This is a genomic window from Streptomyces sp. NPDC090994 (assembly GCF_044768905.1).
Classification (GTDB): domain Bacteria; phylum Actinomycetota; class Actinomycetes; order Streptomycetales; family Streptomycetaceae; genus Streptomyces.
On record NZ_JBIVWS010000033.1, the window covers coordinates 1 to 57116 of the forward strand.

At 69.9% G+C, this 57116-nt stretch carries 53 protein-coding genes, 3 pseudogenes and 2 CRISPR repeat arrays; of the genes and pseudogenes, 13 read left to right on the forward strand and 43 right to left on the reverse strand.

Annotated features, from left to right (window positions below):
• Positions 1-66: 66 nt before the first annotated feature.
• Entirely contained in the window at positions 67-1299 is a 1233-nt protein-coding gene (locus tag ACIQR3_RS35455; RefSeq protein WP_403545328.1) for a tyrosine-type recombinase/integrase, read from the reverse strand.
• A gap of 98 nt (positions 1300-1397) precedes the next feature.
• Here ACIQR3_RS35455 and istA point away from each other — a divergent pair.
• Both istA and istB read left to right on the forward strand, forming a co-directional pair.
• A pseudogene (istA, locus tag ACIQR3_RS35460) lies at positions 1398-2815 on the forward strand (IS21 family transposase).
• The gene (gene istB / locus ACIQR3_RS35465; protein ID WP_121751022.1) at positions 2812-3582 is read left to right on the forward strand and encodes an IS21-like element helper ATPase IstB; all 771 of its coding nucleotides are present in this window, start codon (positions 2812-2814) and stop codon (positions 3580-3582) included. Before istA ends, istB begins: the two are co-directional and overlap by 4 nt.
• Before the next feature lie 34 nt (positions 3583-3616).
• Here the strand turns inward: istB and ACIQR3_RS35470 are convergent, their stop codons facing one another.
• Positions 3617-3991, reverse strand: coding sequence for a hypothetical protein (locus tag ACIQR3_RS35470; protein WP_403545413.1), 375 nt, complete (start codon positions 3989-3991; stop codon positions 3617-3619).
• Between the two features lie 966 nt (positions 3992-4957).
• Here ACIQR3_RS35470 and ACIQR3_RS35475 point away from each other — a divergent pair.
• A pseudogene (locus ACIQR3_RS35475) lies at positions 4958-5221 on the forward strand (LLM class flavin-dependent oxidoreductase); the annotation flags it as partial.
• Between the two features lie 579 nt (positions 5222-5800).
• Here ACIQR3_RS35475 and ACIQR3_RS35480 read toward each other — a convergent pair.
• Positions 5801-6250 (reverse strand): hypothetical protein, encoded by a 450-nt coding sequence (locus tag ACIQR3_RS35480; RefSeq protein ID WP_403545330.1) that lies wholly within the window; start codon positions 6248-6250, stop codon positions 5801-5803.
• 361 nt (positions 6251-6611) lie between these two features.
• Positions 6612-8286: a CRISPR direct-repeat array (repeat unit 29 nt; unit sequence GTCGACCCCGCGCCCGCGGGGATGCTCCG).
• A 186-nt stretch (positions 8287-8472) separates the two neighbouring features.
• Here ACIQR3_RS35480 and cas3 point away from each other — a divergent pair.
• The 9 genes from cas3 to ACIQR3_RS35525 all read left to right on the forward strand — a co-directional run bounded on the left by cas3 (position 8473) and on the right by ACIQR3_RS35525 (position 21197).
• Complete coding sequence (gene cas3 / locus ACIQR3_RS35485; RefSeq protein WP_403545332.1) at positions 8473-11361, forward strand: CRISPR-associated helicase Cas3'; 2889 nt, start codon at positions 8473-8475, stop codon at positions 11359-11361.
• A 271-nt stretch (positions 11362-11632) separates the two neighbouring features.
• A complete protein-coding gene (gene casA, locus ACIQR3_RS35490) occupies positions 11633-13336 on the forward strand; it encodes a type I-E CRISPR-associated protein Cse1/CasA (protein ID WP_403545334.1) in 1704 nt (567 codons plus the stop codon).
• 128 nt (positions 13337-13464) lie between these two features.
• The gene (casB, locus tag ACIQR3_RS35495) at positions 13465-14070 is read left to right on the forward strand and encodes a type I-E CRISPR-associated protein Cse2/CasB (RefSeq protein ID WP_403545335.1); all 606 of its coding nucleotides are present in this window, start codon (positions 13465-13467) and stop codon (positions 14068-14070) included.
• A 116-nt stretch (positions 14071-14186) separates the two neighbouring features.
• Positions 14187-15341 (forward strand): type I-E CRISPR-associated protein Cas7/Cse4/CasC, encoded by a 1155-nt coding sequence (cas7e, locus tag ACIQR3_RS35500; protein ID WP_403545337.1) that lies wholly within the window; start codon positions 14187-14189, stop codon positions 15339-15341.
• The gene (gene cas5e, locus ACIQR3_RS35505; protein WP_403545339.1) at positions 15338-16135 is read left to right on the forward strand and encodes a type I-E CRISPR-associated protein Cas5/CasD; all 798 of its coding nucleotides are present in this window, start codon (positions 15338-15340) and stop codon (positions 16133-16135) included. The genes cas7e and cas5e overlap by 4 nt, the downstream gene beginning before the upstream one ends.
• A gap of 6 nt (positions 16136-16141) precedes the next feature.
• Complete coding sequence (gene cas6e / locus ACIQR3_RS35510; RefSeq protein ID WP_403545341.1) at positions 16142-16894, forward strand: type I-E CRISPR-associated protein Cas6/Cse3/CasE; 753 nt, start codon at positions 16142-16144, stop codon at positions 16892-16894.
• 6 nt (positions 16895-16900) lie between these two features.
• The gene (gene cas1e, locus ACIQR3_RS35515) at positions 16901-17908 is read left to right on the forward strand and encodes a type I-E CRISPR-associated endonuclease Cas1e (protein WP_403545343.1); all 1008 of its coding nucleotides are present in this window, start codon (positions 16901-16903) and stop codon (positions 17906-17908) included.
• Positions 17905-18213, forward strand: coding sequence for a type I-E CRISPR-associated endoribonuclease Cas2e (gene cas2e / locus ACIQR3_RS35520; protein WP_215173536.1), 309 nt, complete (start codon positions 17905-17907; stop codon positions 18211-18213). The genes cas1e and cas2e overlap by 4 nt, the downstream gene beginning before the upstream one ends.
• A gap of 18 nt (positions 18214-18231) precedes the next feature.
• Positions 18232-19907: direct repeats of the CRISPR family, unit length 28 nt; unit sequence GTCGACCCCGCGCCTGCGGGGATGCTCC.
• 399 nt (positions 19908-20306) lie between these two features.
• Positions 20307-21197, forward strand: coding sequence for a DUF5655 domain-containing protein (locus ACIQR3_RS35525; protein WP_403545345.1), 891 nt, complete (start codon positions 20307-20309; stop codon positions 21195-21197).
• Between the two features lie 356 nt (positions 21198-21553).
• Here the strand turns inward: ACIQR3_RS35525 and ACIQR3_RS35530 are convergent, their stop codons facing one another.
• The 26 genes from ACIQR3_RS35530 to ACIQR3_RS35655 all read right to left on the reverse strand — a co-directional run bounded on the left by ACIQR3_RS35530 (position 21554) and on the right by ACIQR3_RS35655 (position 44453).
• Positions 21554-22495, reverse strand: coding sequence for a hypothetical protein (locus tag ACIQR3_RS35530; protein ID WP_403545347.1), 942 nt, complete (start codon positions 22493-22495; stop codon positions 21554-21556).
• 169 nt (positions 22496-22664) lie between these two features.
• The gene (locus tag ACIQR3_RS35535; RefSeq protein ID WP_403545349.1) at positions 22665-24032 is read right to left on the reverse strand and encodes a DUF317 domain-containing protein; all 1368 of its coding nucleotides are present in this window, start codon (positions 24030-24032) and stop codon (positions 22665-22667) included.
• A 69-nt stretch (positions 24033-24101) separates the two neighbouring features.
• On the reverse strand, positions 24102-25214 hold the full coding sequence (locus tag ACIQR3_RS35540; RefSeq protein ID WP_403545351.1) for a DnaB-like helicase N-terminal domain-containing protein: 1113 nt from the start codon (positions 25212-25214) through the stop codon (positions 24102-24104).
• Positions 25214-26491: a DNA cytosine methyltransferase gene (locus tag ACIQR3_RS35545; protein ID WP_403545353.1), complete on the reverse strand. Its 1278-nt coding sequence runs from the start codon at positions 26489-26491 to the stop codon at positions 25214-25216. The genes ACIQR3_RS35540 and ACIQR3_RS35545 overlap by 1 nt, the downstream gene beginning before the upstream one ends.
• Positions 26488-26796: a hypothetical protein gene (locus ACIQR3_RS35550; protein WP_403545422.1), complete on the reverse strand. Its 309-nt coding sequence runs from the start codon at positions 26794-26796 to the stop codon at positions 26488-26490. Before ACIQR3_RS35550 ends, ACIQR3_RS35545 begins: the two co-directional genes overlap by 4 nt.
• A 102-nt stretch (positions 26797-26898) precedes the next feature.
• Complete coding sequence (locus tag ACIQR3_RS35555) at positions 26899-27705, reverse strand: hypothetical protein (protein WP_403545355.1); 807 nt, start codon at positions 27703-27705, stop codon at positions 26899-26901.
• Between the two features lie 86 nt (positions 27706-27791).
• Positions 27792-28391, reverse strand: a complete 600-nt coding sequence (locus ACIQR3_RS35560; RefSeq protein ID WP_403545357.1) for a hypothetical protein — start codon at positions 28389-28391, stop codon at positions 27792-27794.
• An 83-nt stretch (positions 28392-28474) separates the two neighbouring features.
• On the reverse strand, positions 28475-28909 hold the full coding sequence (locus tag ACIQR3_RS35565; protein WP_403545359.1) for an XF1762 family protein: 435 nt from the start codon (positions 28907-28909) through the stop codon (positions 28475-28477).
• Positions 28910-29194: 285 nt separating this feature from the next.
• Positions 29195-30058, reverse strand: coding sequence for a hypothetical protein (locus ACIQR3_RS35570; RefSeq protein ID WP_403545361.1), 864 nt, complete (start codon positions 30056-30058; stop codon positions 29195-29197).
• Between the two features lie 27 nt (positions 30059-30085).
• Positions 30086-30733 (reverse strand): DUF317 domain-containing protein, encoded by a 648-nt coding sequence (locus ACIQR3_RS35575; RefSeq protein ID WP_403545415.1) that lies wholly within the window; start codon positions 30731-30733, stop codon positions 30086-30088.
• Positions 30734-30904: 171 nt separating this feature from the next.
• Positions 30905-32089: an IS701 family transposase gene (locus tag ACIQR3_RS35580; RefSeq protein ID WP_403545362.1), complete on the reverse strand. Its 1185-nt coding sequence runs from the start codon at positions 32087-32089 to the stop codon at positions 30905-30907.
• A 137-nt stretch (positions 32090-32226) separates the two neighbouring features.
• Positions 32227-33039, reverse strand: coding sequence for a hypothetical protein (locus ACIQR3_RS35585; RefSeq protein ID WP_403545364.1), 813 nt, complete (start codon positions 33037-33039; stop codon positions 32227-32229).
• A gap of 26 nt (positions 33040-33065) precedes the next feature.
• A complete protein-coding gene (locus ACIQR3_RS35590) occupies positions 33066-33662 on the reverse strand; it encodes a hypothetical protein (RefSeq protein ID WP_403545366.1) in 597 nt (198 codons plus the stop codon).
• Positions 33663-34114: 452 nt separating this feature from the next.
• Positions 34115-35893 (reverse strand): TraM recognition domain-containing protein, encoded by a 1779-nt coding sequence (locus ACIQR3_RS35595; RefSeq protein WP_403545367.1) that lies wholly within the window; start codon positions 35891-35893, stop codon positions 34115-34117.
• Between the two features lie 45 nt (positions 35894-35938).
• Positions 35939-36691 (reverse strand): DUF317 domain-containing protein, encoded by a 753-nt coding sequence (locus ACIQR3_RS35600; RefSeq protein WP_403545369.1) that lies wholly within the window; start codon positions 36689-36691, stop codon positions 35939-35941.
• Positions 36688-37188 carry a hypothetical protein gene (locus ACIQR3_RS35605; RefSeq protein ID WP_403545371.1) on the reverse strand — a complete coding sequence of 167 codons (501 nt, stop codon included), beginning with the start codon at positions 37186-37188 and terminating at the stop codon, positions 36688-36690. The genes ACIQR3_RS35600 and ACIQR3_RS35605 overlap by 4 nt, the downstream gene beginning before the upstream one ends.
• 118 nt (positions 37189-37306) lie before the next feature.
• The gene (locus ACIQR3_RS35610) at positions 37307-38173 is read right to left on the reverse strand and encodes a DUF317 domain-containing protein (protein ID WP_403545372.1); all 867 of its coding nucleotides are present in this window, start codon (positions 38171-38173) and stop codon (positions 37307-37309) included.
• Positions 38122-38496, reverse strand: coding sequence for a hypothetical protein (locus ACIQR3_RS35615; protein ID WP_403545374.1), 375 nt, complete (start codon positions 38494-38496; stop codon positions 38122-38124). The genes ACIQR3_RS35610 and ACIQR3_RS35615 overlap by 52 nt, the downstream gene beginning before the upstream one ends.
• A 27-nt stretch (positions 38497-38523) precedes the next feature.
• Positions 38524-39327 (reverse strand): DUF317 domain-containing protein, encoded by an 804-nt coding sequence (locus ACIQR3_RS35620; protein WP_403545376.1) that lies wholly within the window; start codon positions 39325-39327, stop codon positions 38524-38526.
• Positions 39324-39707: a hypothetical protein gene (locus ACIQR3_RS35625; protein WP_403545377.1), complete on the reverse strand. Its 384-nt coding sequence runs from the start codon at positions 39705-39707 to the stop codon at positions 39324-39326. The genes ACIQR3_RS35620 and ACIQR3_RS35625 overlap by 4 nt, the downstream gene beginning before the upstream one ends.
• Positions 39708-40093: 386 nt before the next feature.
• Positions 40094-40855, reverse strand: a complete 762-nt coding sequence (locus ACIQR3_RS35630; RefSeq protein ID WP_403545379.1) for a hypothetical protein — start codon at positions 40853-40855, stop codon at positions 40094-40096.
• A gap of 67 nt (positions 40856-40922) precedes the next feature.
• Positions 40923-41192, reverse strand: a complete 270-nt coding sequence (locus tag ACIQR3_RS35635; RefSeq protein ID WP_403545381.1) for a hypothetical protein — start codon at positions 41190-41192, stop codon at positions 40923-40925.
• Positions 41193-41574: 382 nt separating this feature from the next.
• On the reverse strand, positions 41575-42330 hold the full coding sequence (locus ACIQR3_RS35640) for a hypothetical protein (protein ID WP_403545383.1): 756 nt from the start codon (positions 42328-42330) through the stop codon (positions 41575-41577).
• Between the two features lie 29 nt (positions 42331-42359).
• Positions 42360-43058 (reverse strand): hypothetical protein, encoded by a 699-nt coding sequence (locus ACIQR3_RS35645; RefSeq protein ID WP_403545385.1) that lies wholly within the window; start codon positions 43056-43058, stop codon positions 42360-42362.
• A 14-nt stretch (positions 43059-43072) separates the two neighbouring features.
• Positions 43073-43915: a relaxase/mobilization nuclease gene (locus ACIQR3_RS35650; protein ID WP_403545387.1), complete on the reverse strand. Its 843-nt coding sequence runs from the start codon at positions 43913-43915 to the stop codon at positions 43073-43075.
• Positions 43916-44012: 97 nt separating this feature from the next.
• A complete protein-coding gene (locus ACIQR3_RS35655) occupies positions 44013-44453 on the reverse strand; it encodes a hypothetical protein (protein ID WP_403545389.1) in 441 nt (146 codons plus the stop codon).
• A gap of 240 nt (positions 44454-44693) precedes the next feature.
• On the opposite strand from ACIQR3_RS35655, the gene ACIQR3_RS35660 reads away from it, so the two are divergent.
• Entirely contained in the window at positions 44694-45332 is a 639-nt protein-coding gene (locus ACIQR3_RS35660) for a DUF6082 family protein (RefSeq protein ID WP_403545391.1), read from the forward strand.
• Between the two features lie 173 nt (positions 45333-45505).
• On the opposite strand, the pseudogene ACIQR3_RS35665 reads toward ACIQR3_RS35660, so the two are convergent.
• The 14 genes and pseudogenes from ACIQR3_RS35665 to ACIQR3_RS35730 all read right to left on the reverse strand — a co-directional run.
• Positions 45506-45619 (reverse strand): annotated as a pseudogene (locus ACIQR3_RS35665) (IS5/IS1182 family transposase); the annotation flags it as partial.
• A 67-nt stretch (positions 45620-45686) separates the two neighbouring features.
• Complete coding sequence (locus tag ACIQR3_RS35670) at positions 45687-46220, reverse strand: hypothetical protein (protein ID WP_403545393.1); 534 nt, start codon at positions 46218-46220, stop codon at positions 45687-45689.
• Complete coding sequence (locus tag ACIQR3_RS35675; protein ID WP_403545394.1) at positions 46217-46924, reverse strand: hypothetical protein; 708 nt, start codon at positions 46922-46924, stop codon at positions 46217-46219. The genes ACIQR3_RS35670 and ACIQR3_RS35675 overlap by 4 nt, the downstream gene beginning before the upstream one ends.
• Complete coding sequence (locus tag ACIQR3_RS35680) at positions 46921-47853, reverse strand: hypothetical protein (RefSeq protein ID WP_403545396.1); 933 nt, start codon at positions 47851-47853, stop codon at positions 46921-46923. The genes ACIQR3_RS35675 and ACIQR3_RS35680 overlap by 4 nt, the downstream gene beginning before the upstream one ends.
• Before the next feature lie 144 nt (positions 47854-47997).
• On the reverse strand, positions 47998-48495 hold the full coding sequence (locus tag ACIQR3_RS35685; RefSeq protein ID WP_403545398.1) for a hypothetical protein: 498 nt from the start codon (positions 48493-48495) through the stop codon (positions 47998-48000).
• A gap of 34 nt (positions 48496-48529) precedes the next feature.
• Positions 48530-50329, reverse strand: a complete 1800-nt coding sequence (locus ACIQR3_RS35690; RefSeq protein WP_403545400.1) for a hypothetical protein — start codon at positions 50327-50329, stop codon at positions 48530-48532.
• Positions 50326-51471 carry an AAA family ATPase gene (locus ACIQR3_RS35695; protein ID WP_403545416.1) on the reverse strand — a complete coding sequence of 382 codons (1146 nt, stop codon included), beginning with the start codon at positions 51469-51471 and terminating at the stop codon, positions 50326-50328. The genes ACIQR3_RS35690 and ACIQR3_RS35695 overlap by 4 nt, the downstream gene beginning before the upstream one ends.
• A gap of 194 nt (positions 51472-51665) precedes the next feature.
• Positions 51666-51887 carry a hypothetical protein gene (locus ACIQR3_RS35700; RefSeq protein WP_403545418.1) on the reverse strand — a complete coding sequence of 74 codons (222 nt, stop codon included), beginning with the start codon at positions 51885-51887 and terminating at the stop codon, positions 51666-51668.
• A 301-nt stretch (positions 51888-52188) separates the two neighbouring features.
• Positions 52189-53343 (reverse strand): hypothetical protein, encoded by a 1155-nt coding sequence (locus ACIQR3_RS35705; RefSeq protein WP_403545402.1) that lies wholly within the window; start codon positions 53341-53343, stop codon positions 52189-52191.
• Positions 53344-53392: 49 nt separating this feature from the next.
• Positions 53393-53728, reverse strand: a complete 336-nt coding sequence (locus ACIQR3_RS35710; RefSeq protein ID WP_403545404.1) for a hypothetical protein — start codon at positions 53726-53728, stop codon at positions 53393-53395.
• Positions 53725-54153 (reverse strand): hypothetical protein, encoded by a 429-nt coding sequence (locus ACIQR3_RS35715; protein ID WP_403545406.1) that lies wholly within the window; start codon positions 54151-54153, stop codon positions 53725-53727. Before ACIQR3_RS35715 ends, ACIQR3_RS35710 begins: the two co-directional genes overlap by 4 nt.
• 37 nt (positions 54154-54190) lie before the next feature.
• Entirely contained in the window at positions 54191-55300 is a 1110-nt protein-coding gene (locus ACIQR3_RS35720) for a hypothetical protein (RefSeq protein WP_403545408.1), read from the reverse strand.
• A complete protein-coding gene (locus ACIQR3_RS35725) occupies positions 55293-56030 on the reverse strand; it encodes a glycosyltransferase family 2 protein (RefSeq protein ID WP_403545419.1) in 738 nt (245 codons plus the stop codon). Before ACIQR3_RS35725 ends, ACIQR3_RS35720 begins: the two co-directional genes overlap by 8 nt.
• Positions 56031-56075: 45 nt before the next feature.
• Complete coding sequence (locus ACIQR3_RS35730) at positions 56076-56510, reverse strand: hypothetical protein (protein WP_403545410.1); 435 nt, start codon at positions 56508-56510, stop codon at positions 56076-56078.
• Between the last annotated feature and the right edge of the window lie 606 nt (positions 56511-57116).

Here is a 57116-nt window from a genome sequence, read left to right on the forward strand (position 1 = left end):
CCTGCGCTTCTTCGACTTTCGCGGCTACCACGAACTCAACCGCGAACACGGGCGTTCCTGACTCGATCACCTCACCAGCGCAAGTTCAGAGAAGCACGCGTGTTCGTGCTGGCAGGGGGTGCCGTAAGGGCGTCCGCAGGAGCCGAGCTCGACCTTGCGACGGTCGAAGTGCTCCTCGAACTCGGTCCACTCGTCCGAGGTGGTGTCCCGGTACTCGTCGGTGGGACGGATTTGGCGTCGGTGCTCCAGGTGCTCCTGGTAGTGGCGGATGACGTCTTCGTCGAACACCGCGACGTAGCCGCGAGTGGTCTGGACATTCAGGTGTCCGAGCAGGGCCGCGCCGATGTGGATCGGCAGGCCGCTGTTGACGAGTTCGGTGATGAAGATTCGCCGGAAGTCGTGCGGGGTGAACTTTAGTCCCTTGAAGCCGGGGTGCACTTCGGCGAGGGCGAGGCAGCGTCGCTCGATTATCTTCTGGATCGTGCCGGGGTTGAAGACCGCGGGAACCGTGCCGTTCTGCCTCTGGAACAGGAACGGCATCGGAGGGCTCCAGACCTTGTCGTGCGGGTCGTAGCGGGTCACGAGCGGGATCGGCCGCCCGGTGCGAGCGTGTCGGCGGATGATCGAGGCGATCACGTGGAAGAGCTCGGCGGACATCGGGATCACGCGTTCGCGGTCGGTCTTCGAAGGAGCGATGACCAGCAGCGCGATGACCTCGCCACCGGGCCGCTGATACTGGCGGATGCTCAGGTGGGTGAGCTCGCACAGCTCCTCGACGCGGACGCCGGAGTGCCGCAACGTTTCCACCGCTGCCCAGTCCCAGAACGTGGTTTCCTCCTCGGCGGCGATGTGGACCATCTCGCCGCTGTCGTTGTTGCGCAGACGCGGCGGGATCGGTGCTGCGTGACGGCTGAGCTTGCGGTCGGCTTCGCTCAGCACGCGTGTGTAGCTGGTGCCGGCGAAGGTGAACGACTCTCCCTCGACCGCTTCCTCGGCGAGTTGCAGAAGCTGACGGAAGTGGTCGTAACGGGACTCGACATGCTCGACGAGCACCGGCAGCAGCGGCTGACGCTGACGGGTGCGGTCGGCACTGCGCTCAGTGATCCGCCGACGGCGAGCGCCGAGCCCGTGCAGCTCGGAGGGCGGGACCGGGCAGGGAGCGACCCACGCAGCCCACCGCTCGGGTTCCTGAGCGGCCCAGGTGTGCAGGTCGTAATAGAAGCTGCGGACGGAGATGACCAGGCTGTCTGCTCCAGCGCGCGGAGCACCGTTTGTCGGCGTACACGTGAACGTCCCCACCCGCGTACGGATGAAAAGGGACAGTTGCTGATGCGTTGAGACCTGCTGCTCGGCACTCTGCTGCTTGGTCGGCGAGAGGCGGCGGAAGGCGGTCGACGGTGGTCCTGGATCCGCATCGTTGGTTGGAATTGCGTCGCTTCCGGAGCCTGTTGGAGTCCGGGGCGATCAGCCTGTCGGAGGTGGCCCGGGAGACCGGGCTGGACCGGAAGACGGTCCGCAAGTATCTGTCGGCACCGGGGCCGGCGACCCCGCCACGGCGGTCGCCGAACGGCCGGTCGAAGGCGAGGGTGATTGACGAGTTCGCACCGCTGGTCGACTCGATGCTGCGGGCCGAGATTCTGATGAAAGCGGCGGTGATCCACGGGCGGCTGGTGGCGGAGTACGGGTTCACTGGCAGCTACCAGCGCGTCAAGCTCTACGTCCAGGAAGCCCGGCCTCGCATCGCCGAGGAGCTCGGGATCACCCCGAAGGAACTCGCTGGCATGCACCGCCGGTTCGAGGTGGTCCCCGGCGCCCAGGCCCAGGTCGACTGGGGCGACGAGGGCAAGATCCTCACCCACATGGGTATCCCGAAGGTCTACTCGTTCCACATGACGCTGTCGTACTCGCGCGATCCGTTCTGCTGCTTCACCACCAGCCAGGACCTGCAGACCTTCTTCGACTGCCACCGCCGGGCCTTCGCCCACTTCGGCGGCGTTCCGATGACAATCGTCTACGACCGCACGAAAACCGTCGTCCGCCGCCACGTCGCCCCGGGCGAGGCAGTCCCGCTGCACCCGGAAGCGGTCGGGTTCGCCGGCCACTACGACTTCGACATCGACGTCCTGGCCGCCTACCGGCCCACCGGCAAAGGACGCGTCGAACGCCAGGTCCTCATCGTCCGCGACCACGTCCTGTCCGGCCGGTCCTTCTCCTCCGTTGAGGAGATGGACGCCGCCTTCGCCGCCTGGGTGCCGCAGCGGCGGGCTCAGGCCCACAGGACTCACCAGCAGATCATCGGAGAGCGGGCGGCCCGCGACCACATGGCACTCAAGCCGCTGCCGGAGACCCTGTATCTGGTGGCCGAGCGGCATCTGCGGCCGGTCGGCAAGGACTGCCTGGTCGCCTTCGGCGGGAACCTCTACTCGGTGCCCGCCCGCAGGGTCCGACCGCGTCAACTGGTGGAGATCAGGGCCACGAGATCGCAGGTCATGCTGCATTCACCATCGCCGACGCCGGTGGCGAGACGCTGCTGGCCACCCACTCGCGGGCGATCGGCCGCGGGGCCCGCGTCGTCGATGAGACTCACTGGGATGGTCTGCCCACCGGCAAGGGACGCCGCACCACCACCGGCGATGTCCCGCCCCGGCCTCGCCAGGAACCTCCTCGGGGCGAGGAGGCCGGCCCCTTGCAGGCCCTGCTGAACCGGGCCGCGGCCACCCGCATCGAGGTCGGCCGCCGGCCGCTGTCAGTCTATGACGAACTGACCGGCACCCGTCCCTTCACCACCCGTCCGAACACGAGGGAAACGTCTTGAGCGAGCTGGTCTCCACCCGCATCCGCAACACGGCCGGCAAGCTCGGCCTGCCCCACCTGGCCGAAACGATCAACGAGTACACCCGGCGGGCCGACGAGGGCAAGATGGGCTACCTCGACTTCCTCGACCTGGTCCTGTCCGAGGAACTGGCCGTCCGTGACGACCGCCGCTTCCGCCAGGGCCTGCGGCTGTCGAAGCTGCCGCACCACAAGACGCTCGACGAGTACGACTTCTCCTTCCAGCCCGACCTGGACCCGCGCAAGGTCAAGGACCTCGCCACCCTCTCGTTCGTCGACGGCAAGGCGAACGCCGCCCTGCTCGGGCCGCCCGGGGTCGGCAAGACGCACATCGCCGTCGCCCTGGCGGTTGCGGCCTGCCGGGCCGGCTACTCGATCTACTTCACCAGCCTCGACGACATGGTCCGCAACCTCAAAGCCGCCGAGGCCGCAGGCCGTCTGACGAACAAGCTCGGCACCTACCTGCGGCCCAGCGTCCTTGTGGTCGACGAGGTCGGCTACCAGCCCCTCGAACGCGCCGAGGCGAACCTGGTCTTTCAGGTCATCTCCAAGCGCTACGAGAAGGGCTCGATCATCCTGACCTCGAACAAGACCTTCAGTGAATGGGGCCAGGTCTTCGGCGACGAGGTCCTCGCCACCGCCATCCTCGACCGTCTCCTCCATCACTGCGAAGTGATCTCCATCAACGGCCCCAGCTACCGGCTCAAGAATCGCCTCAAGGCGATCGAGCGGGAGAACGACGTGGCCTGACCACCCACGTCGTTTCCAGCGGCCGAACACTTGATCAGTCGTTGATCACCCGTTGAAAGATCTCGGAGAACTCGCCGTTCTCGATCAGGCCGGCGATCACGCCGGTCATGCTGTCGATGCCGGGATCCCTGACGATCAGGCCGTCCGAGACCCAGAAGTACCGGCCTCCGAGGGCCTCGTCGGTCCCTGCCCAGAGCTTCATCAGGCGCTCGACTTCCGCGACGGTGAACACGGTCGCGGTCCAACAAGATCCATCCCTCAGATTCACGAGGACATCGACACTGCAGACTTCGTCCAAGTCCTCGCCGTTGCTGGGCAGGAACGACGCCTGGAAGTCCTTCATGCGAACCCGATACCAGGGTTCATCCCACCCGCGCTCGATCGGTTCAGACGATGTGCTGGGGCTCATCGCGCGAGTGTTTCTGGTTGGGGCATCGATCTCAACCGAGATCCTCTGCCGTGCTGCCGCTGCCTGCGGCCAGAGCTGGGGACGTTCGTCCGTACGCATCTGGGGAGAAAAGTCCGTACGCCGACACCGTTTGTCCTTGACTGCGATCAGCTGCCGCCAGGCGGTGTAGATCTCCGGGGAGATCCGCAGGTCAGCCTGGTCGGGGTTGAGGCGTTCGATCTTCTCCCAGAAGTGGTGGGCCAGGTGCAGGACCAGGTTCTTCAAGGTGGCATAGTCGGTGTCCGCGCGGCGCCGAGTGAAGTAGTCGATCAGCAGCCCGCGAACGGCCTGGTTGCGGATCGGGTAGTGATCGACAAGCTCCTCGACGCTCTTCTGGCCCCGCATGAGAGCAGCGCGCATCGTCGCCGGAACGGTCGGTGGAAGGTGGCCTGTGGCGTGGAGCACGTGCCACACGCCTTGGCCACGGAGCCGGTTTCCGGCCTTGTTCCCAGGGTCCACCACCGACCAGGCCCGCCGGTTCTCCTGCGCGAAGTGCAGCAGCGCGGGTGCGGTGACGTCGCTGAGCGCGACCCCCTGGACCGCGAGCAGTACGCACAGATCGAACAGGGCCTCGGTGCGGTGCGCGTAGGTGTGCTGGTGCACTTCGACCTGCTTGGCGAACACATCCAGCTGCGGGTCGCTCTGGGCGGAGATGAAGTGGGCCGCGAAGCCGGTCATGTGGTGGCGCCGGAAGGCCACCAGGGACGGCTGGATGACGCGCAGGCAGATCAGGGCTCGCAGGCCGGTGGTGAGCTTGACGCTGGGGCTGCGGCGGCACTCCAGGTCGTTGACGTCGGCCAGCCCTTGCCCGACAGAGCTGGCGTCCCACCGTTCCTGCCAGGTCAGGCCGGGGTAACCGGCCAGGTAGTCCAGGAGGAGCCCGGCGGCCTGGCCGCGCTGCTGCCGTGTTGACGTACCTCCATCCCACCCGAGGAGCTGACGGCCTACATCAAGGACCGGCAGGGCTACGACTACTCCCACCACGGCCGCGCCGGCAACCCCGACACCGCCTTCGTCCCCGACGAGATCGTCGACCGCTTCTGCCTTCTCGGCCCGGCCGAGGCCCACATCGAGAAGCTGCGGCACCTCAAGGAGCTCGGCGTCGACCAGTTCGCCGTCTACGCCATGCACGACCACCGCGAGAGCACCATCGACGCCTACGGCACCGACATCATTCCGTCGTTGCACTGACGAAGTCATTCGGTCCAGGCATCGGCGCAGGTGGATGGCGGCCGTCCACCTGTTCCCGATGACGCACCATATGGAGTGCGTGGCGAACCTTGAACCGGCCGGGAAGGGCTCCTGACCTGCGGTTTTGCGCGTGCGCATTATGTGCGATGTGGGCGTTACGGGCGATATCTTGACGCTGAAATAACGCTCGTGACGCTCATTTGACGCTCGTTCTGATGGTCTGTCAGGTGCCTTGTCGGGCAGGTCAGACCCCGACAAGGTGGCGAGTATCGATGGGGCGCCGAGGGCAGGCGACGCTGAGCATGGACCTACTGAGTCGTGCTGATCAGATGTCCCGGAAGAGACCAGTGAACGTGGTGACCTGCCGCGATGAGTGGCGGGTGGTCGCTGAGCTGCGAGAATGACCTTTCGGCTGTTTCACGCTCGTGCCGCTTGATGGGGCCGGAAGTCCCAGAAAAGTCCCAGGGGACTCCCACTGCTGACGGGTGTCTTTCGGCTCTGTACCCTCTCTGTCAGCCTTGGGTGAGACGTCCCGCTTCGTCGGGTTAGCCTGAGAGGGCACGACAGGAGAACCACCCCTCATGACCAGCAGCACCCCCGCCGGGTCCGATCCGCTCCCCGGCCGAAGCGTCGCACCTTCAGTCTGGAGTACAAGCTGCGGATCGTGGCCGAGTACGACGCCGCGCCCAAGAACGAGAAAGGCGCCGTCCTGCGCGCGAGGCGGCGCAAGGACTTCGTCGTCCACGTCAGCGGCTTCATGGGATCGCCCTGCCTACTGTCCTCGACCAGCTCCAGCAGGGCCGGAACAAGACCCGGGTCCCTGTCCGCCAGCGCCGGCCGCCCCGCCCCCGGCCGCCGCACCCGCCCGTCCGGCTCCGCGTCGGCATCGAGTTCAGCCAGGCCACGGCTGACGCAGCCCTTCGAGACCCCTGCGGCCCGCGCCACCGCGGCAATCCCACAGTGCCCCAGCTGCCGGGCCTTCGCGCCGTACAAGATCCGGCGCTGCCGCTCGTTCAGATGCGGCGTCACCGCCTCAAGCTTCGCCCGCAACGCCCCTGGCGTTCCATCAAAGCGCCTCATACCATACAAACGAGCCCAACTATCGCAAGCAACCCACTAATTCATCGACGGCCCCGCTCTGGTGGGGGCCTCTGCAATGAGGAGGGAATACCTACGACTGCGGCAGTTGCTGCTCTGGTCTCACTGCCGCAACGGAAGGGCTGTTGACGAGATGCTGATGCGAGTACTGGTGGAGTCGGGCTGAATTGCTTGTCACACTGATCCCGTGATCTCTCTATGCCTGCGGGATGTTGCCTGTGCCGTCGTCGGCTTCCCGAAACAACTAAATGAAATCAGCTACCTCGCCTGGTAAAGGCGCAGTTCAGCAAGTGTCGACCCCGCGCCCGCGGGGATGCTCCGATCTCCGGGGACATCACCTTCCGGCGGCGTACGTCGACCCCGCGCCCGCGGGGATGCTCCGGCGTACGCCGCGTTCTACCCCGACGGCGCGCTGTCGACCCCGCGCCCGCGGGGATGCTCCGTCCCCGCCCTGGGGCACCGCACCACCTGATCCGTCGACCCCGCGCCCGCGGGGATGCTCCGCAGTTTGCCGCGCTGGAGGATGCGGCTCAGCGGTCGACCCCGCGCCCGCGGGGATGCTCCGCGGCGGACCTCTTGTGCGTACTGGTGCGCGGGGTCGACCCCGCGCCCGCGGGGATGCTCCGCCCCGCCGGATCACCAGCAGGCTCTCTTCCTCGTCGACCCCGCGCCCGCGGGGATGCTCCGGCGGGGTCCATCTTCCGCAGGGCGGCGGCCCAGTCGACCCCGCGCCCGCGGGGATGCTCCGGAAGCCCCGCCGACGAGAGGCCGGCGGGGCTTGTCGACCCCGCGCCCGCGGGGATGCTCCGTACCGGCCCTGCCGTGACGCCGCGAACCAGATGTCGACCCCGCGCCCGCGGGGATGCTCCGCCCCCGGCCGTCGGCGGGGGCGTGCGGGAAGGGTCGACCCCGCGCCCGCGGGGATGCTCCGACGGCAGTTCCCCCTATCCCGCACGACCGAAAGTCGACCCCGCGCCCGCGGGGATGCTCCGCTGGGCACCTTCGGGTCGTCCGGCAGTGTGCGTCGACCCCGCGCCCGCGGGGATGCTCCGCTGGGCGTCTGACCCATGGCCGGCGGTACGCAGTCGACCCCGCGCCCGCGGGGATGCTCCGATTCGCCCCGAGGTCCGCATCTCCGGCCGGTTGTCGACCCCGCGCCCGCGGGGATGCTCCGGCGCTCGGGTCGGCCAGCCAGGGCCTGCGGAAGTCGACCCCGCGCCCGCGGGGATGCTCCGAGGCCGCGGCGCTGCTCGCGGGAGAGCGACGCGTCGACCCCGCGCCCGCGGGGATACTCCCAGGATGACGCCGAAGACGATCACCCAGGACAGGTCGACCCCGCGCCCGCGGGGATGCTCCGCCGTCCTCCGCCTCAGGGAGGCCGAGGAGGAAGTCGACCCCGCGCCCGCGGGGATGCTCCGTACTTGCGTGCCGACAGTTTCGTACCTTCGGCGTCGACCCCGCGCCCGCGGGGATGCTCCGGCTCCGAGGTAGACCAGGGGCGACGGGGAGGGGTCGACCCCGCGCCCGCGGGGATGCTCCGCTCTGGCCCCTCATGAAGGACGGCCAGGCCGAGTCGACCCCGCGCCCGCGGGGATGCTCCGGCGACCTGGAGTTCGTGTACGAGGGCGTCGCCGTCGACCCCGCGCCCGCAGGGATGCTCCCGCGGCCCGGTCCTGCTCCCGCTGTGACGGCTCGTCGACCCCGCGCCCGCGGGGATGCTCCGAACTACATGTCCCTGATCAAGACCGCCATGCCGTCGACCCCGCGCCCGCGGGGATGCTCCGTCACGATGCGCTCGCCATCCGGGTTGGTGACGGTCGACCCCGCGCCCGCGGGGATGATCCGGCCTCACCGGGGCGTGGGTCATGGCCGTCATCGTCGACCCCGCGCCTGTGGGGATGCTCCCTCGACCTGTAGCACGGTGGTTTCGCTGTAGTCGTCGACCCCGCGCCTGCGGGGACACTCCTACCGCAGTGGCTCCCTGGTGGCCTGGAGAACCTGGGAATGTTTTGGAAGGAGGCGGTCAGACAAGCACCGAGTCGTGGCTGCAGCGCTCCAACAAGTGATGGTGCACCGGTGTCCCCGCAGCTCACAACGTGTTGTCAGTGGTGGGTACTACATTCTGGCGCTCAGTTGGGTTGAGGGGTGGGGGCATGGTGGACCTTGGGAAGCTGGGCCAGCGTTACGAGCTGTTCGTCGTGCGGGCTTTGGAGACGTTGTGGGGGAAGTCTCGGGAGCGGGCTGGGGGGCGTACGAATCTTCTGCTGGCGCATCTCTTGGACACCGCGGCGGTGGCGGAGCTGCTCTGGGACGGATTTCTCGCGCGTTCGATGAGGTCTGTGCTGGATGACATCGCGGGCGGGCCGGGACGCGGGCGGCGGTTGTTCGCTTGGTTGTGCGGTGTACACGATTGGGGAAAGGCGACGCCCGTGCATCAGCGGTTGTGGCCGGAGGGTGCGGAAGCTGTGCGTCGGGCGGGGTTGACGTGGGTGGAGGCGGCTGCGGTAGCGGGGGTGAAGCGTCAGAAGCGGTGGCGTCATGACTGGGCCGGCGGGCTGATGGCGCGGGAACTGCTGGCGGAAGCCGGTTGGGATGCGGAGCAGTTGGACTGGGTGTGGCCGTTGATCGCCGGTCACCATGGCGCCTTTCCTTCTCTGAGGGACGTACAGGAGCCTGGGCCGGCGAAGGGCCAGTTGCGGGGGAGGGGAGCGTGGCGTGATGTTCAGCGCGCGGTGCTCGATGTGTTCACTTGTGAGGTCGGGTTCGAGGCGCTTGATGGCGTGGAACCTGCGGTGGTTCCGTCCCGGGCGTTGCAGTTGCAGCTCAGCGGTCTGGTCGTCATGGCGGACTGGATTGCGAGTGATGAGCGCTTCTTCGTGGGGCTCGATGATCTCCGGCTGGTGAGTATGGACGCTTCGCGTGAGCGTGCGGCATCGGCGTGGGAGGCTCTGGGGCTGCGGGGAGGGTGGGGGGTTTTGGCCGTGCCGGGGCCGGAGGCGTTCCGGGACCGGTTTGGGTATGCGCCGCGGCCTTCGCAGGCGATGGTGATCGACATGGTCCGCCGTATGGGCGGTCCCGGCATCGTGGTGGTCGAAGCGCCGATGGGTGAGGGCAAGACGGAAGCTGCCCAGGCTGCGGCCGAGGTATTGGCGGCCAGGTTCGGTGCGGACGGTGTGTTCGTAGGAATGCCGACGCAGGCGACCAGCGATCCCATGTTCACCCGCACCCGCCAGTGGGTGCAGGCGATCGACGGACGGTTTGCCTCCCGGGTGGTGCTGCTGCACGGGAAGAGGGCGTTCAACCGGGAGTGGAAGGCGCTGCTGGAGAGTGCGGAAGCGTATGCGGAGGAACTGTTCTGCGGCGTCGATGAGTTCGGGCTGGATGACGATCCGTACGGCATCGAGTCGGAGGCGCGCGGCACGCCGGAGCGGCAGGCTCCTGCGGAGTGGTTCCTGGGATCCAAGCGGGGGCTGCTGGCCCCCTTCGTCGTCGGTACGGTCGACCAGCTCCTGTATGCGGCTACCCGCACCCGGCATGTGATGTTGCGGATGGCGGGGCTGGCCGGCAAAGTCGTGGTTCTGGACGAGGTGCACGCGTGCGACGTGTACATGAGCCAGTTTCTGTGCGAGGCGCTGCGCTGGCTGGGCCAGGCGGGGGTGCCGGTGATCGTTTTGTCGGCGACGCTGGCCCCCGCGCAGCGTCAGGCACTTGTCGAGGCGTATCTGGCGGGTGCGGCGTCACGTGAGGAGTTGCGTGTCGCAGTACCTGAGCCGTCTGGTTATCCCAGTGTCACGGCTGCATGGCTGCCGGGCACGGGGGAGCCGCGATTTCATGTGGATGCGGTGGGCAGCTGGCGCGCGGACCTCGGTGTGGCGGTGCACGTCGTGCCTGAGGCTATGCCCGGTGCGCGGTCCTCGCGCCAGGAGCGGGAGCGGTTGCAGGGCGAAGCGGATGCGCGTGTAGGAGACCTGCTGGCGAGTGAGCTCGTCGACGGAGGGACCGCGCTCGTCATCCGGAATTCTGTTGCCCGGGCGCAGAGTCTCTATGAGGAATTGCGGGGCCGGTTCGGTGCTGACGAGGTGCGGCTGCTGCATGCTCGTTTCACAGTGGCGCGGCGTGCCGACCTGACGGAGGAGAGTCTGCGGCTGCTGGGACCGAGGACGCCCCGGCCCCGTGGCGGCCGGCTGATCCTGGTGGCGACTCAGCTCGCCGAGCAGTCCTTTGACGTCGACGCCGACCTGCTGGTCACAGACCTGGCTCCCGTTGATCTTTTATTGCAGCGCGTGGGACGGTTGCACCGGCACCAGGACACGTGGCGCCCGGACCGGCTGCGCGCGCCGCGTGTTTTCGTGACAGGTTTCGAACCCCGCGAGGGACGCGAACCGGCGTTCGCCTTCGCCAGCGAGAAGATCTACGGCCGTCATCTGCTGTTGCGGACCGCTGCGGTACTTCATGGTGCGGGCGGGGTGTGGTCCGTACCGTCAGACGTGCCCGCTCTGGTGGAGACGGTGTACAGGGCGGATACGCCGCTGCTGCCCGATGCCTGGAGGCACGCCGGTGAGGCCGCCCGCCAGGAGCAGGAAGAGCGCGACCGTGCCCGCGCCGAAGAGGCACGGCAGTACCTGTTGACTCCGCGCGGTGAGCACGAGCGGCGGACCTTGGCGGGCCTGCACTACGGCGGGTCCACCGCGGGAAGCGACGAGTCCTCCTTGCAGGCGGCGGTCCGCGACGGGGACGAGTCCGTCGAGGTCGTCCTCGTGGTGCAGGGAAAGGACGATGCGGTCTTCCGGACACTGGCCGGGCGTGCCTTGAGCGTCAACGGTGACGTGGCCCCGGACGTACTGGATGAGGTGCTGGGCTCGGTGGTGCGGTTGCCGGCGAAGTTCACCGAGGCCGCTGCGGAACTGAAACCGCTGCCCGGGTGGCACGGACATCCGTGGCTGCGCCGGAGCCGTGCTCTGGTGCTGGATTCGTCGGGCAGGGCCAGGCTGGGGGAGGCCACGGTGTCCTACGACGACGAGTTCGGGCTCCGGCAGGTGTAGCGGTCCGTGCCGGCTGTGCCCGGCCGGGGGCGGGGTCCCAAAGGGGGGAGCCGCCGGGGCGGTGCCCGGCGGCTCGGTTGCCCCGCGCAGCGCGGGGTCGATGTGATTCCCGGTGCACTGTGCAAACACAGAAGGGGATCATCCCCGTCGGTCGACGGGTCGCCGGTCGGGGTCAACAGCCAGATTCTCGCACCTGGTTGTGGAGAAAGCCCGTACACGCTCAACGGCCGCTGCTAGCTTAAACAAAGAAGATTCCTTGAGGGGGGAACTGGTGACTGACGGCTTTTCGCTGACGGAGGAGCCCTGGTTGTGCTTGCCGTCGGCCAGGGGAGGCCCGGCGCGGGAACACTCGTTGCGTACGGCACTGCTGGATGCGCACGAGTTCGGTGACTTGGTGGTGGAGGTTCCCACGCAGCGTCCGGCCGTGCTAAGGCAGGTTCTGCTGGCTGTGGTCCTCGACGCCTTGGGGCGACCGGCCGATGAACGTGAGTGGATGAGCTGGTTCTCGGCGGGCCGGTGGTCGCCGGAGCAGCGGACACGGCTTGAGAGCTATCTCGACGCGCATGGCGCGCTGTTCGACCTCTTCGATCCCGTGCAGCCCTTCGGGCAGGTCGCCGGGCTGCACACCGCGAAGGGTGAGACGAAGAACGCCGGACTGATCGTCGCGACTGCTGCCACGGGCAACAACGTGCCGCTGTTCGCTTCCCGTACGGAGGGTGATGTCTTCTCGCTGAGCCCGGCGCAGGCGGCGCACTGGCTGCTGCACACGCAGTGCTGGGACACCGCAGCGATCAAGACCGGTGCGGTGGGCGACCCGAAAGCCAAGGCGGGCAAGACGACCGGCAATCCCACCGGGCCGCTCGGTCAGATGGGCGTCACCCTGTTGGCCGGTACGACGCTGTTCGAGACCCTGCTGCTGAACCTTCCCGTCGGGGCGCCGCCGACCTCGGCCGACCTGCCGCAGTGGAGGAGGGAGCCCGCAGATCCACGCTCGGCCGGTACCCCGGCGTGGCAGGAGCGGGTTCCCGAAGGGCTCCTGGACCTGTGGACCTGGCAGTCCCGCCGGATCCGGCTGTTCGCGGAAACGACCGATGAGGGGCTGCGGGTGACGCGTGTTCTGGTCGCTGCCGGGGACCGGATGCCGCACACGCCCGAGACCGAGCCGCACACCATGTGGCGCCTGGAGCCGACCGGGGGACGCGGCACGGGTAAGGGCAAGGCAGGCGCCGCCCCGCCGCGCCGTCCGCTGCGGCTGCAGCCCGGAAAGGCCGCGTGGCGAGGGCTCGATGCGCTCCTGGCGCCGGAGCGGCAGTCGCGGGAGGCCGGGCAGACGACGAGCGGATTCGCCACGAGCAAGCTCCTGGACCAGGCCGGCGCCCTGGCCCTAGACCTCGGCGAGTCCTATCCGCTGCGCGTGGAACTCACCGGTGTCGCCTACGGCAATCAGTCGGCCGTCATCGACGACGTGATGTTCGACGCCCTGCCCCTCCCGCTGGCCGCGCTCGAAACCGACAGCGACGTCCGTTCCGCCGTCCTCGAAGTAGCAGAACAAGCCGAGCAGTTGGCCACTGCCGTCAGCTACCTGTCGGCCGATCTGCGCCGAGCTCTGGGCACCGAACCGATCCCCTGGGACAAGGGACAGCGCCCTGGCGAGCTCGTGCTGCACGCCCTGGACCCCCTGGTGCGTCGGTTGCTGGCGGGGATGCGGGGCGTGGAGGACCTGGAACGCATCGAGGCCGGACAGCTCGCCTGGGAGCAGCTCGCCTGGCGTCGCAGCTGGGAAGTCGCTGACCGTCTTCTGCAGGCGGTGCCCGTCGGAGCGTTCGTGGGAAGAAGCGTCTCCCAGGGCGAGGGGAAGCCCGAGCGGACGCACCGGGTCTCGCTGGCCGAGGCATCGTTCCTCAAGCGCCGTGCGGAGATCCTCCACCGGGCAGCCGCCGTCCGGCGGGACACCCCGGCCCCTGTCGTCCAGTAGGTGACCGGGCGCCGCACGAAGCGCTTGCCGCCCTCGCCCCGGGCCAGGGGTATCCGTCCATGCCCTTCGAGGCGTCCATACCCACACCTTTTGTGACACAGCGTCCCTCATCACGTCTGGACACGGTCATGACCGAAGAACACCCCACCAAGCAGCGCATCTGGCACCGTTATATCGCCGCGGACGGCACCTGGCGCCGCAAGAGCGGCACTGCTGCCACGCAGCGCCCGCCCGGAGAGGACCTCGCTGTTCTGCGCCGGGGTCTGGGCCGCCCTGCCGGCACAGTGCTGGAGATGTTCCCGTTCTACACCTGCCCAGTCGACGACTTCGCCGCCCGTCGGGGGGAAGTCTCGACCGAGCAGGAGGCCGAGCACATCGCGCTCGCCCTCTACGGGCTGCACCAGCAGAGCCAGGACACGCCAATGCATCGTGACGGCGTCAGCCTCGGCCGGGCCATGCTCGAACTGCGGCGCCACGACCGCACCAGTGAGGAGGCCGTCGACTCCCGCTTCCAGCAGGCGTTCTCCGCAACATCGACGGCAGCACTGCAACTGCGCCTGCGCGGCCTGGTCACCCAGCTCAAAGGCATCAAACAGCCCCTCGACTACAACCGCCTGATCGACGACATCCACGACTGGGACCGGCCCGAGTCCCGCTCCCGCGTGCGCCGCCGCTGGGGCCTGGACTACTACGGCTGGACCCAGCAGCCAGCGACCTCCCGATCCGGCCGCTGAGCCCCGCGCACCCGACATCCACCAGACCGCGGCGGTTCCGCCCACATCGGCGCAGACCGCAGACCGCAGCAGACCATGCGATCACCGTCTCACTCTCACGAACCGGAGCAACCCACATGCCCCAGCGCTTGTACGTCGACGTACACATCGTTCAAAGCGTCCCGCCCGCCAACCTCAACCGAGACGACCAGGGCAACCCGAAAGAGGCCATCTACGGCGGAGTCCGCCGCTCCAGGGTCTCCTCCCAGGCATGGAAGCGAGCGACCCGCCGGCACTTCGACACCCAGGCCGCCGAGCCTGACCGGGCCACCCGCACCAAGCGCATTACCGGCGAACTCACCAGCCGTATCCGCCGGAACACTGGCCTGGACCGCGAGGCGGCCGACCGGATCGCCGCGGCCCTGCTTGCACAGCTCGGCCTGAGCCAGGGCAAGAAGGCCGGTGACACCGCGTACCTCCTCTTCTACGGCAACGCCCAGCTCGACACGGTGGCCGACCTCGTGACAGACCGCGCCGCCGACCTCGCCGTGCTGGAGGAGAAGGCACTCACCGACGCGGTCAAGGAACTGCCCGTCGCGCAAGCCTTCCAGACCGGACACCCCGTTGGCGTCGCCCTGTTCGGCCGCATGGTCGCCGACATCCCCAAACTCAACGTCGACGCCGCTGTTCAGGTGGCCCACGCGCTGTCCACCCACGAGACGCAACTGGAGTTCGACTACTTCACCGCCGTCGACGACCAGAACGAACGGGACGAGACCGGCGCCGGAATGATCGGCACCATCGGCTTCAACTCCGCCACCCTCTACCGCTACGCAACCGTCGGCCTCACCCAGCTCACCGACAATCTCGGCGGCGACACCGCAGCGGCCCTCGACGCCCTTGACGCCTTCATCGACAGCTTCGCTCTCTCCGTGCCCACCGGCTACCAGAACTCCTTCGCGCACCGGACCCGGCCCAGCCTCGTCGCGGTGGTCGTCCGCACCGACCAGCCCGTCAACCTGGTCTCCGCCTTCGAAGAGCCCGTGCCGGCGGAAGCCGGCGTCCAGGCCACCTCTGCCCGCCGCCTCGCCGAGGAGTACCTCACCGCCACTCAGGTCTGGGGCGACACCCCCCTCTACGCAGCGGCCAGCCACACCTTCACCACCCGCGAACCCCGCACCAAGGACACCGCTGAAACCCTCACCCAGGCGTTCGGTGAATCCGTCCCCTTCGCAGACCTGCGCACCACCCTGCGCTCCCGCATCAGCACCGCCCTGGGGGAACAGGCGTGACAGCCTCCGACCTCACGGCCGTCCTCCTCCTGCGGCTCGCCGCACCGCTCCAGTCCTGGGGCGACCGCAGCACCTTCAACCGGCGCGAAACCCGGCCTGAACCCACCAAGTCCGGAGTCGTGGGCCTGCTCGCCGCAGCCGCCGGGCGCCCGCGGCACGCAGCTCTGGACGATCTCGCCGGGCTGGGACTCGGCATCCGCATCGACCAGCCCGGCAGCCTCCTGCGTGACTACCACACCGTCAGCGACTACCGCGGCCAGCCGCTCCTGGCCGCCGCCGTGACCGCCAAGGGCCGGCAAAAACCCACCTCACCGGCCAAGCACACCCACATCACCCAGCGCTTCTACCTCCAGGACGCCATCTTCCTCGCAGCCGTCGAAGGCCCTCAAGAGCTCATCACCACCCTCGAACACGCCGTACGCCACCCCGCCTTCCCCCTCGCTCTGGGCCGCCGCTCGTGCGTACCCGCACAGCCCCTGGTCCTGGGACAGCGCACCGGCTGTCTTCAGGACGTCCTGCGCGCGGAGCCATGGCAGGCATCCCCAGATGTACGCAGACGGTGGGGACACGAGAACGGCAACGCCGCCCACGTCGACCTGCCAGCCACCCTCGACGACCCGGCCGGAGACGACGTCCGCGACGACGTTCCCCTGTCGTTCGCCCCCACCAGCCGGACCTACACCACCCGCCGCGTCCGGCACACCTACCTCGCCGCCCCCACCGGCCTCACACCCGATCCCGACCGGCCCCCGACCACCGGAGGCCACGACCCCTTCGCCCTCCTGGGCTGGTGACCTCTCATGCCCTACCTCTCCCGTATCCGCATCAACCCCCTGCGCGCCGCAAGCCGCACCCTTCTCGCCAGCCCCCGGGCCATGCACGCCGCCGTCCAAGGGGGCCTGCCCGGCCTGCCCGACCAAGCCCGCACCCTGTGGCGGCTCGACGGGGACAACCCCCACCGGCCGCACCTGTTCGCCCTCACCACCGACAAACCGGACTGGACCCACCTCGTCGAACAGGCAGGGTGGCCAGGCGCCGACGGCGAGCACTACGCCGTACGCGACTACACCCCCCTCCTCCAGCAACTGGCCACCGGCCGCCGCTTCGCCTTCCGCCTGACCGCCAACCCCGTCCAGAACACCAACCGGCCCGACAAACCCACCCTGCGCCAACAGGAACGCCTCGACGCCGGCCAGCGGCGCAGCTTCCGCCTCGGCCACCGCACCGCAACGGCTCAGCTCAACTGGTTCCTCACCCGCACCGAACGCTGGGGCTTCGACATCCCTTCCGCCTCCCACCTCGACACGACCCGCACCGCGGACGGCGAACCACCCCGAGATGTCCGCATCACCACCCGCCGACGGCGTGCCTTTGGCAAGGGTTCCCTCACCGCCAAGGAAGCCCAGGTCGTGATGCAGGCGGTGACTTACGAAGGAAGTCTGCGCGTCACTGACCCGGCCCGACTCACCGAACGCCTGCTGGCAGGCATCGGCCCGACCAAGGCGTACGGCTGCGGCCTGCTCACCCTCGCCCCGCTCGCCGAAAGGGCATGAGCACCTGTGCCCGACATCTGGTGGAAAGCCGACCCTCAGGACCTGCACCGCCTCGTCGACCGCGTCTCCAGCGTCTACGTCGAACGCAGCCACCTGGACCGCGACGAGAACGCTGTCGTCATCATCAACAAACAGCAGACCGTCCGGGTCCCCGCCGCCATGGTGGCCGTCATGCTGCTCGGTCCTGGCACCCGCGTCACCCACGGAGCCATCCACCTGCTCGCCGACTCCGGCACCACCGTGTGCTGGGTCGGCGAACAAGGCGTCCGCATGTACGCGGCCGGCCTCGGCCCCAGCCGTGGCGCCGGCCTCCTGCACCGCCAGGCATGGCTCGTCACCCGCCCCAAGGAACGCCTCGCTGTCGCCCGCGCCATGTACAGCATGCGCTTCCCCGGCGAAGACGTCTCCGCCCTCACCATGCAGCAACTCCGCGGCCGTGAAGGCACTCGGGTCCGCAAGATCTACCGAGCCCAGGCAGAGCGGACCGGTGTCCCCTGGAACGGCCGCGTCTACAAAGCCGGCGACGCCTTCGCCGCAGGCGACGACCTCAACCGCCTCCTGTCCGCCGCCAACGCCGCCCTCTACGGCATCTGCCACGCCGTTATCACCGGACTCGGCGCCAGCCCCGGACTCGGCTTCGTCCACACCGGCAAAGCCACCTCCTTCGTCCTGGACATCGCAGACCTGTACAAAGCCGAATACACCATTCCACTCGCCTTCGACCTCACCGCACAAGGACTCACCGAGGAACGCGACGCCCGAATCGGCCTCCGGGACCTCATCGCCCGCGACAAGCTCCTCACCCGCATCGTCACCGATGTCAAAAGCCTGCTCACACCGGAGGGCACAGACTTCGAGGACACCGAAGCCAACCTCCTCTGGGACGAACACGTCGGTGCGGTGGCGGGCGGCACCAACTACGCCACTGAAGCAGACCTTTCGGTACACGGTATGACCGAGGACCACATCGCGATCATCGGCCCCGATCTCGCCGACACCGAGGCCACCTCATGACGGTCATCATCCTCGTCGCCGCCCCGGAAGGACTCCGCGGCCACCTCACCCGATGGATGGTTGAAGCCAGCGCCGGCGTGTTCGTCGGCAACCCCAGCCGCCGTATCCGCGACCGCCTCTGGGAACTCCTGGCCACCCGCATCGGCGACGGCCAGGCCATCCTCATCGAACCCGCCTCCAACGAACAGGGATGGGCCGTACGCACCGCAGGCCGCGACCGCTGGCAGCCCGTCGACTTCGACGGCCTCATCCTCTCAGCCCGCCCCAAGAAGCAACCGAATGAAAACAGCCGCCCCGCCCGGTAAAACCCCAGGTCAGGAAGTGTCGACCCCGCGCCTGCGGGGATGCTCCCCCCTCCCCGTACGCCGCCGCAGCGCCGCCGGCGTCGACCCCGCGCCTGCGGGGATGCTCCGCGCTGGGCGAGAGTGGGGTTGCCGAGGGCGTCGTCGACCCCGCGCCTGCGGGGATGCTCCCTTGACTCAGTCCCCGGCCCTCCAAGCCACAGAGTCGACCCCGCGCCTGCGGGGATGCTCCGCTGATCACCGCCGCCCGGTCGCGGGCCGCCACGTCGACCCCGCGCCTGCGGGGATGCTCCGGGCGTCATCACGTCGTCGGCCAGCGCGTCAGAGTCGACCCCGCGCCTGCGGGGATGCTCCGGGCCGGGATGAGCGACGAGGAGGTGCGGCGCGGTCGACCCCGCGCCTGCGGGGATGCTCCGGCGACCTCCGCGACCTGCACGCCTGGGGCTGGGTCGACCCCGCGCCTGCGGGGATGCTCCGCCGAGGTCCAGACGTTCACCGGCGGCGCCACCGTCGACCCCGCGCCTGCGGGGATGCTCCGTTGTGGCTACGAGTGGTCAGTGTCCGGTGCGAGTCGACCCCGCGCCTGCGGGGATGCTCCGTGGTTCAACTTCGGGTGCGGCTGCTCCCGCGAGTCGACCCCGCGCCTGCGGGGATGCTCCGTGGTTCAACTTCGGGTGCGGCTGCTCCCGCGAGTCGACCCCGCGCCTGCGGGGATGCTCCGGTCCCGCCGAGCTCGACCGCATCGCCGTCCAGGTCGACCCCGCGCCTGCGGGGATGCTCCGTGGAGCCCTGCCTGGTCGATGCGGCCCCAGTAGTCGACCCCGCGCCTGCGGGGATGCTCCGGACACCTCGGGCAACGGGCCGACTCCGCGCCAGTCGACCCCGCGCCTGCGGGGATGCTCCGACGTTCTTCACCATCACGGTCCCCGGGTGGGCGTCGACCCCGCGCCTGCGGGGATGCTCCGGCGCAACGCGCCGCCACCGCCAAACGCCGTTCGTCGACCCCGCGCCTGCGGGGATGCTCCGCAGCTGGTGACGGTGCCCTTGGCCGGGGTGCCGTCGACCCCGCGCCTGCGGGGATGCTCCACCACCTCGTCCCGACCTGACGGAGCATCACGGGTCGACCCCGCGCCTGCGGGGATGCTCCGGCGCCCTGGCGGCATCGGCTGCATGCCGTGGTGTCGACCCCGCGCCTGCGGGGATGCTCCGTCACACCAGCCCCACAGGGGCTTGGGAGTGGCGTCGACCCCGCGCCTGCGGGGATGCTCCCCCGTTCGACCCCCACCGCACCGTGCACACCCGGTCGACCCCGCGCCTGCGGGGATGCTCCGTACGCCGGCGGCCGCGACTGGATCGAGCCGCAGTCGACCCCGCGCCTGCGGGGATGCTCCGCCACGCTCCTCGGAGCGCCGATCGCTGACGACGTCGACCCCGCGCCTGCGGGGATGCTCCGCAGTCCCGCGCGGCCCGCACGCTCGCTGCGGAGTCGACCCCGCGCCTGCGGGGATGCTCCGATCTCCGTCAGTGTGGGAAACGAGCTCGGCACGTCGACCCCGCGCCTGCGGGGATGCTCCGACCGTCTACCTCACGGACGCCACCTGGGAACTGTCGACCCCGCGCCTGCGGGGATGCTCCTCTGGGCTGGGACTGGGGCGTCACGTACCCGGCATCGGTCCCGAGCCCGCGGGAATGCTCCGCGAGCGCACCGCCCTCGTCGTATGCGCCGTCAGTCGACCCTACGCCTGCGGTGATCTTCCGCAAATGCAGGCCAAGAAGCTGGCCGTGCTGATGTCGCACCCTCATCTGCGGGGGAAGTTACGTGGAGGCGCTTTGATCCGGCTGCGCGATAGGGACAGCGTTTAGAAGGCACTTGGCCTATCATGGTCCGCACCCACTCTGAGCTGCACTTATGCACCGATGTGACGGTGCGTCAGTACGGCTGGGGGACACATGGGGGAACCGCTCCGCTTCCGGCAAGTCGGGGGATCCCATCGGCGATATAGCATTGCCCGCAGTATCTTCACACGACTCGGGGTTGTTGTGGAAACAATCCCTCCCTCTCTCGGCGTTGATGCTGGCGAGTCGAGGAGGGGAAGGTGTCGGGCCTGAAGTTGTTCCATGTCACCGGTAGCGGCGTGACGGAGGTCGCGCCGCGTCTTGCTGAGGTTGAGGCCGATGTGCAGGGTCTCGTCGAGGCGAACATGGCGGCGTTGCTGGGTGTCAGGTTCCTGGCGAGCGAGTACAGCACTGGGCCGGTCCACGGTGGGCGTATCGACTCGCTGGGGGTGGATGAGAACGGGGCGCCCGTCGTGGTGGAGTACAAGCGCGGCGTTGACGCCGGCGTCATCCATCAAGGGCTGTTCTACCTGAGCTGGCTCGTGGATCACCGGGCCGAGTTCGAGCGCCTGGTCCGCGACCGGCTCGGGGGTCCGGCCGCGGCCCAGGTGCTGTGGAGCAGCCCGAGGTTGATCTGCGTCGCCGGGGACTTCACCCGCTACGACGTGCACGCGGTGCGCGAGCATCGGCGCAGCATCGACTTGGTCCGCTACCGGATCTTCGGCAGCGATCTGCTCGGCCTTGAGACCGTAGCCTCTGTCAGCGGTAGGCCGCAGGCGACGCGACGGTTGCGCCAGCAGTCAGCCGCGCCGGGCGCGGACGATGGCCAGAGCGCGGTGCTCGACGAGTTGGCGCGGGCGCTGGACGAGACGCTGCTGGGCCTGGGTGAGGGAGTGAACAGCGTTCAGCGCAAGACGTACCGGGCGTATCAGCGGCTGCGGAACTTCGCGTGTGTCTGCCCGCCGCAGAGGACCAAGCTCCTCGTCTACCTCAAGGCCGACCCGGAGGAGGTCGACCTGGTACCCGGATTCACCCGGGATGTGAGGGGGCTCGGCCACCACGGCACGGGCGACTTGGAGGTGCAGTTGCGTACTCTCCGGGACTTGGACCGCGCGCAGGAGCTGTTTCGCGTGAGCTACGCGGCGGCCTGAGCGACTCCTATCGGGCGTCGGCGTCGCGCGCGTGATGTTCGGTTCGAATCGCTTCAGGCGGTTCCTTCCGGCGTCGGGGCAGGGAGTGGCGGTGGACCATCAATGATGCGCGGGATCGCCGGTTTGGCCAACCGGCGATCCCGCGTTATGTTGCGCCCTTTGTGACGGGCGGGACATGGCGACTGCCCGCCTGGCGGTGGACGGTTCGGCGGTTCGGTGCTCAGTGGTCGTGTCCGGCGTACTCACTGTGCGAACCCGTCGGTGGTGCCTGGGTCGGATAGACCGCGCGGCTGGGGTGCCGGGGCTCTCGGCCGGCGGAGCACGGGAACCGGTGATGTGCGGGTCGTGCGGTGCGTCTACCGGCTGGCCCGGCGGGAGAGTCCGGCGGGGGCAGGGGCTGGCCGCGTGAGGGGAGTGCGGCTGTGGGCTGGGCCGTGTGGTGCCGTGGGTGGGGCAGGGATGGTGCTCCGACGGCGAACGGTGAGGAACGGGCCTCCCTCGGCGGTTGGGTCCGTGCTGAGGATGTGGTCGCCGGAGCGCAGTTCGGCGGCGGTGATACGTACGAGGCTGTGCTCGGCCGGTGCGTCGGTGTTCGGTGTCCAGCCCAGGCTGGTGAGCGCGGCTTCCAGCGGCAGGTCGTACTGCTCCATCTGATAGCGGAGGTTGCCGGCCGGTATCTGTGTGTGGCGGCCCCAGTCCTCCAGTCCCATGCTCATGCCGAAGGCATGGTGCGGCACACCGGTACCCAGGGTGGAGCGGGACTGCGGTTCTTCGGTGATGGCCTGTTCCGGGCCCCAGCCCTGGGCCAGGCGCCGTCGCATGGTGGTGACCACACACCGTGCCCGGGGGTCGACCGCCCAGTGGTGGAGAGTCTTGGTCTCTCCGAACGCGGTGACGGGCAGGGCGAAGTCGGCTCCTTCGGCGCCCTTCTCCAGAGCGTCAGTGAAACTCATGCCCGACTTCATGATGCGGTTGTAGAGCGTGTGGTACTTGATGCCGGTCTGCTCTGCCCAGCCGCGAAGCGTCAGGGTTCGCTCGTTGTAGGTGAACGCCATGTCCGGCTTCTCATGGCGGGCCCTGGTGATGGCGTCGGCAGGGTCCCAGCCCAGGGCCAGGCGCGTGCGCAGGGCCTCGCGGCCCACTGCGCACCGCTCGTCCGCTGCCCAGGCGGTGAGGGGCTTGGATTCGCCGAAGGCGGAGATGGGCCCGCGGGCGAGTTCCCAGTTGTAGCGGTCGGTGCGCCGGTCCTTGGGCCAGCGGCGCCGCCTGTTCCGCTTCTCGGTGTCAGGGTCGGTCATGGTGGGTCGGCTCTCCGGGGTCGTGCTGTCGATCACGTCGGCGTCCGCCAGTGGTCACGGCGGTGGAAGGTGGGGGTGTGTTCTGTGCGCCTTGAGGCGCTGGCATGGAGTGCCGGCGCCGTACGACGGCAGCTGGCTGAGCTTCTGCGCTGGGTGGCATGGAGGAGTGTCACGGGCGCCGGCCGGCTGGGCGGGGGCCGATGGCAGGCGGCAGGCCGGGCGGGGTGGTCTTGCGGCGGGCTGGGGCGGGGCGTGCCGCCGGTGTCGTGCGGATGCCGGTTCCGTGGGCGAGGTCTTCGGCGAGGGTGGCCAGGAGCGGGGCGGGGGTGTAAGGGGAGGCGTGGATGGCCCAGGTGGGGCGGTCGATGCTGGGGCCGGCCCAGAGTGTCCAGGTGGGGAGGTTGCGGGGGTTCTGGGCGGCGAAGGCGTCGAACTGGATGCCGGCGTCGCGCTGGGTGGTTTCCCAGCGGATGAAGCGTCCGTCGACGGTGTGCTTCCAGCCGGCGTCGTTGAGGGGCCGGGTCGCCTGGGAGACGGTCTGCTCGGTGACCGGGCTGCCGACGGCGCACTCCCAGGCGTCTCCGTCTGCGAGGCTGATCAGGAGCGTCTGCAACAGGGGTTCGGGTGTGGAGCCGGTCAGGGTGAGGTGCCACATGCGGTCGGAGACGGGGGTTTCGTAGGCGGCGAAGGTCCAGGCGGTCTCGCATGAATCGGCTTCGTGGACGAGTTCGGCCCGCAGGGTCTGTGACTCGTGGATGAGGTGGGTGGTGTCGTCCGACCAGGTCCGCCACTTTTCCCAGTCGCCGTGCTCGTTGACGAACGTGTCGAGGGCGGCGTCGTGGTCGGCCGGGTCGGCGGCGTAGGCGGGCACCGTCTCGGTGCGCTGGTCGGACGGTTCGGTCTCGGTGAGGCCGGGGGAGTGCAGGGGGCTGCGGGCTTCGTCGGCCTGGCGCTCGGCGTCGGTGGCGGGAGCGGGGCCGGGGCGTACCGCGTCGCCGTGGAAGCGTTCGAAGTCGGCGCGGGCTTCGGCCGATGTGTTGAAGGTTTCCGCGACGGTGCGCAGGTGGTTTTCGCCGTGGAGGGTGACGCTGCTGCCGTCGCGGTAGGAACCGACGGCGTTCATGTTGTGTCCGTCGTGGGCGTGGGCGTGGATTTCGAGACGGCCGTGGCGGATGTCGTCGTAGATCTTCTGGGCCTCGTTGGAGACCTCACGGATCTCCTGGCGGGTGCACCAGGGGTAGGGGTAGTTGGCCCAGGTCCATTCTTCGTCGATGGCCTCGCGCAGTCCCGGCGTGATCTCCACGGTGATGTGCTCGGCGGCGAGTGCCTGGGCGGCTCGTTCGGCCCAGTACGGCTCCTCGTGGTCGATGCGGGCCATGACCATCGTGCCCTCGGCCACGGTGACGAAGCCGCGGACACTCAGGTGGGCCTGGGCGATGTGCTGGGCGGTGCCGGTGACGGTGGCGACGACGGCACTGGAGTGGCGGGGGTGGGTATCGAAGCGGACGTGCGCGTCGATGGAAGGGGTGGTGCTCACGTTGGGCGTGGTTTCCTCTGCCGGTGGCCGGCCTTGCGGGGGCGGCCACCGGCGTGTTCGGGGTGTGGGTTAGCGGGGTGTGCGGGCGGGACGCGCGGCGGTGGTGGTCGGCGGGCCGGCGCGGGTGGAGGGCGTGGGGCGCGGTTGTTGCGCAGGGGGCCGTCCGGTGGCGTGCTGCCAGCGCGTGCGGGTGGTGCCGAGATCGGCGAGGGCCCGGCGGGTGCCGACGACGAGCTGGAAGGGTGTGGTGGCCGGGTCGTCGGCGTATGCCTGGATGCGGCGGCCGGTGTGGTCGGCCGTGGCCAGGAGCGAACGCCGCAGTGTCCGCTCGGCCCAGTGCCCGAGGGACACCGCCGGTTCGGCCAGGAGACGCAGTACCTCGCCGGGTTCTGTGCCGTGGTCGGGCAGGCCGCGCTGCTGGGCTTCCCACAGAATGGTGACGGGGTCGACCGGCTCCTGGCGGCGGGCCAGGGCGGCCAGGCACTGCCACAGCCCCGCGTGCAAGGGGTGGGTGAAGTCGTCGGGGACCAGCCACCCGACCGACTCGATGTCTTGAGGGCAGGCGGCTGCCGTCGCGAGCAGTACCTGTTCCTCCTCGATGGCCTCGGTGAAGCCGGGGGCGGGGGCCGGCGTTGGTACGGGGGTGCGGGGAAGGACACCGGCGCGCGGCGGGAAGCGGGCTGCGATGTCGTCGACGACCGCGGTGAGAGTGTCGGCCTCGGCGAACACCGCCTGGACGGGGTCCGGAAGGGAGGCGTCGTGCACGGTCTGCACGAGGTGCTCGGCGGCGGTACGCAGACGCCGGCGGGCGTGCTCGGCCTCGACCATCCGCGCGTAGGCGGGCGCGTGCCGCGGCCAGGGGCAGACCTGGATGAGGGTGTGCAGGTAGGAGGCGGTCAGCCCGCGCACCTGCTGGTTGGCCGAGACGAGGACCTGGTCGAGCCAGGTCGTGTTCTTGGCGTGCTCGGCCGGGTTGGGGGCGGGCAGCGTGCTGATCGCGGCGAACAGGGCCGAGTGCACGGCGGTGGAGAACGAGCCGGCGGCGATGCCGGTGATCTCGCCGAGACGGTGGGGTTCGAGGAGAAGAGCGCCGAGGAGGGCCTGCTCGGCATGGAAGACCGGCCGCGGCGCAGGAATGGTGTCGGCCCCGTCGTGCTCGTCGGGGAGGGGAGGGCGGGGCATCAGGCTGCCAGGGTGAAGTCGTCGGGGAGGAGGGGGATACCGAGGTGGGGGGCGAGGAGGTGGCCGGCGAGCAGCGGGGGGACGGCGTTGCCGATCTGGGAGAACTGCTGGCCCTTGTTGCCGGCCCAGGGATAGTCGGAGGGGAACGTCTGCAGGACGCCGGCCTCCCGGGCGGTGATCCGGATCGGAGCGGGCGCGGCCGGGGACACGGGCTGGTTCCCGGGCTGGTTCGCGGTGGGTTCGGCGATCCAGGTGCACTCGTTGGCGCGGTGCCCGAAGAACAGCGTTCCAGCGGGCTCGTCCAGCGGCCGGACGGTGGCCTTGGCCTGGTTGTTGCTGCGCAGGGACCACTTCCAAGTGGCCTTGCCGGCAAAGGCGGGGGCCGTGCTGTCTGTGTCGGAGTCCGGGCGGGCGCCTTGGGGGGAGGTCCGGTCCGCTTCGCGCGTCTGCGGTGAGAGGAGCGCGTCGGTGGGGGTGTGCTGGGGGCGCCACAGCCTGCGGTCGCGGGCGGTCAGCAGGGTCTGGCGGGAGCCGGAGGGGAAGGGTTCGGGGCCGCCGCCCGGGCCGCCGCCGGCGCACACGGTGGGCACGGGACGGTCGGTGGCGCCCCAGCCGAGGGCCTCGGCCATGCTGACCCACCGGGCGCGGCCCGGCCCGAACAGTGATTCCGGCTCGGCGCGTTGCGCGTGGGTGGGCTCGGGCGGCTGGGCGGTGCGGACCCGGGAGGCGATCAGGATCGCCCGCCGTCTCGTCTGGGGGACGCCGTAGTCGGCCGCGTTGAGGATGCCGGTCCACACCGAGAATCCCCAGCGGCGCAGGACGGCCGCGTACTGCCGCCACAAGGGCAGAACATCGGGGACTTCCTCCATGGCGACCCACTCGGGCTCGCCCACCGTGTTGAGGGCGTGGAGATAGCGCATCGGCTCGGCCGCCAGCAGGGAACGCTTGTCCCGGCAGGCAGTGAGCAGCTTTGCGCGGGTGTCCCGGCCGGCGGAGAGGTCGGCGACGGCCTGGTGCACGAGCGGCTGGTCCACCAGCCCGAGGCGCTTGCCGGCCATCGACCACGCCTGACACGGGGGACTCGCGATCAGCCCCCGGGTCCGGCCCACCCACGGCCACACCGGATACAGCGCCACATCCGTACGCAGCGTCAACTGCCCCGCACGCACACGCGTCTTGCAGGCCCACTCGTCCCACTCCAGGCCGATGTCCCGCACGCCGAGGACGGACAGCGCGTGGCTCCATCCACCCGGACCCGCGAACAGATCCAGGATCAAGAAGCCAGCCCGAAGTCGTCCCGGGTCGGCGCGGCGTCCTCCGTCTGTCCGCGGCAGGCCCATGGGGAGCAGCCGTCCGCGACGCCCTGCTCCAGCTCCTCCATGTCGGCGCCGTCGGGCAGTTCGTTTTGGCGGGCGGCCCACTCGGCGGCGGTGACCCGCAGGATCGGTATCCCGGCGGGTGCGGCGATCGTCTTCTCCAGCCGGTCCAGATGCTGGTAGACGGCGCGTGGTTCCCAGCCGGTGTCGGCGAAGACCGCGTAGTCGGCTCTGGGGAGGATGCCGTTGGCGGAGAGGGCGAGCATGGCGCTGGACTGGACGCCGGCGCCGAGGGAGATGCAGATGAGGGTGGGCGTGGTGGTGATCGAAGACTTCCTTGCGGGTGCGGGTGCGGGCGGTGGGCGCTGTCAGCGGCGTGTGCGGGCACTGGGGGTCGCGGCCGGGGCGGGGACGGGCCGGGCCGTGGGAGGGCCGGCTGGCAGGGGCTCAGCGATGACCGTGCTGAGGACGGAAAGGCCCAGGGGAGTCAGGCGTACCCGGTCGCGGGGCTGCCCGCCGGAGTAGAAGGGCGGCGCGGACGCGGCGTCGCAGGTGACCAGGCCCTGGGCATCGAGGCGGCGCAGCATGTCGGTGTCCACCGAGTCGGTGCGGTCGTGGCTGCCGGCTTCGTAGTGTCCGGTGACGGCGACGTGGCCGCGGGCGATCATGAGCAGGGAGCGGCGCTGGGCCCCGTCCATGCCGGGGACCGTGGTGTGGGCGTGTGCCTTGGCGGGCAGCCGGTAGGCGAAGTGTGTGGTGGATTCCACGACGGTCGCGGGCGCCAGGGCGGTCAGTTCACGGGCCTGCCGTACGTGCTGGCCGAACCCGCGGCGGCGGTCAAGGCGTGCGGGGGCGGCATCGTCCGTGGGGAGGGACTGCTGGGCGGAGGTGAGGTAGCGCGTGGCCCCGCTGGTCAGGTAGGCGGTCTGCTTGAGCCTCACGACCGCGCTGGGAACCGGCTCGACGGGTGCCAGCCGCTGTTGCCGGACCGCCTTGACGCAGGCCAGCGCCTCGCGTTCCAGACGCCGGGCGGAGGACACGTAAGCGTCCGGGGCGGGTGCGGCAGTCCCTGCCAACAGGAGGTCGATCCGGTCGTTGTGCTCGGTGTAGAGGCCGGCGAGAGCCAGCAAACGCTCCACCAGCGTCGGCGCAACGGGCACCTCCACATCGAACATGGGGGCGGGGTCGGAGGAAGGGGAGGCTTTCATTCGTATGGTTGGTCTCCAGGGGCGGGTTGGATTCAGGGAAGCCGCGCGAGCCGTCACCGGCCATGCCGCAGATTGGGGGATGACGGGATGTGTGCAGTGGCCCGAGTGCTGGCTGTCCCGACCGGGTCGGACAGGGCCAGGGAGCGTGTGCCAGTGGACGCGCTGTTCGGCTCCCCGGCCGTGGCCAGAGCGATCAGCTGCTGGTCCTCGCGCTGGGCTGCTGCTGACGCCAGTCGGCGGGACAGCCGCTGCGCGACGGCACGGTAGGTGGTGGCCGCCCGGTCCAGCTCATCACCGGCCCGCCGCAACTGATCACGACTGGACGCCGCAGTGGAGTCGGCGTCCTCGTACAGCAGGATTTCGGTGCGGTGGTGGATGGCGAGGTTGCACAGCGTGGCGGCGAGCGAGATCTGGGAGCAGGCACCGGCGAGATGGGCGAGGTTCTCGGCACCGCCCATTGCCAAGGCGTACTGGCTGGTGGACAGGTCGTGAAGTTGCCGCGTGCAGCGCATCGCCAGCTCCTGTATGCTCAGGCCGATCGGCGCGATCTCCCGGACAGGTTTGGCGATCTCACCTTCGCGTACCGCTGCACCACTGCGCGTAGTTCTCAACGCAAGAGCGACTTCGCCGAGGAGACGGGTGTGCTCGGCCATGTTGGCTATGTGCACGTCGGACAACTCCAGTCGAAGCGCCGTGATATCGGCAACGTGGCTTGGAGCAGGCCGGTCGCACCGGCTCACGGGGCCTGCCACAGGAGCCGGGCGATGCGATCCGTCCCGCGGTCGGCCCTGGGGCGAGAAGCGGTGTGCCAGCCGGCCCGGGGCGGCCTGCTGGCGATGACACGCCAACCGGCCCCGCGCAGGGACGCGCCACTCTCGCCGTCCTGCGTGTAGGTGATCAGCCGCCGGTAACCGAGAGCCTTCGCTGCCCGCCACGCCGCCCCGTAGAGCATCGAGTTGGCGTTGCGCGCGCCGTCGCTGGTGGTACGGGTGACCTCCAGGGTGCTGCCATCATCGAGGTGGCGGGCGACGGGCCGGCCCACGATCGCGACGGCACGCAGGGTGCCGGTGGGGTCGGCTGCTCCGACGGCGAAGATCTGCCCGGGCGGGGGCGGGTGATGCCGGTGCCAGACACGGACGAAGTCCTTGGCCTCCCGGGAGCGGACCGGCACCAGGTGCAGACCTGTTCCGCTCGCAGGAGTCTGGCTGCAATCGGGGCGATGGGAGGCGGATATTGAGGGAGACAACGCGTTCCTGGTTCGGAGTCGGAGCGGGGTCAGCGAGGCCGGGCGGAGCCGTGCCCCTGAGACGGCGGGTGGTGCACTGCCCGGACGGGGCCGGGAGTCTTCTGGGCCGGCGAGGAGGGCCGTGGGGGCGTCCGTCGGCACACGTTCAGTCCGGGCCGGTCGGCGGCCTTTCGGTCAAGGACCTTGTGAGGGTTCGCGGAAGCTGCGGGTTCAACGCTGTCGGACACTCGGTCGACCTGGGGACAGCTTCGTGGGGGCACCTAGTGACGTAGCGGCGGGGCGGCGCCGGGGCGGGCGGCGGGTGGTGGGTGCGAGGCTCTGGAAGTGGGCGAGCGCCGCGGCAAGGGCTTGGTGACCGGCGCTGGTGAGGTGGTAGCGGTCATGCAGGACCAGTGGGCACGGTTCGCGCTGGATGAGGCCGCGCGATGTCAGGGCGCGGATGGTGGCGCCGGTGACGCGCAGGTTGTCGCCGGGAGAGACGTGAAGTTTGTCGAGGTGCCGGTTGTGCGTGATCCGGCCGGTGGCGATGGCCCGTAGCGTGGCGTGCTGGGTGGCCGAGAGTGACGGTGGCCGGTGATCCGGGCCGGGGTGTTGCTGGTGCAGGGCTCGGGCGAAGGTGCCGGCGAGACCGAGGCAGTCTTCGGCGCCCAGAGCGGTGAGCTGCTCGGCCCGGACGATGTGCCAGCCGACGTCATGCGATTCCGCAGGGTGCTGGTCTGAGGGTGCCGCTGCATCTGGACCGCCGGACAGGGATGTGCGGGGGGTGTCCCTGAGAATGTCCGCGGCGTGCAGGAGATGGTCGGCGGCGAGCACGGTCAGCGTGGCGAGTTGCACCAGTCGGTCGAGGCCGGCGCGGATCATCGGTGAATGGTGCAGATGGGGCATGGTTGCCGCCGAGTTCCGCACGTCCAGGGTGCGGCGGGCCAGGGTCTGCGTGCGGGTGATGTGCCGTACGAGAGCATCGGCTGGTTGGGGACCGTCCAGGAGTGTGCCGGACTGCAGGACGTCGTGGTGGCGGATGAAGTTGTCGCCCAGAAGCAGCAGGTGCTCGGGCTGGAAAGGAGTGGACGTCATTTTTTTCCGGATGCTGCGGGCGCCGCGTCACCGGCGGTGGCGCTGGTGGTCGGCGAGCCTGGTGAGGGCATGGTGGACGTGTGGGTTGATCGCTGCCCTGCGGATGGGGGTGATGACCACGTTGGTGGAGCGCTGCACGAGGTGGGGCAGGTCGCCGTACGTGCGCTCGACGGGGGTGTCCGCGACCAGGTGCGCGAAGAACTGAACGACGAGGCGGGAAGGAACGGCGCGGGTGAAGGCGGCGGTCCACTGTGTGTCGAAACCGTCGAACAGACTGCTCCTGATCTGCCAGCGGAGCTGATCGTCCGGCTGATCGGTGAGGGAGCAGTGCCCGTCTGCGGACGTGTAGGTCGTCGACCGCTCGCCACGGGTCCGGGTCCAGCCGCTGAAGTCCGCGGTCTGTGGACGGCCGGTTGCTGTGAGGGAGATACGGTCCGCATGTCGGCGGTCGCCGAGGATGCGGGGCAGGGACTGGGTGACGGCGGCGATCGCTTCGATCGGCGTCTGCCAGCTGAAGCGGGCCTGCCAGTACGGCTCGTGGTGGATGACTCGCCACCACACACCCTGCGTGTCGGTCGGGTCGAAGTCGACGCGGAGGCTCTGGCAGGGGCTAGCCAGGGTGATGTGTCCGGTGTCCGGATCACGTGTGTGGTGCCAGTCGAAGAGGTTGACCAGCGGTCCTAGTACTGCAACGGTGTTTGTCCTGACTGGTGGCCAGTTGTCATGGGCTGTGTCCGCGTCGTTTGTAGTGGCTGATCCGAGCCTGGTGTTGTCGTCTGCGGCGCCATGTGGACCAGTGGAGGATGTGGCCGGTCGGGGTGGGGCGGCGGTCGGTGAGGCGGGCGATCAGGCGTCTGATCTCGGCGAGGCTGAGGTGGATGAGCTGGGAGGATCCGTTTCTGCTTTGTCCGCATCCAGTTGGCGGGCCCGCAGGACGGTCAGGCAGGCGTGGGCGGCCATGGCGAGGGTCATGTGGCGGTGCCAGCCGGGGTAGCGGCGGACCTGGTAGTCGTCCAGGCCGCACTCCTGCTTCGCGCTCTGGAAGCATTCCTCCACCGCCCATCGGCTGCCGGCGACCCGGATCAGCTCGTCCAGGGTGGTGCCGGCGGGGCAGTAGGCGATGTAGTAGGAGATCTCCTCGGGCCGGCGGACGCTGCGGCGGGCGATCACCCAGTGCCTGCGGTCCGGGCGGTGCCAGGGCCGCACCTCGACGCGCGCCCAGTCGAAGACCCGCCGGCCGTGGGCTCCCTCGCCGCAGGAACGGCGCTTCCATTTCTGTCGTGCGAGGCCGTTGAACAGGTCGTGGACGGGGTGGTCGATCGCCCAGCGGGTGACGACGGTGTCGTGGCGGGTGGTGGCCATGACGTGGAAGATGTCGGCCTGCTCGAGTTCGAAACGCCAGCCCTTGCTGAAACCGTATGCGGCATCCGCCGTCACCCACCTGAACGGGACCCGGCCGGCGACGGCCCGGCGGACCATCGCCTTGGCGATGGCCACCTTTGTCTCGAAAGCGACATCGTCACCGATGCCGGCCCGCCGGCAGCGTTCCCGGTCGTCCGTCCAGGAGGCGGGCAGATACAGCCGGCGGTCGAGCAGTGTGCGTCCACGGCTCGTGGCGTAGGCGAGAAACACTCCGACCTGGCAGTTCTCGGTGCGTCCCGCGGTGCCGGAGTACTGCCGCTGGACCCCTGCCGAGCGGATGCCCTTCTTCAGGAAGCCGGTGTCGTCGACGATCAGGACGGCGTCCTCGCCGCCGAGGTGTTCGACGACGTAGTCCCGTACGTCGTCCAGGACCTCGTCGGCGTCCCACTCAATGCGGTTCAGCAGCCGGTGGATACGGTCAGGACCGCTGTGTCCGGCCTCCTCCGCCAGCGTCCAGCCGTTCTTCCGCTCCAGCGGAGCAACCAGCCCACGCATGTACGCCAGCGCCGACTGACGAGGTTCCTCCCGGTTGAACCGGTGCACGAACCGATCATGCAGCGCATCCAGTTCACCCGCCCACGACCTGACATCAGCAAGGTCCCCACCCATGACCTCACCAACGAACGAGTTGGTGAGCAGTCACGGCAAGCACCGTTGCAGTACTAGGGCATCACTGATCCGGTCCAGGCCCCCGCCGGCCAGGTGACGCGGGGAAATCAGGACGCGGTCGGACGGTGCGAAGCCGTTCATCGTGCTCGCCGTATCGTCGCAGTGCTGGCGGGAACTGCCTGGACGGGGGAGGCGGAGGGCTTGTAGGCGGCGATGGCCTGCCGTCCTGCCTCGGTGACTACGAGGCGCTGCCCCACGAACAGTGACGTCGAGGTGTCCACCGTGACCAGCGAGTGCTTGGTCAGGACCGCCAGCGTGGCCTGATTGACGGTACGGCCGTTCCCGTCCATGGCCCGGGAGTTGACCGACCGGATCGAGCTAAAGACCTGACCGCCCCCCTGGGACAGCCGGACCAGGGCGTCGTACTGGCTGGCGGAGAGCTTCACCGGCGTAACGGCAGGCTGCTGCCCGGGATGTTGCTGGAGATCCCGGGGAATGCCACGGGCGAGGTAATAGCAGCTGGTGAAGGCGTGCTCGAGATGGTGCGCGGCCTCGGCGAGGTGCTCGGCAACGGTGTTGGACGCTGCTGCGTGCTGGACGGCCTGGTCGGGCGAGGATCTGGGATAGGGCGCTCCCTGCGCCGGGTTTTCGCTGAGGGCGGCGGCCAGGTCGCGGGCGGCGGTGGCGCCGGCGTGGACGACCGAGGCCATCGCCTCCAGCGAGGGACGGCTGCCGGGAACTGCCGTGTACTGGCTGCCCGCGAGGGCGTCCAGACGCTCCAGGGCACGCTCAACGAGCGCGTTGGTGGCGACGATCACGGTGGTGATCTTCTGCTGGGCGTCGGGGCCGGGCTTCGGACGCAGGTGGAGAACATCGCTGTGCAGGTCCTCGAAGTCGCTGCCGAGGGTCCGCAGCCGCGTGACCTCGGTTTCAAGGTCGATGGGTTGCATAGGGCTCCGAGTGGACACGTGGGTGGTCAGCGGGTGCGCCGGGCGGTCTGGTGTGTGGGGGGTAGCACGGGCGCGGCGTCGGGGCGGGGCGGTGCCGGTGGGATGTCCTTGACGGTGGGGATGCCGAGGTCGATGTGGGCGCTCACGCCGTTGCCATCCAAGTGGTCCTCGGCGCTGGCCACGGCGCTCAGCGTGGTCCGCTCGCTGAGGGCGTCCGGCAGCAGGTAGTGCCTTTTCTGATCGGTGAGGAGGAAGCCGTGCCGGACGAGGACGTCGTGTGCCGCGTCGGTGGTGGCGGTCGCGGTGACGGCGCCGTTGGCGAAGCTGAAGACCACGCCGGGCGGGTTGTGGCCGTTGTCGTGCTGGCGGGTGGTCCAGGCCAGGTCGATGATGTCGTGGGTGTGGGCCATCAGCTCGTGCGCCGCCACGCCGGTTCGCTTGTCGGCCTCCTCGGCGGTGACGGGCCGCAGGAGGTAGACGGTGCGGCCACGGTGCCGTCGGGCGGTGAAGCCGGCGTCGGTCAGTATGAGAATGGCCGGGGGGATGGGGTGGTTGAGGACGATGAAGGTGTGTCCGTCGCCGGTCGCGCCGATGAAGATGCCGTGGTGGTCGGTGAGTGCCATGCTGCTTTCTGCGGGCTGGTGAGGGATGGTGGCTGGGTCATAGTCGCTTCGCTGAAGGGGGAGGGCTGGCGACGGTGCGGGCAGTCGACGGCCTCGTGCGCGGCCGGCCGGCCCCCTGCTGGCGCGGGGGTGGTGGCCACGGTTTGGCCGCCGGTTCCGGCTCCGATGCGAAGGAGCCCAGGACGGCGAAGACTGCCGAGATATGCCTGGTGCAGGCGAGTGCCTACTGGTTCGTCGTGCGGTGGGTGACTGCCCGCAGCGTGACAAGGTCGTCGCCGTTGCCGCATGTCAGGCAGCAGCGGTGTGCGGGGTTCCAGTCGTCAGGAACATCGTCGATGTGTGGCATGAGCGGTTTCGGTCAGGGGGATCGATGTGCTGGTGTTCGCGGCAGGCGGCTACGCCGTGTGCGCCTTACCGGTGGGGAATGCGTGGTCCAGGTGAGCGGTGCGGGGTCACGCGGCTGTCCCGAAGTCGGACTGCTTGGCCACGGCGCGGGTGGTGATCGCCTGGGAGGCCCGGGCGGAGGCGGCGGACAACTCGGCGGCGCCGGGTTCGAGGTACCAGGGGCGCAGGTCGAGCATGGCGGCGCGCAGGCCGGTGGCGAAGCACAGCGCGGTGCCCTTGGGCAGGGCGCGGATCGCGTCGGCGGGCAGGATGCGTTCCTGCCGCATCGACACGGAGGTGGACTTGCCGGATTCGGAATGCGAGGTGGAGGTGGTCTCCACGTCGTGGTCGCCGATCAGCCGGGAGAGCTTGTCGGCGAAGTCCGGGTCGTCGATGCCGGAGCCGATCACCTTCACCGTGGACGCTGACCACATGGCGTCCATGCCCGCATCCCCCCATACCTTTTGGCCCTGGCGGTAGGACTGCAGGATCGTGATCGGGATGATCCCGCGTGACCCGAGATGCGAGTACAAGTCCGGAAGATCAGAAATCTTGCAGACGTTGGCGGCCTCGTCCAGGATCGCGAGCATCGGCGGGTCCAGGCGTCCGCCGGCCCGCTCGGCCTGCGCGGTGGCCGCGCGCATCACGGAGTCCGCGCACGCGGCGATCAGCGCGGAGGCGCCTCCTCCGCCGTCCTTCGACAGCAGGTAGAGGGTGTCGCCGGAGGTGACGAACTCACTGGGCCGGAACTCGGGGACGTCTTTCTGCGGGGTGACCCAGGCGGCGATCTCGCTGTTGAGGAGGGCGGCGGCGTACTGGCGGGCGGTCTCATAGATGCCGTCGCGGGTCTCGGGCGGACCTTCCACGGTGCCCTTGAGCTGGGCGGCGACGGCCGCGAATCCGTGATCGCGCAGAACGTCCAGCGGCGCACGGTCGGCAGGGAAGGCCAGCCACTGCATCACGTCGGTGATCGGCCGCTCGTCGAGTGCGGCGGCGAGGAAGAGCTGGGAGAGGATGTTGGAGCCGGCCTTGGACCAGAAGTCGCCCTGCTGGGAGGCATCCACGGACGCGGCGAGGAAGTGCCCGGCCAGTCGGCCCGCTCCGTCGAGGGTCTTGGCGTCGGCCAGCGGGTTCCACCACATCTGGCGGGCGGCGTGGGCGATCTGCTGCGGGTCCATCGACCACACCCGCCCCGCGGCGGCGCGGGCGTCGAGGGTGGCGGTGTAGGCGTCACCGGCGGCCTTGTTGGAGGTGAGCAGGACCGGTCCGGGGGCGGCGAGGATGGACGGGATCGCCAGGGACGTGGTCTTCCCGGACCGCGGCGCCATGATCGCCACGGCGACGTCCTCGTACCCCATGCGCACCTCGTGCCGGGTGCCCTGGAGGTTGCCGAGGAGGATGCCGGTGTCCTTCGCGGCGATGTGCTTGGCGGACTTCAGACTTGGCCGCAAGGAACGGGCCTTGGTGGTGATGGCCTTGGCCATCAGCGGCTCGATGTCCTTCGCCTTGGCCATTCCGGTGATCTTCTTCTTCCGGCCGCCGCCGCTGGTCTTGTGGCGGGAGAACAGGACGCCGGCGACCGCTCCGAGCGCGAGGAGCACGGTGACGGGGACGATACGGGCGCCGATCAGCAGGGCCGTCGGCCCGGTGCCGGGCCAGAGCTGATCAGGGTGGAGCAGGGCGGTGGTGGGCTGGTAGGGCGCCCAGTCGTGGCCGGTTACCCAGGCGGTGATGTTGCCGGACAGCCAGGCGAGATGGGACAGGGGAACGACGACGGCGAGGACGCCGAGGAGGATCCGGAAGGCGACGTCGTACCCGTCGCTGGAGGTGTTGGAGGCAGGACGCAAGGGGGAGGGGGCTTCTCCGGATAAGAGGGCAGAGGCGATGCTGGGTCAGCGGGTGCGGCCGTGGCCGGCGGAAGGGTGGGGTCGTGCCGGCGCTGCATGAGCGGCACGGTGGGAGGCGAGGGCGCGAACCCGGTCCTCCAGCGCGGACGCCAGGGCCTCGGCGGGGATGTCCGGGGTGGTGAGGTTCATGCGGGCGCGCGCCAGATGCGGCACCTGGGCCGGTGCGCGAACCACGGCAGTGTTGCTGGAGAGTGCGCTGGTCAGCAGGGTGACGAGATGGGCGGGTGTGTTGCCGCTCAGGTCGGCTCGCCAGAAGGCCGGCGCGATGGGGGAGGGGGCTGTCCTGATGGCCCATGAATCCGTTCGGTCGACCCGGACGAGACCGTCGGGCGAGACGAAGGCATCATCTGCCGGTGCTTGCCATCCGGCTTTCCGCAGCGGCTCGAACGGGTCGGGAGCCACGGCCGGCCGGCACGGGGAGGTGAGGGCGTCAGTGAAGGCCGCGACGATCTCCACAGGCGTACGGGCACCGAAGCTGGCGTACCAGGCCGGCTGGTCCGCGGTGCGGGCGTGCTGGATGGTCCACCACGGCCCGTCCGCCTTCGGCTCCAGCCGCAACATCGCCTTCTGGTCGGGGCTGGACAGCAGGACGCGCGGCAGCAGCGGGTCAGTGCCGTGACTCCACCCGCAGGCCCGGTGCAGCGGCACGGTCACCCAGGCCGGATCGCCGCCCCCGGCCAGATACAGAGGGGACACGGAGACCATCCGCACCGTGCCCGCCGGCTCGGGCGCGCTCATCGGCGCACCTTTGAGGCCGGTGCTGGCAGCGGCGCCGCAGTCGGCCGGGGGGCCGGAGGGGAGGTGTGCCGGGCCGCGCGGTGTATCTCGGTCAGTGTGTGGCCCTGGTCGGCCCAGTCGCGCAGGTAGCTCCAGGACTCGGCGTGGTAGTCGGCGAGGGCGTCGTCGTAGGAGGGGGTGCCGGGGCCGGTGCCGACGGGGAAGCTGTCGCGGGTGCTCAGCCAGTCCTGGCGCAAGGCGTCGAGGTGGTCGAGGGCGTCACGCAGAACACCGAGCTGGTACACCCATCGGCTTTGCACCGACGTGGCTGGGAGCTGGGGCAGTTGGGTCTCGGCCGTGGTCAGCAGGTGGCGGGCGGAGTCGTGGATGGTGTCAAACGCGGCGGCGGTGTCGGCATCGCGCTTGCTCTGGCGAAGTCCGTAGGCGTCGGCGTCGTGGGGCCAGCCGTCGAGATCGGTGTGCTCGTCGGAGTACGCGTCCCAGGAAGCCAGGATCATGTCTGCGTCGCGCTGGTAGCGGTCGAGGCGGCTCAGGGCCTTGCGATGCTCGGGAGAAGTGCGGGAAATGGCGAAGTCCTATGGGTTCGGCGTGAGGGGGCTGGTGGGACGGGGCGGGTCACCGTCGCAGTGGAGCCGTGCCGGTCCGGTGAGCCGCGGCCGGGGCGGTGGTCAGCCGCTGCCGGCGGCGGGCGACGCGGTCCTGCGCCGTGATGGCCTTGATCCTCTCGGTGTGGGCGGTGACCACCTGCTCGGGCGAGAGTCGGCTCGGTTCCTGCACGGCGCTGTAGTGGCCGGTCCGGTCCAACTTCCCGCGCTGCAGAGGGCTGGTGTCGGTCAGCGCAGAGATGAAGGCGTTGACCAGGTGGGCCGGGGTGTCCGCGTGGAAGCGGGCGTGCCAGATCCGAGGGCCGGGATAGGCAGTGTCACCGGATTCGTGGGTGTCCATGGACCATTCCGGGGCGTCGTGGAACTCGCTGGGCGGACGGTGCTGGATGACACACCTGCCGTCGCTGGAGCGGGCCGTGCCGTCCTCGGCGCGGGCCCAGCCCGCGGCCTCCATCGTCTGCCACGGTTCCGGTGGTTCGTCGGGCGGCGGGGCGATGAGGGCGTCGGTCAGGCGGGAGATGACCTCGGCGGGGACCAGCGCCCCGAAGGAAGCTTGCCAGTACCCGCTGCCGAAGCCCACCGACGAGAGCTGCCACCAGCTCGCCACGTATCCCGTTTCCGGGGTGAACTGCAGGCGGTGACGGTGGTCGGGGCTGGCAAGCACCAGGTGGGTGTCCAACGGTTCGTTGATGCGGGTCCATCCGGCGGCGGCGAGGCCGTGCGTGACGTGCCGGGCATCACCGGGGCCGGCCAGGTGGCGGGGACTGGTGTCGAACGGGATCTGCCCGGCGTGCTTGGAGGCGAACTCGGCGAGCTGCCGTTCGCTCACCGGCACCGGCAGCACTCCGGCGTCGGGCAGCCATCGGCGCCGGAGCACTCCGGCTCCGCGAGGAGGGAGCGCAGGTCGTCCAGGACGTAGTGCAGAGCGTGCTGGTCGCTCTGCTCCCACGCGGCGCTGCGCAGTTCGGCGACCAGCAGGCGAAGCGCGGGAGCGCGCGGGGTGTCCGGGTGGTCGGCGATGACGCGGGCCAGCGCGCGCAGGGTGTCGCCGAACTGCACGGGAAGACCGGTGTACTCGTCGAGCAAGGGCTCGACCAGCGCGAGGGCCTCGACGGGGTCGGGGGCGTCACGGAGGTGTTCGGTGAGCTTGGACAGGGTCTCGGTGGCGTGGTGGATGTCGTTGACGGTCAGGTCGGGCACAACACTCCTGAAGGAAGGGAAGGGGGTTCAGCGGCGTGCGCGGGCGCGGGCGAAGGGGGAGCGGGCGCGGCGGGGTGCGGCGGACGGCGGGTGGGCCGGCCAGGTGCGGGCCCAGGTGGCGGCGCGGGCGGCGGTGACCCGGGCCTGCTGCCAGGCGCGGAGCTGCCAGGGCAGGACGGACACGGACGTCGTGCGGATCCGCGTGCTGTGCGGCACGCGTCCCCGGGGACGCATCACGGGCTCGGGGCTGGCGAGCGCCGTGGCAAACGCCGCGACGAGGTGCAGCGGGATGGTGGCGGTGAACTGCGCGCTCCAGCCGTTTCCTTGCTGGTCCCGCGCGCCGGACCACCACACGGCGTCGCCCGTCTGGCCCTGGCGGAAGTGCAGCCACGCCGCGCCGTCAGGGCTGGTCGCGGTGAAGTGCCGGTCATCGAAACCCGTCTTCCAGCGCTGCCCGGCCAGCGGTGCCCACGCGTCGGGGGCGTGCGCGGAGCGTGGCTGGACGAGGGAGTCGGTCAGCGCGGCGACGATTTCCACGGGAGTCTGCGGACCCAGCACCGCCTGCCACGGCGCCTGCTGCCCCTGCGCCGCACTGTGGATCGTCCATCCGCCCGGCTGCGCGTACGGGTCGTAGGAGACGCGGACGGTCCGGTCCGGGCTGCGCACCGCCACGGGACCGCCCTTCTTGGCGATGTCCTGCCAGCCGGAGGCCAGCAGAAAGGCGAACACGTGACGGACGTCGCCGCCGCCGGCCAGCGCGCGGGGCTCAATCAGATAGTGCTGCTCAGGCTGCTCGCCCGCTGGCCGGCCCGGCCACCGTGTGCGCTTCACCGGCGCCGCCGTACAACGAGTGGCGCGGGCACCGGGAGCTTCGCCGTTGCAGCGGCGGGCTGGGCGGCGACGCGTTGGAGGGTGTCTTGGTGTTCGTCCAGGTCGAGGGAGATGTCGTACAACTCGTTCGAAGCCCGGCCCAGAGCGAGCCATACCTCCGCGGGAAGCGCGCCTTGCTCTGCCTGGTCCTTGGCGAACACGCTGCCGGTGGCGACGAGGTGGGTGACGCCGGCGAGGACTCCGGCGTCCGGGTCGAGAACGCGGGCGATGACCTGAGCGGCCTGGGGCGGGGCAAGCTGAGAGAGGTGGTCGGCGAGCTGGCCGAGCCGGCGGGTGATCTCGTCGGCCAGTCTCACCGGGTAGGTGGCGGGGTCGGACATGTTCCTCCGGGGCGGTGGACGATCGGTGGTGGCGCCTGTCGGCACGCTGCGTCTGGGCTGGACCCGTTTCCGGACGGCCGGCCGACGAAGGGGTGGCCGGGGCCGGTCGGGATGCAGGCGCGCAGATAGCGGCGGAAGAGGGCTGTGGCGAGCCGGGGCTTGAGCCGGGTGCTCATCGGTGGGGGTATGCGCGTTGCTACGGGTTTCTCCGGGCATCGGGTGGGGCGGTGGGCGGCCCCGGCGAGGTGCCGGGCCGCCCGGGCTCACGGCAGGCGGCGGGCCGGTGCTGGGGGCGAAGGAGTGCGGACTGCCGGGTCCCGGCTGACTCCCGGGACCCGAGGCGGCACAGGCCACGCCGCCCACCGTGGCGGCGTGCGGGAAGAGGATCAGTCTTTAGGTGCTTCCCTGATGGTTCCGGACGGCTTGTGGACGTTGACCGGGGTGCCGAAGTCGGAGTAGGCGACGTCGGTCATGTCCTCGCGGGAGCTGATCTGCGCGACGAGGTACGGCTCGCCCGTCACGGCCGCGTACCACTTCACCGTCTCGCCGTTGGCCTCCATGACGACCGGGACCACCTGCCGGCCGTTCAGCGTGGTCACCGCTCCCTTGGTCACCTTGGTGCTCGCGTCGAGGTTATCGGGGGAGGTGAACGCCTCGGTGTGGCAGTAGGAGGTGAGGGACTGGACGAAGCGGCTGTCCAGCGTCCCGTGGTACCACGTACCGGCATGCAGCAGGTTCTCGCCTGCCTCGCTGTTCAGCCACTTCGTGAACGCGGAGTCCGGCTTGATCCACGCCTCGTCGTCCTTGAGGACCAGGCGGTAGGAGCCGATGCCGGTCACCTTCACGGTGCCGGTGCACTCGGTCGCGGAGACCCACAGGTCGCTGGAGGCGTTGCTGCGGGACATCCGCTGACGGGAGCTGCCGGCGTCGGCGTTGGCCGCGTTGCTGAGGGCGTAGATCTGGGTGGCGGTCTTCGCCTCGACGCCGTTACGGGCCACGCTGGGCGACGGCGTGGCGGACGACCGGGGCGGCGCGGAGCTGTCCGCGGACTTGCCGGAAGTGGCGGTGTTGGCGCAGGCGGTGAGCGACGTCAGCGCCGCGGCACAGACGATCGCGGCAGCAGCACGGTGAGCGGACGAGAAGAGCAAGAACTACCTCGCTGAGTGGGGAAGGGGGGAAGGCGATGAGCAAGGGCCGCTGTCACCCGCGGGTGCATCAGCGGCGACGGGGCCGCGAGGGCGAGGAGTACGCGGCAGGTGCGGGAACCGTCCTGCCGTGGGCCGGCCGCGGGGGCGTGCGCGCGGCCTGGTTGCGGGCGACAAGCACTTCGTGGGCGGAGTCGGCCAGAAGGTCCATCGTCTCCACGAGCCGGTCGGCTGGAGCCGTTGCCTGCCCTGCGGCTTCCAGCTGCCGGGCCCAGGCGAGAGCGGCGCGGACGACGGCATCGCGCAGCAGCGGCATCAGGCCCTGCCTGGGTTCGGCCATCTCCGTCAGGACGGCGGCCCGTCTCCTCGCCGGTTGTGGCCTGGGAGGCCAGCTGTCCGAGCTGGGTGAGATAGCACCCGGCGGCCCGGCGGTCAGCCTCAGGTGTGGCCAGGAGGTCGAGGGCCGGGTCCAGGTAGACGCTGTGACCTGTGGACAGCAGAGCGTGGGACGCGGCAGTCGCCTTGCGACACTGCTGGTCGAGGGGGCAGATCGTGGGGCAGCCGGTGATAAAGGACCGAGGGGGCCGGGCACGTCGAGGAACCCGTGCCGCTGCAGCACACCGGCCTCCTCCTCGGTGCCGCCGAGTGCGACGACCAGCCGGTGCGCACGTCCTTGACGATGGTGACGTACTGCAGCGGCCAGAAGTCGGGCTCTGCCCGCTTCACCGGAACCGGGCCGTACGGGTCACGGCAGCCGTGGCCGGCGGGTTGGTCGGCGCGGTGACGGCCGGCGCGATCCGGCCCGACGGGTGCTGCAGCGCCACGGTGATGCCCTGGGCGCCGAGCTGCTGGCCGATGCGGTACACGGCACGGGCCTGCGCCCTGGTGTCGTCGGCCGCGAGGGTGTGGACCCCGGTCTGTTCGTCCTTGACGAAGCCGTTGTCGGTCAGCACCGCGGCTGCCGTCTCACCGACGGGAACGGCAGCAAGCGCGCCGTCGCTCTGCCAGGTCAGCACGACCTGGTCGGGCCGGGAGGGGTGGATGCCGGGCGCGGCATTGTGGCGGGCCTGGGCCAGAGCGCTGTCGTAACGGCCGAGGAGATCACCGGCGACCTGCTCGGCGCCGAGGAACGGGTCGTCGGCCAGAGCGATCCCGTTCGGCTCGCTCACCCCCCGGTACGCCTCGTCGGGCAGGGCGCGCGGGGCGACGGCAGCGATGAGGAACCCGTCCTGGCCGTCGTGCCGGTCCAGGACGGCGAGCTGGGCGCCGTCGGAGCGGGTCAGCACGGCGGCATGCCCCAGCGGGTGCTCGGCCAGGGCCTGGGCGACCAGGTCCAGGTCCCAGATCCGGTCGGTCAGGTCGGCGAGGTCGTCCTTGTCCTCGGGCAGGTGGTAGGTGCTGGTCCAGGTGCCGGGCAGTTCACCGGCGAGAACGTCGGCGTAGGAGGCCAGGCGTTCGGAATCTTCCAGGTCGTGCATACAGATCCTTGGCGGGGTGGGGTGGGCTTTCAGCGCCGCGGTCCGGCGGGCGCTGAGGGCGACGGCGGGGCCGGCACCGTGCGGGCCGGGGGCGGGCAGGCGCACACGGCGGAGCATTCGTGCTCGCCGGCCGGGAACTCGCCGGTGCGGGTGCTGCGGCCGGGGTGCGGAGCTTGCCGGTCGAGGAGTGAGGTGCGCGTATGGCAGAGGTCGGTGCTGATGCCGTGCAAGGGCTCGGCGGCGAGGTGGCGCAGGCGGCGGGCGGTGTAGGTGTCGACACGTCCTTCGAGACCGTCGTAGAAGTCGGCTGTCGCGGTCAGGACGGTTCCGAGGGCCGCGAGGACACCGTCGTGCGAGGCGGTCAGCTCGGTGAGGACCTCGGCTGCCTCCTGGGTGGTGGTCGCTTCCCGCAGGCGGTCCGCGAGGTGGGCGATCTGGGCACCGAGCGGCAGGTAGTGCGGCGGGCGCAGGTCGGTCTCGGACGACTCGCCGCAGTCGACGCTGTACCCGACGGCTCGCAGCCGGCCCACGGCTTCACGGGCGAGAGCGACTTCCTCGTTCTCGGAGAGTTCCGCAGGGGCGCGGTGGTAGCTCTCGTGGAGGCGTACGACGGGTACGAAACCGCAGCGCTGCAGGAGGCTGTGTGCTTCGGGATCTCCGCCCCGGGCGATCACCTCGCTGGAATGAGGATCGCTGCCTATGACCAGCACGCGGTCAGAAAGCGGCAAGGGAACCGTTTCTCCTAGAGGCTGTGGCGCGGTGAGGGACGGGCGGAAGCGACCGGGGGAAGCGCCTTGGAGGGGGAGGCTGCGGCCAGCGACGCGGCGCTGGCGTCGAGGTCCTGCTGGATGCCGTGGAGACGGCGGGCCAGCAGTTCCAAGCTGTGTGCGGCACCGGCGTGCTGGTGGGCCGCGCGGTGAGCGGTGTGTTCGATCAGGCCGCGCACGGCAGCCAGCGGACCGGACCGCTCGTCAGCGATCTGGGTGAGCACCGCGGCGAGCTGATCCGACGCGGTCGGCACCCGGTCGAGGGCCTGCTGGCGTGCGTACTGAGTGCCGGCAGGGATCAGACGCAGGTCCTGCTCGGTACGGTGTGCTTCGTCGGCGAGTCGGTGCAAGAGATTGGCCGACCGGTGCTGCCAGGCGCCGTCGAGGCGGATCAGGTTGGCCAGCAGGTCCACGCGCCCGGGCTGGGCCTGGACTGCGATCCACCGGCAGCCCTGGTCGTCACCGGGAATCTGGATGCCGGCGGCACGGGCGAAACGGTGGGCGATCTCGGCCCACTCCGCACCCGTGAGCTCACGGTCGTCGGGGTGGAGGCGGACCGTGAGATGGAAGACGGCAAGCCGGTCCCCACGGGGGCTGGCGGCGAACGGGTTGTCCACCAGCGGGTCTTCGAGGTGCTCGGCCCACTGCGCCGCTGTCCACGCGGACTGCTCGTCGTCCATGGTGTAGCGGTCCAGCCCCGGCCAGTGGGCGACGACCGTGTGCTCGGTCAGCCCCTCGTCCGTCGAGACGGGGCGCCCCAGAGCGTGGCCGAGCGCTTCGTGCGGGAGGTGCACAGGCGGGCGAAGAAGGGGAATCACGCTGCTCCGGTTCCTCTGGTGCGGTGGTGGAGGTCGCGAGCGGTGGCTGCCGAAGCACGTCCGCGAACGCAGCCGGTGCGGACGGCCGCGGGGTGGCTCATCGGCCGGCTCGGGCGTCGGCGACGTGCACGAGCTGGCCGAGCGCGGTGGTGGTGTACCAGCCGCAGTCGATCACCGCGCCCGGGTGTGAGGCGTACTGCGGCAGCAGGAGTTCACCCATGGCACGCAGGTGAATGAAACAGTCCGGGCAGCGCCGCTTGAGGTGCACGAGATACCGGGGATGAGCAGTGATGTAGGTCTGGGCACCGCCGGCGGAGTTCCGTATCCGCCATCCGTCCTCGTCCGTCGGCGTGTGCCAGGACGGCGCGACGACCCGAGCCGTATCGCCCCACAGTTCCCGGCCGGCCACGCCCTTGAGGACGACGACCTCGTCACCCGGCTGGAAGTGGGCATGGGGAAGGTCACGGACGGGAGTGAGCGGGTCGGGTGTCGGCGCGAACGCCGGGGTGGACGGCGGCGTCCAGGACGGCGGGTTCATGCGGATCCTCCCAAGTGATGCGGGTGGCGGCGGGAGCATCAATGGTCCGCACGAACGCCGGTTTGGCTAACCGGCGATGCGCGGCTATGTTGCGCGGCGATTCGGACGCCTGTCTGCCATGAACCATGGCTGGATGCGGTTCGCAGTGAACGCCGCCCCCCGGGTAGAGCGTCAGAGGGAAGACATCGCGAACCATTCGGAGGAACCTTGCGACGCACATCTCGTCCCACGGCTTCGGCAATGCCTCGGTACGCGGGCTGGGCACTTGCCTACGGTGCGGTACTCGCTGTCCTTCTGGCCGCCCTCGGTGCGACGCCGTTCCTTCTAAACGCTGCAGCACCCGGTGATCTCAACTGGTCCAGGCTCAGTGACATCGCGCAGGTGTACGGGGCCTTATCACTGATCATTTCGGCCCTGGCGCTGATAGGTGTGGTGATATCGATCATCTTCCAGGCTCAGCAGGCACGCGCGGCACAGGAGGACGCAAGCTGGAACTCACACCGTGAGTTGGTACTCAAGACAATCGATGACCCGCTACTAGCTGTCTGTTGGGAGCCGCCCAGGTGTGCCGAAACAGCTCAGGAATGGCGTCAGATCGCTTACGTGAATCTCATTGTCACGCACTGGGACAAGGCTCACCGTTTGGGCAGAGTCAATCGCGAGCAAATGCGGAGCGTCGCTCTCCGGCATTTCGAAGGAGAGCTGGCCCGTCGCCATTGGGGGGCAAGCGGAAGAGAGTGGATGCGCCTGGCTCGTCAATCCGGGAGTCGACGTACCCGGGAGTTCCCGATCGTTATGGATGAGGCGTACCAAGTAGCGTGCCAAGCGGGCCCGGCTACGTCTCCCGCCTACTACTTCAGTCCGAGCACTGTGAGCTAGCGGAACGGATTCTCTGTGCCGTGGTCGGTTGCGGTGGCAGCGTCAAGGAGTTTGAGCAGGTCGGAGCCGTCCGCGTCGCGCTCATGCTCAGGCTGTCCCAAGAGGGACAGATCGTGTGATCGTCGGGTTCTCGCCGAACAGGCGCTCCTTCTCCCGCCCCCGGTGGCATGCTGGCAAGCCTGGCAGTTCCATGCGATCTCGATCCCTTCGAGGATGCGGCGATGGTCGGCCCACCGCCGCATCCAGACCGGATCGGCCGGCATGAACAGCTTGATCAGGTCTGACATGGCATCAGTGATCACTAGCCGGACGACATAACGGATCGACTCACTAACCCGCCAAGGAGGCGGGTTTTTAGGCGACCACTGCGGTGAGCATCACCAGTGGGATCTTGGAGCCTTCCGGAAGCTCGGCGAGAGGCGAACGGGGAAGGCCACAAGCCATCCACAGACGCATCGAGTGGTGGGTGACCAACTGGCCCGATCCGGTGCCGTCTTCGTTGAGCACATCGACCTTCAAGAGCGCGCGCTCTCCGGATTCCCCGAGAACCCAGAGGTCCAGGAAGTAGGGTCGTCTGCACGTGCGGATATTCCGGCGCTGATTCTTCCACCTGAATCCCACGATCCCGTCGGCGAAAGCGGTCAGTGAGAGGGCGCCCGAGGCGTAGGCGGAGCGCCCGTCCCAGATCCACACCATGTGACCGTGGTCGAGTTCACGGCCCATGATTTTCGTCGGGGACATACTCGCGTGCTGGATCTCGACAACGCATTCGTCGGCCGCGATGACGTCGGCGATGTGGTTCCCGCGCCACTGTTCACGGTGGGTCGCCGGCACGACAGACTTCCAGTAGTCGTGCCACTGGGTCGAGGAGTAACTGAGGCTGCTCATACCGTTCCCGCCAGGGTCATCAGATCGGCGTCGCTCAGGCCAAGCTCCCCAGCACCAATGCCCAGTGCGGCCAGCGCGTCCAGCCCGATCGTCGGGTTCTCCTTGATGCGCTCCTGAGCCCTCTGGAGGGCATGGAGCTGTCTTTCCAGCTCCGCGTACTGGCCTGCGAGGATTTTCCGGAAGTCCCGGCTGTCCTTCTCCTGCTGGCGCAGGTGCTTCTGGTTCGCCTTGATGGCGAGGAGTTGTTTGGTCACCTCCACGATGCGGGCGTGTACCAGGTCGGCGGGCAGGAACGAGCGCTGGCCAGGGATGTCGATCCCAACGTCAACTCCGGTGCCGCAGCCGCCAGAGGCAGTTCCTGAGATCGCTCCGTCACCACCCAGGCCGGGAATCGGTGGCGTCGCCCCACCGGGTGCCTTCGTATCGCCGCCCTTGCCCGATCCGCCGACCGGCGGCGTTTCGATGTCGCTGTGTGCGAAGCGGAGCATCAGCTCGTTGTCCAGTGCGCCAAGGACGGTGCCGAAGATGATCTTGAAGTACTCGATCGCTGGCAGCTCGCCTGCCTGAACCCCTTCGATCATGAGGTCCATGAACTCGCCGGTCCGTCGGTTCCTGTCGCTGTGCTGTGCGAACAGCGGGCCGTAGTTATCCGTGATCCACTGGCGGGCTGCTGCCGACAGAGAGGTGTAGCGCGAGGCGGTCACCGCACACCTGCCTGTCCGGCAGTCCGGGCCGAGTGCAGTCGCTGTGCCCAGTGCACAACGCCCTCGCACGCCTTCTCCAGGTCGTTGAGCATCTCCTCGTCGGCGATGTTGATGATCTGCTCGGGATGCATTTCGACGAGGCCGTAGAGCACGTCCATCCGGCGCCGGAACTGGAGCACCAGCCGGTCATCGGTCTTCTCGGCGACGGAAGCGCTCTCGCGGCTGACTGCCGCCTGGGTGACCTGAGCGAGGCTGTCGCGGATCTTCAGCTCCACCATCGGATCGGCCGCGAACGCTTCCACAAGGTATGCCGGCTCCATCATGCTCGCCATCACTGCCGACCTGACCTCGGGGCGGCCGAGTTGCTCCACGATCTTCTCGGCGGTCATCGCAGAGGCGGAGTCCGGCACCGGCCGCGCGCCGATCGCTGCGCGGAACTCCTGCGCCGTCACACGACGGCGGCCGGGCTTCTGGAGCATCTCAAGCAGGATGTCCCAACGTGCCTGACACCGCCGCTTGCGGCCCTCCATCGGCAGCGCCTTCTCGGCGTCCCGGATCTCCTTCGGCAGGGAGAATCCCAGCGCAGCCTCACGGAGGACTGAGTAGGACACCGTCACGTTGGACTCGGCCAGCACTTGCCTGAGAGCGCTGCTGCACCTTGAGGACACGCGCCGGTATTCACGAGCCATCTCGGCGGTGATGCCGATCTCTGCGGCGAACCTCCTGATCACGTCATGGGATCCGTTGGACAACTCGTCGTCGTCCATCGGCTCGGCTTCGAGTAGCAGATCTCCGATTTCCAAGCGCGTCCGCTGCTTCTCGCTTGTCAGGAGATCATCGCGCGCTACCAGCTTCTGACCGCGTTCTACCTGTTCGAGGGAGTACGCCGGTTCTGCTTCACGAGCACTGGGCTCGATCCAATCCGTCATGGCTCGGAACGTAGATTGGGGGACTGACAATCCTTCGTGCTGCGCAACCCGTTCGGCCTAATCGGGCCCTTGCGGTGCAGGACGGTTCACCCATTCGGCGGGCATGGCTCTCGTAATTAGTTGGATCGCGTCCCCAGAGGGATGTCAGCGGAAGGGATTCTCCGTCGAACGGTCCTGCTCCGTGGCTGCGTGGAGGAGTTCGAGCACGTCGGTGCCCTCTGCGTCGCGCTGGTCAATCCACCACCCGGCACGGGTGATGGAGCGGGCCTTCTCTTCCAGCTCCACCCAGTCCGCCTCGTCCCAGGTTCCCTCCACGATCAGCGCAGTGTGCGCGGCCGTCATCAGCTGGTGGCGGGAGCGCTCGCCCCAGTCCAGGGCCTTCTCGGGGCCCTCCAACTGCGGCATGTCGAACTGCTTCGCCCACGCGACGGCAGCCTCCCGCTCTGCGTCGCGCTTGGACGCGAGCCATTCCTCCTTGGACTCGGTGTCGGCGTCGCGGGCGGCCTTCCAGCAGTCGGTGCAGTCCTTCGTCGCGAGCCAGCGGGCGAATCCGGCGCGCCGGTCGGCAGGACGGTTGGACAGGTCATGCGTCACTTCGTGCCCACAGCTGTGGACGATCTTCCAGGTCGTACGGACTGCCACGTGGTTGTTCCTGCTTTCTGTCTTCTGTGTTGTCTCAGCGGGTCCTGCGGATGGCGTCTGTGGCCGCCGTGGCGATGGCGGCGGGAGCGCTGGAGGGCTGGGGCAGGTGCAGCAAGGTGGTCCCCGGCAAGTGGCGGGACTTCGCGGTGAGGGTGAGCTGTAGTACGGCGCAGCCGGCGGTCGTGAGCTGCTTGACGCGGGTGACGGCTTGAGCGGTTTCGTCGCTGCCGTACCGGGCGTCGGTGACGATCACGAGGAGGCGGCCGGCGCCGGGGCGGCTGAGTTCGAGGCCGTGGTCGAGTGCGTCGATGGCGTCGCCGAGGTTGTGGTGGCCGCCGGTGGCATTGAACGTCGTCACGCGCTCTGGTGCTCGGTGGGTGGGTCGGGTCAGTGCGGTCAGGTGCTGGTCGTAGGCGATGGTGGCGGTACGGGAGTCGGGGTCGGTCAGGGCTGCTGCGCGTGCCACGATCCAGGCAGCGGACGCGACGGGCGCGCAGGCGGCACGCATGGAGCCGGAGACGTCGACGGCGATACCCACGCGCAGCGGTGGGGTGGGGGAGTTCCGGCGGCGGGTGTGGGTGAACGGTTCTGCGGTGGGGGCCGACCCGGCCGCGCGCTGAGCGTCGCGGGCGAGGGCCGCGCGCATGTTGAGGCGGCCGGGCGGGGTGGGGCTGGTGGTCCGCTCCTCGGTCCGCTCGCGGTAGGCGGCGGCACGCAGGGCGCGGGCCAGGCGCGCGGCGGCGCTCTGCTCGGCGGCGGTGGGCCTGCGGGTGCCGGTGACCGGGTTGCTGTTGGGCGCCGGTGTGCCGTCGGGGTTGACGGTGGTGCCACGGGCGTTGAAGACCGACTTGGCGGTGGCGGCGGCTTTGCGTCGCCGGCCGGCCCGCTGGGCGCGGTCCTGAGCCCGCGCCTTGGACCGCGCGGCCATGGCGTTGGCCGCTGCGTCCTGTGCCGCGAGATCGGCGGCGTCGGTGGCTGCCGTGCTGTCCATGACGACCACCACGGCGCCGGACAGCAGATCGGTGAGGTTCTCCGGCACGGGCAGGACGGGGGCCGCGGCGTCCAGAGCGTCACACCATTCTTGACCGTGCGCGAGCATGGTCGTGGCGTCGTGGTCGGCGCACTGGTGGGCGGCGGTCCAGATGCGGGTGAGTGTGGCCAGCAGGTTGGCGCCCAGCACCTTTTCGCACAGATCGGCGACGGCCCGGGTCTCGCCGGCGTCCAGGATGCCGACGTCACGGCGGCCGAGGACCAGGGCCGCCACGGCGGCGGCGTGCTCGATGCCCTGGAGGGTGGGGTGGGCGATGTCGGGCATGACCAGGGTTCGGGTACTGGTGCGCAGGTACGTGCGGTCCGTGGGCCGTGTGGTCAGGTGTGCGCCTTCGACGCGGCTCTCCTCCAGTAGGAGCGCGGCCTCGACGACACGGGGGTTCGCTCCGGCCGGCGCCGTCCAGACGGAGTGGGCCGCGTGCGCGGCCTCGTGGACGAACACTCCCCAGGCGGCGGGATACCGCTCCTCGTCGCCCACGATCCGCGGATGGATCTCGTGGGGCTGGAGGGGGGCGAACAGGGCGGCGTCGAACTCGACCTCGCCCAGAGTGGGGAAGAACGCGGCCGGTGCGCCGCTGCGCGTGCCGGGGCGGCAGGTGACGAGGAGGTCCTGGCGGCCGGAGAGGTCGACCAGCCGGTCGCCGAGTTCGGCTCCCACGCGCAGCCACGCGGCCGGGGAGGAGCGGGGTTGCGCGGGCGGGGCGCCGTCGTCGTCCCAGCGTGCGAGGTCGGCGTCGTCGTCCGGTGTGGTGGCGGGGGACTGGACGTGGTGGTGGGCGCTCATCGCGAGCGGCCCCGGTGCGCGGAGCCGGTGCTGCCCGGGGGCTGCCGGACGGCCGAGGCGGGATGAAGCTGCTTGCCGAGGGTGAGGGGAGCGACCTCCTTGATGCCGACGGCCTTGCTGACGGCGTCGGCGACGGCGTCGCGATCCTCCAGAGGGGCGATGCCGACCAGGTTCGCGAGCGCGGCTTTGGTGCCGAGGACGGCCTCGGTCTTCTGGTAGCTCAGCAGTTCCCGCAGTTGGGGGGCCCATCCCAGCTCGCCGAGTTCGACTTGGCGGGCGAGGTGTCGGGCGACCCGGACCACCCGGGCATCGATCTTCAGCGCCAGGGCGAGGTCATAGTCCGTGCCGATCTGGATTTGCACGCTGAACCGGCTCGCGAGCGCCTCCGTCAACACCGCCCCGTGGACGCCGGGATTGTGGCCCGCCACCACGTAGAAGCCCGGCTCGGCCTTGATGGTCTCGCCCTTGTGGGCCTTGACCTGGATCTGACGGCGCCCGTCCATCGCGGGATACAGCGCCGCCAGGACCTTCGGTGAGATCAGGGTGGCATCGTCGATCAGCAGGGCGCGGCCCTCGGTCATCGCGGTGACCAGCGGACCGTACTGGAAGACGTAGGCTCCCGCGTCGTCCTGTGTGTACTCGCCGATCAGGTCGCCGACCGTGGTGTCGCCGTCACCGGCGACGGTGAGCAGGTCCGGGAACGCCGCCTCGACCAGACTCGTTTTGCCGGTGCCCGGAGGGCCGTAGAGCAGCACCGGCACGTCGGCGTCGCGCAGTCGATTCAACGCCTCGACGTCAGGCAGATCGGCCAGTTCTCGGGGGTGGTAGATCTGGCCCCCCGCGCGGCGGATCGGGCCGGTCTGCCTGGGCGTGGCTGCTGCGGGAATGGTCGTGCGGGCCGTGGCCGCCTGGGCGCGGGGAGAGTGGGTGCCCGGTGGGCTGATCACAGCCCTCTGCGCGGCTGCGGCGGTTTTCGCGTTCGCGCGGAACTCCGGTTGTCCGGTTCCGCCTTGGTCGGCCTCGCCGCGTCGCACCAGGGTGAGGGCGGCGTTGCGGACGGCGCCGTGGGAGTGGCCCAGCTGCCTGGCCATGTCCCCGATGGTGAGCGTGTCCGCCGGCCGTTCGGCCAGCAGTCGGGCCACCTTGGCCCGTAGTTCGCCGCTTTTGGTGCGCGCTGGGCCGGTAGGCGTTCCGGGTGTGGTCAAAACGAGGCCCCTTCAACAGGTGTGGGTGGGGACAGGGTGGGCGATGCGCTGGAGAGGCTGGCCGCTCTCGGAGCGGATCACGGACTGTGCCGACATCGGCGACCGCGGCAACCGGGGCGTACCGTCGGCGCTCACCGGCCGACCGAGGGCTCGGTCCAGGTGCACGGGGTGGCCGGCGACGAGCAGCTCGCTGGCTGCCGAGCAGGCCCGTGCGTCCGCTCCGTACCGGGTTCCGTCGCTCGGCAGGTGCAGCCTGGCGTCTCTTCGAAGCCGGCCTGGAGCAGGATCCGCCGGGCGGCGGCGTTGTAGCCGGTGGTGGTGATCTCGCCGGTGATGGTGTGGCGGATCGGCATGAACGGCTCTGCTGGTGCTTCGGGCAAGGCGGGTCTCCTATCGGTGGTGGCGGGGAAAGTGGTGGGGTGTTGGGCGAAGGCGAGGCGGGCCCGGAGCTTCCAGCACATCAACGGTGCGTGGCTGGACCACGAACGATGGGCCATGCCTGCCGACATGCTCCAGGGCGGGCCTCACCGCCCCGCAGCTACCTGACTCGCCTTTCCGCACGTTCCGATAGCCGGGTGTACCAACAACAGCCATAGAGGGATCTTCTTGAAAGCTGTGTATGGCGGGGGTGTTGGCGCGTCGGAGTGCGGGACGTTATGGGCGGTGTGCGGGGGCTGTGGTGCGGGCCGGCGGCGCTGGTGGGGTGGTGTTTACAACGGGACGGGACCGGATCCGCGGCGGTGCGGTGACGCGGTGGGGAGGCAGGACGCCGACGGTGGCACCGAGGTCGTCTGCCGCGTCGGTCACCTCGTCGGTGAGGGAGTCGAGCTGCCGGCCGAGTGCGGCAAGACGGGCACCGGTGCGCTGTCCCTGGACGGTGCCCAGGGCCGAGGAGTACTCCGAGGCGGTGTCGAGGAGTTCCTTCAGCCGGACGAGGGGGCCGGCGCCGTGGCCGGCCTGGGCGGCGCTGTGCAGGGCCTCGGCGACCTCACCGGCGGTGCGGGCCTCGACGACCTCCCGGATCAGCTCCCGCAGGGGACGCTCGGGTGCGGGCTCCGGGCGGTTGAACCGGGACGAGGCGTCCGCCCGCAACACGCCTGGGGGGACGGCGCGCGGCAGTGCCTGCCCGGCTGCGGCCTCGGTGTCGAAGTGCCCGATCACCTCCCAGCCCGGCGCGTCCGGGTCACCGGCCAGGGCGACGATGGTGGAGGTGTCGTCCTCGACCAGATATGCCCAGGTGATCAGGCGGCCGTCGGCCGCGTACCAGGACTCGACCAAGTCCAGTTCGCCCCGGCGCCGCGCTGCCTGGGCGAGGCCGGTCCAGAGCTGCTGTTCCTCATTCGTCATCTGGGGGCCGGGCTGGTGGTGCTGGTCGGCGAGGCTGGCGGCGGTGTCGCCGTACTCCGCCCACAGCGCCAGGTGGGGCCACACGTCCGTCTGCTGCTCGCGCGCGGCTGCCGTGTCCGGGCCGGCGGGCCGGTTGAGGACGCGACGGATCTGAGCGTGGGAGGTGGCGAGTGCGTTGAGCAGGTCACGCCACGCCGTGACGTGGCGGGCCGGGGGCAGCGCTTCGAGAGCGCTGTGGGCCACGTCCAGCAAAGGGGTGGCGTGCTGATCGAGGTACTCCGCGTACGACTCCAGCGCCTTCTCGGTCCGGCGGGTGAGGGCGCTGTGCGCCTCATGCCGCAGGATGGTGCGGCCGTAGCGGTCGCGGGTGGCGTCGAGAGCGGTCTCGGTCTTCTGGCTGAGGACGGCCACCCGCAGCTGGAAGTTCCGTACCCGGTCGACGAGTTCGGTGACGTCGGGCATGGGCGCGGGTGCGTGGTTGTCGGTGATCTGCTTCTCCTGGAGAACGTGGTCAGCGCCGGCGGCGACCGGGCGGTGCCTGTGCGGTCATGGCCGGTGAACCCGTCGGCGCGGTGACGGCGCGGGGCGGCTCGGCGCGCAGGCTCGGGTCCAGGGACACGCGGTAGCGGGCGGCGGTGAGCATGTCCGCCGCCCAGGTGGCGTGCTCGTTCTCCCAGGTGGGGCCCAGGTCGAAGGGGAGGCGGACCCAGTGGCCGCGCAGGGCCGGCTGGAAGAGGAAGCCGGCGCGGCGCAGCAGGTCGGCGGCGAAGGCGTCGTAGGAGCCGGTGACTTCGACCTCGCCTCCTTGCCCGCGGGTGATGAGGATCGGCTCGCTGCCGGGCGTCATCGCGGCCGTCCGGCGGGCTGGCGGGCGGTGGGGACGTAGGCGGGCTTGGGTGGGAGGGGCCGCCCGGACGGCACCGCGGTAGTGGGCGCGGTGCGGTGCTGGGATGAGCGTCGGGTGGCGGCTTGGGCGAGGCGGCTGCGGCGGTCCATGTACGCGATGCGCGGGTCGACGGGGGCGGTGACGAAGTCGGTGTGGACCGCGTATCCCGTGTGCCGCAGATCCTGGACGGCCTGCCGGGCCCGGCGCAGGCCGTCGCGTTCGGGCTCGATGAGCCGGTACAGACCCGGGGCAGCGGGGACGGGCTCGAACTGCTCGTGGGTGAGCAGCCAGCGCGCCAGGTCCGGCGACACGGCGGGGGAGAAGGCAGCGGCGACGAAGCCGTGCTGCGAATGGGTGCCGACAGCGAAGTGGAAGCTGGAGTTCAAGGAGATGGGTGTTCCTGACGGTGGTCGTGGACGCAGGTCAGCGGCGGGGCGTGGGCGGGCCCGGCGGCAGGGCGGGAACGCGCCCGGGGAGGGCGGGTGCGGTGGGAGGTCGCGGTGCCGCGGCACGGGCCTGCCGCTGGAAGACTTCCCGGTGGGTGAGCCATGTTTCGATGGCCCGCCAGATCCGTACGGGGTGCTCGGCGGGAGACAGGGCCCCGGCATCCACGTCCTCGCGCGTGTTCTCCGCGTCGAGGAGGGCTCTGGCGAGCAGGTCGAGCGGCCGGGCGTCCTGCGGCCATTCGGTGGACGCGGGGCGGCATCGTTCGAGCAGCGCGGGAGCGTGGCGTATCACGGTGAGGAACTCACGCCACGCGGTGTCCAGGAAAGCGCGGGTAGCCTCCCCGAACACTGCGACGTCGGCGGGGCCGGCATCAGGGGTCCAGGCACGGTCGCGGTGATCACGCCATCCGCTCAGCTCTGTGTGGATGATGGTGAGTGCCTCGGCCACGGTGTCGGCCCGCCGGTTGTGCACGGCACGGTCGTAGGCGGGCAGGAACTGTTCGGCGATCGCCTGCGCGGCGCGTCCGGGAGACGACGGCGCCACCAGGCTGCGCCGAGCGTGCGGGGCACCATGGCCTTCGGGAAAGGCTTCGGGAGCGAAGGCTCCCACGAGGTACTCACGCAGGTGACCGGGACGCTCGACGAGGAGCAGCCTGGTGTCCGTCGACAGGTTCGTCAGGACCGCCGCGTAGGGGATCCTCGAATTCTGCACGGCGTGGCCGAGTTCCCCGCTGTCCCACAACCAGGGCACGAGGTCCTCCTGCCAGAGGGGATGCGCGTACTCCTCGACGCGCGCCGTCCAGGGACCGGGCAGCCGGTGGGCGATGTCACGGGCGGTATCGCCGACGAAGTGCCGGCCGCTCATGGTCACGCGCATGCCGTGCCGGTCGGCACGGCGGCTCAGGTCGGACACGGCGGCTCGGGCGGTGGCCGGGCTGGCGGCTCCCAGCTGGTGGACGCCGTCCTCGCCGGGCCGGAAGCCGGTCTCGTCCAGTACGGTCTGGGCTCGTCGGTACTCCTCGCCGTGCACGAGGGCGACGATCCCTGCGGCCTGGCTCAGGGCGAGGATGATCTGTGCGTCAGCCACCGGTAACCACGTCTCGGCGGACGACGGCACGCAGGCTCCGGCCGTAACGCCAGGCGTGTTCTCGTGCGGCGGGCTCCAGACGGTCGAAGCCGTGCTGGGCGGTCATCTGGCCTGGGTGCTTGCGGTACCGGTATACCGGGCGCGGCAGCAGAATGCCGGGGGCGAGGCTGGTGATACCGATCGCCGCCATGAAGTCCTCGCCCTGGACGAGGCCGCCCATGGGCGCGGCCCGGACGAGGTCGGTGCGGGCGAGAATGGTGGTGGGGCCGATCGGGATGGTGTCCTCGGGCCTTTTCCAGTACGTCCACACGTCCCCGGCCTCGTGCCGGCCGGGCGGGGTGGGGCAGCGCCACAGGCGGGTCGACCCGTCGGGGTGAAGGTCCTGGCTCCAGCCGGCGCACCAGCCGACCCCGGTGGATTCCAGGACGGACAGCCGGGCCGCCATGGCGTCGTCGGTGAACTCGTCATCGTCGTCCGCCCAGTTCACGTACGGGGTGCGGACTTGGTTGAGGGCGAAGTTGCGGGCGCAGGCGGCACCGACCGGTCGGGGCAGTGGAAGAACGCGGACACGGGGGTCGGCCGCGAGCGGTGCGGGCAGGCGCGCGGGGTCGGCGCCGTCGAGGGTGATCACCGCCTGCCACGGCACTGACTGCCGTGTGAGGCTGGTGTGCAGGGAGGTGAGGTAGTCGAGGCGGTCGTCGCGCAGGCGGGTGGCGATGACGACCGTGATCGGGGCAGCGGGCAGGGAAGTCTCCGGGGAACGGGGCGGTGGGGGTCAGCGGTGAGCGGCCGTGCGGGGCCTGGCCGGTGCCAGGCCGACTGCGGCGGTCCGCGGTGCCCGGGGGGCGGTGGACGCCGGGAGCCTGGTGGGGGCGGGCCAGTGCGCCGGGTGGTCGCTGAAGGAGGCGCGGGGGTCGGTCATCCAGTCGACGACGGGACCGGCACCGGCGTGGGTCACGGTGATCACTTCGATGCCGTGAGGGTGCAGGACGTAGCCCCACTGCATGTCCTGGTCGGCTGCGGTCTGTTCGGTGACCGTCATGCGCACCGGCGGAGATCCGTCAACGGTGCACAGGTGGTCCAGGGTCGTGCTGGGCCACTGCTCACCGCCGGTCAGAGCGGCCACGATCTCGGGCGGGGCGCCGTCCAGGAGGTCGGTGCCCAGTTCGTCCCAGCCGACGGCGACGTCGTCCACGAGGTGCCGGGACATGGCCTCGACGTCCCGTGCGAAGCGGTGCTGGTGGGCGGTGAGGAGCAGGGGCAGGTGGCGCTGGTGAAGTCGGGGAGATAACGGGTCAGGAGGTGATGTCATTCGGTGGTGAACGGGTGCGTCAGCGTCGTGGCCGGCCGGGACGGGGCCGGGTGGGCGGCAGGGGAGAGACCGGCGGGCTGTTCTGCGAGCCAAGGGCCTGCTTCGTGACCGCGTCGAGGTCGGGCGCTGGATCGTAGTGAGCGCGCAAGATCTGCAGATCGGCGTGGGAGGCCATGGCCAGGGCGGACGAGATGCGACTGGCGGCGTCCCGCAGCAGCCGGGGCGGGGAGCCACGCTCGGCGCCGCGGTTCTGGCCTCGCCAGGTGGCTGTCTCGGCGAGCTGGTCGATGACCTGGTTGAGGAACGGTTCGACGGCGTCCAGCAGCGTGTCCAGAACGGCGCTGAACTGGGCGGGCGTCTCCGCGGCGGCCAGCGCTCTCTTGAACGGGCTCAGGTCCGGCGTGGGGAACGGCTCGGTGGGCAGCGGGTGGTTGTCCAGGAACGACTGGGCATCACGTCGGGCCCACCGGTACAGGTCGTCCCGGGTGGCGGACCGGGTGTGGT

Coding starts and splice junctions, on each gene's coding strand:
- ACIQR3_RS35560 (WP_403545357.1), bottom strand. CDS start 28,391: ATGGCCGAGCACACCCGTCTCCTCGGCGAAGTCGCTCTTGCGTTGAGA.
- ACIQR3_RS35570 (WP_403545361.1), bottom strand. CDS start 30,058: ATGACGTCCACTCCTTTCCAGCCCGAGCACCTGCTGCTTCTGGGCGAC.
- ACIQR3_RS35690 (WP_403545400.1), bottom strand. CDS start 50,329: ATGAGCGCCCACCACCACGTCCAGTCCCCCGCCACCACACCGGACGAC.
- ACIQR3_RS35550 (WP_403545422.1), bottom strand. CDS start 26,796: ATGCTCGCCCTCTCCGCCAACGGCATCCTCCCCAGAGCCGACTACGCG.
- ACIQR3_RS35640 (WP_403545383.1), bottom strand. CDS start 42,330: ATGCACGACCTGGAAGATTCCGAACGCCTGGCCTCCTACGCCGACGTT.
- ACIQR3_RS35585 (WP_403545364.1), bottom strand. CDS start 33,039: ATGCAACCCATCGACCTTGAAACCGAGGTCACGCGGCTGCGGACCCTC.
- ACIQR3_RS35670 (WP_403545393.1), bottom strand. CDS start 46,220: ATGAGCAGCCTCAGTTACTCCTCGACCCAGTGGCACGACTACTGGAAG.
- ACIQR3_RS35605 (WP_403545371.1), bottom strand. CDS start 37,188: ATGATCCTGGCTTCCTGGGACGCGTACTCCGACGAGCACACCGATCTC.
- ACIQR3_RS35710 (WP_403545404.1), bottom strand. CDS start 53,728: ATGACGCCCGGCAGCGAGCCGATCCTCATCACCCGCGGGCAAGGAGGC.
- ACIQR3_RS35635 (WP_403545381.1), bottom strand. CDS start 41,192: ATGGCCGAACCCAGGCAGGGCCTGATGCCGCTGCTGCGCGATGCCGTC.
- ACIQR3_RS35625 (WP_403545377.1), bottom strand. CDS start 39,707: ATGTCCGACCCCGCCACCTACCCGGTGAGACTGGCCGACGAGATCACC.
- ACIQR3_RS35600 (WP_403545369.1), bottom strand. CDS start 36,691: ATGAGCGCGCCCGAGCCGGCGGGCACGGTGCGGATGGTCTCCGTGTCC.
- casB (WP_403545335.1), top strand. CDS start 13,465: ATGACCGAAGAACACCCCACCAAGCAGCGCATCTGGCACCGTTATATC.
- ACIQR3_RS35580 (WP_403545362.1), bottom strand. CDS start 32,089: ATGGGTGGGGACCTTGCTGATGTCAGGTCGTGGGCGGGTGAACTGGAT.
- ACIQR3_RS35590 (WP_403545366.1), bottom strand. CDS start 33,662: ATGGCACTCACCGACCACCACGGCATCTTCATCGGCGCGACCGGCGAC.
- ACIQR3_RS35660 (WP_403545391.1), top strand. CDS start 44,694: ATGCCTCGGTACGCGGGCTGGGCACTTGCCTACGGTGCGGTACTCGCT.
- ACIQR3_RS35555 (WP_403545355.1), bottom strand. CDS start 27,705: ATGTTCGATGTGGAGGTGCCCGTTGCGCCGACGCTGGTGGAGCGTTTG.
- ACIQR3_RS35530 (WP_403545347.1), bottom strand. CDS start 22,495: ATGACCGACCCTGACACCGAGAAGCGGAACAGGCGGCGCCGCTGGCCC.
- ACIQR3_RS35680 (WP_403545396.1), bottom strand. CDS start 47,853: ATGACGGATTGGATCGAGCCCAGTGCTCGTGAAGCAGAACCGGCGTAC.
- ACIQR3_RS35540 (WP_403545351.1), bottom strand. CDS start 25,214: ATGCCCCGCCCTCCCCTCCCCGACGAGCACGACGGGGCCGACACCATT.
- ACIQR3_RS35655 (WP_403545389.1), bottom strand. CDS start 44,453: ATGAACCCGCCGTCCTGGACGCCGCCGTCCACCCCGGCGTTCGCGCCG.
- ACIQR3_RS35700 (WP_403545418.1), bottom strand. CDS start 51,887: ATGCCGATCCGCCACACCATCACCGGCGAGATCACCACCACCGGCTAC.
- cas7e (WP_403545337.1), top strand. CDS start 14,187: ATGCCCCAGCGCTTGTACGTCGACGTACACATCGTTCAAAGCGTCCCG.
- cas6e (WP_403545341.1), top strand. CDS start 16,142: ATGCCCTACCTCTCCCGTATCCGCATCAACCCCCTGCGCGCCGCAAGC.
- ACIQR3_RS35470 (WP_403545413.1), bottom strand. CDS start 3,991: ATGAGCCCCAGCACATCGTCTGAACCGATCGAGCGCGGGTGGGATGAA.
- ACIQR3_RS35730 (WP_403545410.1), bottom strand. CDS start 56,510: ATGTCCCGGCACCTCGTGGACGACGTCGCCGTCGGCTGGGACGAACTG.
- ACIQR3_RS35705 (WP_403545402.1), bottom strand. CDS start 53,343: ATGCCCGACGTCACCGAACTCGTCGACCGGGTACGGAACTTCCAGCTG.
- cas3 (WP_403545332.1), top strand. CDS start 8,473: ATGGTGGACCTTGGGAAGCTGGGCCAGCGTTACGAGCTGTTCGTCGTG.
- cas2e (WP_215173536.1), top strand. CDS start 17,905: ATGACGGTCATCATCCTCGTCGCCGCCCCGGAAGGACTCCGCGGCCAC.